The organism is Pseudomonas sp. AIG (genome assembly GCF_977020205.1).
In genome coordinates this window covers 1-57,671 of the sequence record NZ_CDROCK010000018.1, presented here as the reverse complement: position 1 = coordinate 57,671, position 57,671 = coordinate 1, and the positions used below count along the sequence as shown (strand labels likewise).

General features: G+C 56.9%; 49 protein-coding genes, 1 other RNA gene and 1 pseudogene (1 of these 51 running past the window's edge). 26 read left to right on the top strand and 25 right to left on the bottom strand.

Going from position 1 to position 57,671, the window contains the following annotated elements; genetic code table 11:
• From folP to rlmE, 3 genes are all read right to left on the bottom strand, one after another.
• Positions 1-791, bottom strand: partial view of a dihydropteroate synthase gene (gene folP, locus ACWR1S_RS12975; protein WP_454563764.1) — the 5' portion only. 61 nt of this gene lie to the left of the window's left edge; the window shows 791 of its 852 coding nt (coding positions 1-791); the start codon lies at positions 789-791; its stop codon lies beyond the left edge, outside the window.
• Positions 792-799: 8 nt separating this feature from the next.
• Complete coding sequence (gene ftsH / locus ACWR1S_RS12970; protein ID WP_016986501.1) at positions 800-2,707, bottom strand: ATP-dependent zinc metalloprotease FtsH; 1,908 nt, start codon at positions 2,705-2,707, stop codon at positions 800-802.
• A 202-nt stretch (positions 2,708-2,909) separates the two neighbouring features.
• Entirely contained in the window at positions 2,910-3,539 is a 630-nt protein-coding gene (gene rlmE / locus ACWR1S_RS12965) for a 23S rRNA (uridine(2552)-2'-O)-methyltransferase RlmE (protein ID WP_008088328.1), read from the bottom strand.
• 101 nt (positions 3,540-3,640) lie between these two features.
• On the opposite strand from rlmE, the gene ACWR1S_RS12960 reads away from it, so the two are divergent.
• Positions 3,641-3,949, top strand: a complete 309-nt coding sequence (locus tag ACWR1S_RS12960) for a YhbY family RNA-binding protein (RefSeq protein ID WP_095191062.1) — start codon at positions 3,641-3,643, stop codon at positions 3,947-3,949.
• Between the two features lie 9 nt (positions 3,950-3,958).
• Here the strand turns inward: ACWR1S_RS12960 and ACWR1S_RS12955 are convergent, their stop codons facing one another.
• The 8 genes from ACWR1S_RS12955 to grpE all read right to left on the bottom strand — a co-directional run bounded on the left by ACWR1S_RS12955 (position 3,959) and on the right by grpE (position 14,430).
• Complete coding sequence (locus ACWR1S_RS12955) at positions 3,959-4,363, bottom strand: MFS transporter (protein WP_454563763.1); 405 nt, start codon at positions 4,361-4,363, stop codon at positions 3,959-3,961.
• Positions 4,364-4,391: 28 nt separating this feature from the next.
• Positions 4,392-4,868: a transcription elongation factor GreA gene (greA, locus tag ACWR1S_RS12950; protein ID WP_003221530.1), complete on the bottom strand. Its 477-nt coding sequence runs from the start codon at positions 4,866-4,868 to the stop codon at positions 4,392-4,394.
• The gene (carB, locus tag ACWR1S_RS12945; protein ID WP_454563762.1) at positions 4,865-8,086 is read right to left on the bottom strand and encodes a carbamoyl-phosphate synthase large subunit; all 3,222 of its coding nucleotides are present in this window, start codon (positions 8,084-8,086) and stop codon (positions 4,865-4,867) included. Before carB ends, greA begins: the two co-directional genes overlap by 4 nt.
• A 126-nt stretch (positions 8,087-8,212) precedes the next feature.
• Positions 8,213-9,349, bottom strand: coding sequence for a glutamine-hydrolyzing carbamoyl-phosphate synthase small subunit (carA, locus tag ACWR1S_RS12940; protein ID WP_007915228.1), 1,137 nt, complete (start codon positions 9,347-9,349; stop codon positions 8,213-8,215).
• 257 nt (positions 9,350-9,606) lie between these two features.
• Positions 9,607-10,413, bottom strand: a complete 807-nt coding sequence (gene dapB, locus ACWR1S_RS12935) for a 4-hydroxy-tetrahydrodipicolinate reductase (RefSeq protein WP_038357479.1) — start codon at positions 10,411-10,413, stop codon at positions 9,607-9,609.
• A gap of 9 nt (positions 10,414-10,422) precedes the next feature.
• Positions 10,423-11,547, bottom strand: coding sequence for a molecular chaperone DnaJ (dnaJ, locus tag ACWR1S_RS12930; protein ID WP_016986506.1), 1,125 nt, complete (start codon positions 11,545-11,547; stop codon positions 10,423-10,425).
• Between the two features lie 297 nt (positions 11,548-11,844).
• A complete protein-coding gene (gene dnaK / locus ACWR1S_RS12925) occupies positions 11,845-13,761 on the bottom strand; it encodes a molecular chaperone DnaK (RefSeq protein ID WP_454563761.1) in 1,917 nt (638 codons plus the stop codon).
• Between the two features lie 102 nt (positions 13,762-13,863).
• Positions 13,864-14,430: a nucleotide exchange factor GrpE gene (grpE, locus tag ACWR1S_RS12920; protein WP_007915219.1), complete on the bottom strand. Its 567-nt coding sequence runs from the start codon at positions 14,428-14,430 to the stop codon at positions 13,864-13,866.
• A 240-nt stretch (positions 14,431-14,670) separates the two neighbouring features.
• On the opposite strand from grpE, the gene recN reads away from it, so the two are divergent.
• Entirely contained in the window at positions 14,671-16,344 is a 1,674-nt protein-coding gene (gene recN, locus ACWR1S_RS12915) for a DNA repair protein RecN (RefSeq protein WP_454563760.1), read from the top strand.
• Positions 16,345-16,419: 75 nt separating this feature from the next.
• On the opposite strand, the gene fur is transcribed toward recN, so the two are convergent.
• Positions 16,420-16,824 (bottom strand): ferric iron uptake transcriptional regulator, encoded by a 405-nt coding sequence (gene fur / locus ACWR1S_RS12910; protein ID WP_007915216.1) that lies wholly within the window; start codon positions 16,822-16,824, stop codon positions 16,420-16,422.
• A 97-nt stretch (positions 16,825-16,921) separates the two neighbouring features.
• Here fur and ACWR1S_RS12905 point away from each other — a divergent pair, with 97 nt between their 5' ends.
• Positions 16,922-17,449: an outer membrane protein assembly factor BamE gene (locus ACWR1S_RS12905; RefSeq protein ID WP_454563759.1), complete on the top strand. Its 528-nt coding sequence runs from the start codon at positions 16,922-16,924 to the stop codon at positions 17,447-17,449.
• A gap of 60 nt (positions 17,450-17,509) precedes the next feature.
• Here ACWR1S_RS12905 and ACWR1S_RS12900 read toward each other — a convergent pair whose 3' ends face one another.
• Genes ACWR1S_RS12900 through ACWR1S_RS12890 form a run of 3 tightly spaced genes read right to left on the bottom strand, consistent with a single transcriptional unit; the run spans position 17,510 to position 19,662 of the window.
• Positions 17,510-17,824: an RnfH family protein gene (locus ACWR1S_RS12900; RefSeq protein WP_454563758.1), complete on the bottom strand. Its 315-nt coding sequence runs from the start codon at positions 17,822-17,824 to the stop codon at positions 17,510-17,512.
• On the bottom strand, positions 17,817-18,251 hold the full coding sequence (locus tag ACWR1S_RS12895) for a type II toxin-antitoxin system RatA family toxin (RefSeq protein WP_007915213.1): 435 nt from the start codon (positions 18,249-18,251) through the stop codon (positions 17,817-17,819). The genes ACWR1S_RS12900 and ACWR1S_RS12895 overlap by 8 nt, the downstream gene beginning before the upstream one ends.
• A gap of 7 nt (positions 18,252-18,258) precedes the next feature.
• Positions 18,259-19,662, bottom strand: coding sequence for a sodium-dependent transporter (locus tag ACWR1S_RS12890; RefSeq protein ID WP_007915211.1), 1,404 nt, complete (start codon positions 19,660-19,662; stop codon positions 18,259-18,261).
• 119 nt (positions 19,663-19,781) lie between these two features.
• Here ACWR1S_RS12890 and smpB point away from each other — a divergent pair, with 119 nt between their 5' ends.
• Positions 19,782-20,264 (top strand): SsrA-binding protein SmpB, encoded by a 483-nt coding sequence (smpB, locus tag ACWR1S_RS12885; RefSeq protein ID WP_008088297.1) that lies wholly within the window; start codon positions 19,782-19,784, stop codon positions 20,262-20,264.
• A gap of 119 nt (positions 20,265-20,383) precedes the next feature.
• On the opposite strand, the gene ACWR1S_RS12880 is transcribed toward smpB, so the two are convergent.
• Positions 20,384-21,151, bottom strand: coding sequence for an FCD domain-containing protein (locus tag ACWR1S_RS12880; protein ID WP_007915207.1), 768 nt, complete (start codon positions 21,149-21,151; stop codon positions 20,384-20,386).
• A 262-nt stretch (positions 21,152-21,413) separates the two neighbouring features.
• On the opposite strand from ACWR1S_RS12880, the gene ACWR1S_RS12875 reads away from it, so the two are divergent.
• From ACWR1S_RS12875 to ACWR1S_RS12810, 14 genes are all read left to right on the top strand, one after another.
• Positions 21,414-23,108 carry a lactate permease LctP family transporter gene (locus ACWR1S_RS12875; RefSeq protein WP_454563757.1) on the top strand — a complete coding sequence of 565 codons (1,695 nt, stop codon included), beginning with the start codon at positions 21,414-21,416 and terminating at the stop codon, positions 23,106-23,108.
• 150 nt (positions 23,109-23,258) lie between these two features.
• Entirely contained in the window at positions 23,259-24,083 is an 825-nt protein-coding gene (locus ACWR1S_RS12870) for a (Fe-S)-binding protein (protein WP_454563756.1), read from the top strand.
• The gene (locus tag ACWR1S_RS12865; RefSeq protein ID WP_077571013.1) at positions 24,080-25,534 is read left to right on the top strand and encodes a LutB/LldF family L-lactate oxidation iron-sulfur protein; all 1,455 of its coding nucleotides are present in this window, start codon (positions 24,080-24,082) and stop codon (positions 25,532-25,534) included. The genes ACWR1S_RS12870 and ACWR1S_RS12865 overlap by 4 nt, the downstream gene beginning before the upstream one ends.
• Positions 25,534-26,205 carry a LutC/YkgG family protein gene (locus ACWR1S_RS12860; RefSeq protein WP_454563755.1) on the top strand — a complete coding sequence of 224 codons (672 nt, stop codon included), beginning with the start codon at positions 25,534-25,536 and terminating at the stop codon, positions 26,203-26,205. The genes ACWR1S_RS12865 and ACWR1S_RS12860 overlap by 1 nt, the downstream gene beginning before the upstream one ends.
• A complete protein-coding gene (locus ACWR1S_RS12855; protein WP_454563754.1) occupies positions 26,202-29,012 on the top strand; it encodes an FAD-binding and (Fe-S)-binding domain-containing protein in 2,811 nt (936 codons plus the stop codon). The genes ACWR1S_RS12860 and ACWR1S_RS12855 overlap by 4 nt, the downstream gene beginning before the upstream one ends.
• A 130-nt stretch (positions 29,013-29,142) precedes the next feature.
• Entirely contained in the window at positions 29,143-29,421 is a 279-nt protein-coding gene (locus ACWR1S_RS12850; RefSeq protein ID WP_454563753.1) for a hypothetical protein, read from the top strand.
• A 96-nt stretch (positions 29,422-29,517) separates the two neighbouring features.
• Positions 29,518-29,906, top strand: a transfer-messenger RNA (tmRNA) gene (gene ssrA / locus ACWR1S_RS12845).
• A gap of 187 nt (positions 29,907-30,093) precedes the next feature.
• Positions 30,094-31,350, top strand: coding sequence for an integrase domain-containing protein (locus ACWR1S_RS12840; protein ID WP_454563752.1), 1,257 nt, complete (start codon positions 30,094-30,096; stop codon positions 31,348-31,350).
• A 963-nt stretch (positions 31,351-32,313) separates the two neighbouring features.
• On the top strand, positions 32,314-33,294 hold the full coding sequence (locus ACWR1S_RS12835) for an integrase domain-containing protein (RefSeq protein WP_454563751.1): 981 nt from the start codon (positions 32,314-32,316) through the stop codon (positions 33,292-33,294).
• The gene (locus tag ACWR1S_RS12830; RefSeq protein ID WP_400702314.1) at positions 33,291-33,563 is read left to right on the top strand and encodes a hypothetical protein; all 273 of its coding nucleotides are present in this window, start codon (positions 33,291-33,293) and stop codon (positions 33,561-33,563) included. Before ACWR1S_RS12835 ends, ACWR1S_RS12830 begins: the two co-directional genes overlap by 4 nt.
• A 446-nt stretch (positions 33,564-34,009) precedes the next feature.
• Positions 34,010-35,224, top strand: a complete 1,215-nt coding sequence (locus ACWR1S_RS12825) for an ImmA/IrrE family metallo-endopeptidase (RefSeq protein WP_400702317.1) — start codon at positions 34,010-34,012, stop codon at positions 35,222-35,224.
• A 1-nt stretch (position 35,225) separates the two neighbouring features.
• Positions 35,226-36,362, top strand: a complete 1,137-nt coding sequence (locus tag ACWR1S_RS12820; RefSeq protein ID WP_454563750.1) for a beta family protein — start codon at positions 35,226-35,228, stop codon at positions 36,360-36,362.
• A gap of 239 nt (positions 36,363-36,601) precedes the next feature.
• Positions 36,602-37,435 (top strand): pPIWI-associating nuclease domain-containing protein, encoded by an 834-nt coding sequence (locus ACWR1S_RS12815; protein WP_454563749.1) that lies wholly within the window; start codon positions 36,602-36,604, stop codon positions 37,433-37,435.
• Between the two features lie 132 nt (positions 37,436-37,567).
• Entirely contained in the window at positions 37,568-37,819 is a 252-nt protein-coding gene (locus tag ACWR1S_RS12810; RefSeq protein ID WP_400702326.1) for a hypothetical protein, read from the top strand.
• Between the two features lie 55 nt (positions 37,820-37,874).
• On the opposite strand, the gene ACWR1S_RS12805 is transcribed toward ACWR1S_RS12810, so the two are convergent.
• Entirely contained in the window at positions 37,875-39,131 is a 1,257-nt protein-coding gene (locus ACWR1S_RS12805; protein ID WP_454563748.1) for a hypothetical protein, read from the bottom strand.
• A 555-nt stretch (positions 39,132-39,686) separates the two neighbouring features.
• On the opposite strand from ACWR1S_RS12805, the gene ACWR1S_RS12800 reads away from it, so the two are divergent.
• Together ACWR1S_RS12800 and ACWR1S_RS12795 are read left to right on the top strand one after the other, a co-directional pair.
• On the top strand, positions 39,687-40,070 hold the full coding sequence (locus tag ACWR1S_RS12800; protein ID WP_257118490.1) for a nucleotide pyrophosphohydrolase: 384 nt from the start codon (positions 39,687-39,689) through the stop codon (positions 40,068-40,070).
• Positions 40,071-40,094: 24 nt separating this feature from the next.
• Positions 40,095-41,963: a DUF2075 domain-containing protein gene (locus ACWR1S_RS12795; RefSeq protein WP_257118489.1), complete on the top strand. Its 1,869-nt coding sequence runs from the start codon at positions 40,095-40,097 to the stop codon at positions 41,961-41,963.
• Between the two features lie 350 nt (positions 41,964-42,313).
• Here the strand turns inward: ACWR1S_RS12795 and ACWR1S_RS12790 are convergent, their stop codons facing one another.
• Positions 42,314-43,354, bottom strand: a complete 1,041-nt coding sequence (locus tag ACWR1S_RS12790; protein WP_454563787.1) for an EamA family transporter — start codon at positions 43,352-43,354, stop codon at positions 42,314-42,316.
• A 274-nt stretch (positions 43,355-43,628) separates the two neighbouring features.
• Between ACWR1S_RS12790 and ACWR1S_RS12785 the strand changes: the two genes are divergently transcribed.
• The 4 genes from ACWR1S_RS12785 to ACWR1S_RS12770 all read left to right on the top strand — a co-directional run bounded on the left by ACWR1S_RS12785 (position 43,629) and on the right by ACWR1S_RS12770 (position 47,940).
• Positions 43,629-45,035 (top strand): DUF2252 domain-containing protein, encoded by a 1,407-nt coding sequence (locus ACWR1S_RS12785; protein WP_454563747.1) that lies wholly within the window; start codon positions 43,629-43,631, stop codon positions 45,033-45,035.
• A gap of 176 nt (positions 45,036-45,211) precedes the next feature.
• On the top strand, positions 45,212-45,583 hold the full coding sequence (locus ACWR1S_RS12780) for a DUF6124 family protein (protein ID WP_454563746.1): 372 nt from the start codon (positions 45,212-45,214) through the stop codon (positions 45,581-45,583).
• 260 nt (positions 45,584-45,843) lie between these two features.
• Positions 45,844-46,431 (top strand): ribosomal protein S5-alanine N-acetyltransferase, encoded by a 588-nt coding sequence (rimJ, locus tag ACWR1S_RS12775; RefSeq protein ID WP_454563745.1) that lies wholly within the window; start codon positions 45,844-45,846, stop codon positions 46,429-46,431.
• 30 nt (positions 46,432-46,461) lie between these two features.
• Positions 46,462-47,940, top strand: coding sequence for an ArnT family glycosyltransferase (locus ACWR1S_RS12770; RefSeq protein ID WP_454563744.1), 1,479 nt, complete (start codon positions 46,462-46,464; stop codon positions 47,938-47,940).
• A 66-nt stretch (positions 47,941-48,006) separates the two neighbouring features.
• Here ACWR1S_RS12770 and ACWR1S_RS12765 read toward each other — a convergent pair whose 3' ends face one another.
• Together ACWR1S_RS12765 and pmrG are read right to left on the bottom strand one after the other, a co-directional pair.
• Positions 48,007-48,828, bottom strand: a complete 822-nt coding sequence (locus tag ACWR1S_RS12765; RefSeq protein ID WP_454563743.1) for a phosphatase PAP2 family protein — start codon at positions 48,826-48,828, stop codon at positions 48,007-48,009.
• The gene (gene pmrG / locus ACWR1S_RS12760) at positions 48,825-49,496 is read right to left on the bottom strand and encodes a lipopolysaccharide core heptose(II)-phosphate phosphatase PmrG (protein WP_454563742.1); all 672 of its coding nucleotides are present in this window, start codon (positions 49,494-49,496) and stop codon (positions 48,825-48,827) included. The genes ACWR1S_RS12765 and pmrG overlap by 4 nt, the downstream gene beginning before the upstream one ends.
• A gap of 253 nt (positions 49,497-49,749) precedes the next feature.
• On the opposite strand from pmrG, the pseudogene ACWR1S_RS12755 reads away from it, so the two are divergent.
• Positions 49,750-50,811: pseudogene (locus ACWR1S_RS12755) on the top strand (methyl-accepting chemotaxis protein); the annotation flags it as partial.
• Positions 50,806-51,669, top strand: a complete 864-nt coding sequence (locus tag ACWR1S_RS12750) for a methyl-accepting chemotaxis protein (RefSeq protein ID WP_454563786.1) — start codon at positions 50,806-50,808, stop codon at positions 51,667-51,669. The pseudogene ACWR1S_RS12755 and the gene ACWR1S_RS12750, both read left to right, overlap by 6 nt.
• Before the next feature lie 146 nt (positions 51,670-51,815).
• Here ACWR1S_RS12750 and ACWR1S_RS12745 read toward each other — a convergent pair whose 3' ends face one another.
• From ACWR1S_RS12745 to ACWR1S_RS12725, 5 genes are all read right to left on the bottom strand, one after another.
• Positions 51,816-52,289 (bottom strand): helix-turn-helix domain-containing protein, encoded by a 474-nt coding sequence (locus tag ACWR1S_RS12745; RefSeq protein ID WP_100846304.1) that lies wholly within the window; start codon positions 52,287-52,289, stop codon positions 51,816-51,818.
• Positions 52,290-52,342: 53 nt separating this feature from the next.
• Positions 52,343-52,696, bottom strand: coding sequence for a type II toxin-antitoxin system HigB family toxin (locus tag ACWR1S_RS12740; protein WP_454563741.1), 354 nt, complete (start codon positions 52,694-52,696; stop codon positions 52,343-52,345).
• 156 nt (positions 52,697-52,852) lie between these two features.
• Entirely contained in the window at positions 52,853-54,226 is a 1,374-nt protein-coding gene (locus ACWR1S_RS12735; protein WP_454563740.1) for a DUF1329 domain-containing protein, read from the bottom strand.
• 148 nt (positions 54,227-54,374) lie between these two features.
• Positions 54,375-56,333 (bottom strand): DUF1302 domain-containing protein, encoded by a 1,959-nt coding sequence (locus ACWR1S_RS12730; RefSeq protein WP_454563739.1) that lies wholly within the window; start codon positions 56,331-56,333, stop codon positions 54,375-54,377.
• A 47-nt stretch (positions 56,334-56,380) separates the two neighbouring features.
• Entirely contained in the window at positions 56,381-57,670 is a 1,290-nt protein-coding gene (locus ACWR1S_RS12725; protein ID WP_454563738.1) for a phospholipase, read from the bottom strand.
• Between the last annotated feature and the right edge of the window lies 1 nt (position 57,671).

Below are 57,671 nucleotides of genomic sequence, written 5' to 3'. Positions count from 1 at the left end.
TGGACGCGCAATATACGCGCACCTTTCACCGATGCCAGTGCCGCCAGTGCCAGACCGCCATGCAGCCGCTCACCGACAGGACGATTCAAGGCCTGCCCGATCATGCTCTTTCGAGAAACACCCACCAGCAAAGGCCTGCCCAACGCATGCAGGGCCTCCATGTGTTTGAACAAGCTTAGATTGTGCTGCAAGGTTTTGGCGAAGCCGAAACCCGGATCGAGAATGATCCGCTCCGCAGGAATACCTGCCGCCGCACATTGCGCCATGCGCTCAGTGAGAAAATCGCCGACTTCACGCGTGACATCCTGATACTGCGGATTGTCCTGCATATCTCCGGGCTCGCCGAGCATATGCATGAGGCAAACCGGCAAACCGGTAGCCGCCGCCGCATCCAGTGCACCATCGCGCTGTAGCGAACGCACGTCGTTGATCAGCCCGGCACCTAGCCGCGCAGTTTCGCGCATGACGGCAGGTGTAGACGTATCCACCGAAATAATCACATCCAGCTCGCGATTGATCAGCTCGACGATCGGCGCCACACGCTCAAGCTCTTCGAGCGGTGACACTGCGCGCGCGCCTGGGCGAGTGGACTCGCCACCGACATCAATCAGCGTCGCACCAGCAGCAACCATGGCTTCGGCGTGGCGCAAAGCCGCATCCAGCTGACTGTATTGGCCGCCGTCGGAGAAAGAATCAGGGGTGACATTGAGAATACCCATGACATGCGTCTGGGCCAAATCAAGAACCCGGTTGCCGCAAGGCAACCGGGTCAGGGACTGTACAGAAGTCATTTCAAACCTTAAACGTCAGCAGCCGGGCCGCCAATCGGGGTTTCCGGACGCTCGTCCCGAACCACTGGAGGTGGCGGCGTACCGGTGCCACCGGACCAGTCACGAGGCTCGCGAGGTGTACGACCCGCCATGATGTCATCGATCTGTTCAGCATCGATCGTTTCGTACTTCATCAGCGCATCGGCCATGGCATCGAGCTTGTCACGGTTATCCGTGAGGATCTGCTTGGCCGTGCCGTAGCACTGATCAATGATGCTGCGCACCTCGGAGTCAATCAGCTTGGCTGTCTCACCCGAGAAGCTGGCAGCCTGACCGCCACCGCCGCGACCGAGGAACACTTCACCCTCTTCTTCCGCGTACATCAAAGGACCGAGTTTTTCCGACAGACCCCACTTGGTGACCATGTTCCGGGCAATCTGACTGGCACGCATGATGTCGTTGGAAGCACCGGTGGTTACACCGTCAAAACCAAGGGTCATTTCTTCAGCGATACGACCACCGTACAGCGAGCAGATCTGACTGATCAGCGCTCGCTTGGACAGACTGTAACGATCTTCTTCTGGCAGGAACATGGTCACACCCAGCGCACGACCGCGCGGGATGATCGAGACCTTGTAGACCGGATCATGCTCTGGCACGACGCGACCAACGATGGCATGGCCAGCTTCATGATAAGCAGTGTTCTGCTTCTCTTTTTCAGACATGACCATCGATTTGCGCTCGGCGCCCATCATGATCTTGTCTTTGGCCAGTTCGAATTCCTTCATTTCAACGATGCGTTTGCCGCTGCGTGCAGCGAACAGCGACGCTTCGTTGACCAGGTTAGCCAGGTCAGCACCCGAGAAACCCGGAGTACCACGTGCGATAACGGCCGGAGCGACGTCGTCACCCATTGGCACTTTACGCATGTGAACCTTGAGGATCTGCTCGCGACCACGGATATCCGGCAGCCCCACCACAACCTGACGGTCGAAACGGCCTGGACGCAGCAATGCAGGGTCGAGTACGTCTGGACGGTTGGTCGCAGCGATAACAATGATGCCATCGTTCATTTCGAAGCCGTCCATCTCAACCAGCAACTGGTTGAGAGTCTGCTCACGTTCATCGTGACCGCCACCCATGCCAGCGCCACGATGGCGACCAACGGCATCGATTTCGTCGATGAAGATAATGCAAGGCGCATGCTTCTTGGCCTGCTCGAACATGTCACGAACACGGCTAGCACCGACACCGACGAACATTTCAACGAAGTCGGAACCGGAGATGGTGAAGAACGGAACCTTGGCTTCGCCGGCAATCGCCTTGGCCAGCAAGGTTTTACCGGTACCCGGAGGACCGACCATCAGTACGCCGCGCGGAATACGACCGCCCAAGCGCTGGAACTTGCCCGGATCACGGAGGAATTCAACCAGCTCGCCGACTTCTTCCTTGGCTTCGTCGCAACCGGCAACGTCAGCCAATGTAGTTTTCACCTGATCTTCGGAGAGCAGGCGTGCCTTGCTCTTGCCAAAGCTCATCGGCCCGCCCTTGCCACCGGCACCGCCCTGCATCTGGCGCATGAAGAACATGAACACCGCGATGATCACCAGGATCGGGAAGCTGGCTACCAGCAACTGGGTCCAGATACTTTGCTGCTCAGGCTGTTTGCCTTCAACCACAACGTGATTGTCGACCAGATCGCCGATCAGTCCATTGTCCTGAATAGCCGGACGAATGGTCTTGAAGCTGTCGCCATCGTTGCGTTTGCCGGTGATTACATAGCCATCAACCGCTACGCGCTCGACCTTGCCATCCTTGACCTGCTGGATGAAGTCGGAATAGTTGAGGGTCTGCGGCTCGTTAGGGCTGGAGAAGTTGTTCATCACCGTCACCAGGACAGCCGCGATGATCAACCACAGGATCAGATTCTTTGCCATATCGTTCAATTAACTACCCTCTGAAGCAAGCTCCGCTACTGGCGCGCGCTTCGCATGATATTCACCGGCCTAACTTACTACATTACCTACGGCTCTGGCAGGCGCCGTCTGTAACCCTTTGTGAAACACTTTCTACACAATATTCGTTAATGCTAGCCGGGCGAAATACTAAAAACCTATCACCCCGCACAAAAACCTCGTTTTACTCACTACGCCCGCGATAACCCCAAGCCAGCATGTATTGCTCGCGAGAGCTGCCACGAGAGGAGTCCGGCTTGATCATCTGGATCTTGTCGAACTTTTTGCGAGCGTCCTTCAGGTAAACATCAAATCCTTCACCCTGAAAAATCTTGATCACAAAATTGCCACCCGGCTTGAGTATCCGCTCTGCCAGATCAAGCGCCAGCTCGCAAAGGAACATGGCCTTCGGCATATCCACTTCGGGCGTACCACTCATATTGGGGGCCATATCGGAAATCACAAGGTCCACCTGCGAATTACCCACGGCTTCAAGAATCTGCGCGAGCACTGCGTCCTCGGTGAAGTCACCCTGAATAAAGGTCACGTCAGGGATGCTGTCCATTTCCAGAATGTCCGAGGCGATCAAACGTCCCTGACCGCCGATCAGACGACTGGTGACCTGCGACCAGCCACCGGGCGCCGCCCCTAGGTCGACAACGCTCATGCCTGGACGGATCAGCTTGTATTTCTCCTGGACTTCCAGAAGCTTGTAACTCGCACGCGAGCGGTAGCCATCCTTCTGCGCTTGCTTCACATAGGGATCGTTGACATGTCGTTTCAGCCAACCAAGGCTTGTCTTGGAACGCGCCATTGGGCACCTCGATAATAAGAGTCGTGATTAATTGGGCGGATCCACGAGCCCTCGGGTAAAATGGCCGCCATTTTACAGAATCCAGACGAAAGGGTCAGATTATGCCGCTCACTCCAGAGCAGAAGAAACAGTACAAATCCATTGGCCACCACCTGAAACCCGTTTTGACGGTGGCTGATAACGGTTTGACTGAAGGCGTGTTAGCCGAACTTGAACGCGCTTTGGCGGATCACGAGCTGATAAAGATCAAGCTCAATATCCTTGATCGCGAGTCGCGCCTGGCGCACATCGCAGAACTGTGCAAGGTCGGCAAAGCGGACCTGGTACAGGTCATCGGCAAGATGGCACTGGTTTACCGCAGGAACTTCAGCGCCAACAAGCAGCTGTCGAACGTTCATCGCTTCAAGTGATGAAAAGGGTCACGGGTGTGCCTGGCGCACCCTGCCACTCCATCCCGGCACCGGCTGCATCACCAGCACCAGCCCGGAAAACCCCAGAACCAGATAACTGAACACCTGCCAGCGCTGCGCATCCGGCCAGCCGACACGCACTGCGACAAACATCGCACACGCATACAACGCCATCAACAGCACCTGCCCGCGAAAATCTCGCCATAGACTGGCAAGGCCCTCGGCCTGTACCAGCACCAAAGCCTGAAATATCACGCATGCGGCGGCAAAACCCACCACCAGCACTTCAAATGCACTGGCCACCTCGTCGATCAGCAACGGCGCCAGGCCAATCTTGCCCAGCGCCGGCTGCAAACCGAGATGAATCAGCCAAAGACCGCCGACCCAAAGCATCTGGGTCAGTTGCCAAAGCATGGCGCCCGCATGTAGCGGGCGCCCTTTTTCAGATGTGACGGACTTCGACAATCTCGTACTCGATCACGCCACTTGGCGTTTTCACGGCGACCACATCGCCCTCTTCCTTGCCGATCAAGGCACGGGCCAAAGGCGAGCCAACCGAAATCTTGCCGAGTTTGAAGTCAGCCTCATCCTCACCCACGATGTGGTAAGTGACGCTTTCGTCGGTCTCGACGTTGGCGATTTCGACGGTGGTACCGAAAATCACTTTGCCGGTGTGCGGAATGGTCGTGACGTCGATGATGACCTGATTCTGAATCCGGCCTTCGATGTCACGAATCCGCGCTTCGACCATGCCCTGTTGTTCGCGGGCGGCATGGTATTCAGCGTTTTCTTTCAAGTCACCCAACTCGCGGGCCGTACCGATGTCCTGGCTAAGCTTCGGACGGACGACCTTGGTCAGGTGAGCGTGTTCTTCTTCCAGGGCTTTAGCGCCCTGGACAGTCATTGGGTATTTGATCATGCCTTCAATCCTGCGTGTAGATCCTGCAAGCGACGCACGGTTTTTTCCGGACCGAACTTCAGCGCTTCACAGATAGCTTCGCCAGCAGCAATGGTGGTGGTGCAGTAAATCTTGTGCTGCAAGGCATTACGACGAATGGAGTACGAATCAGCGATCGACTGACGACCTTCGGTGGTGTTGATGATCAGGGTGACTTCGTCATTCTTGATCATGTCGACCACGTGCGGACGACCCTCGGTCACTTTGTTCACACGGCGCACTTTCAGGCCTGCGGCCTCGATCAGCTTGGCAGTACCGGCAGTGGCAACCACTTCGAAGCCCAAGTTGATCAGATCGCGGGCCACGCCTGCAACCAGAGGCTTGTCATCGTCGCGAACGCTGATAAACGCGGTACCGCCGGTCGGCAGCACTTCGCTGGCGCCCATCTGGGCTTTGGCGAATGCTTCACCGAAGGTGTCGCCGACGCCCATCACTTCACCGGTCGACTTCATCTCTGGGCCGAGGATCGGGTCAACGCCAGGGAATTTGGCGAACGGGAACACCGCCTCTTTCACGCTGTAGAAGTTCGGGATGATTTCTTTGGTGAAGCCGATTTCCTTCAGGGTCTTACCGGCCATCACGCGGGCAGCGATCATTGCCAGGGAGACACCGATGCACTTCGATACGAACGGTACGGTACGGGAAGCGCGCGGGTTGACTTCGATGACGTAGATGTCTTCGCCCTGCAAAGCCAACTGCACGTTCATCAGGCCGACAACGCCCAGTTCCAGGGCCATTTTCTTGACCTGCTCGCGCATCTCGTCCTGGATGTGCGCCGGCAGCGAGTACGGCGGCAGCGAGCACGCGGAGTCACCGGAGTGAACGCCAGCCTGTTCGATGTGCTGCATGATTGCGCCGATGACGACGTCTTTGCCGTCGCAGACCGCATCCACGTCCATTTCGATGGCGCAGTTGAGGAAGTGGTCGAGCAGCACCGGGCTGTCGTTGGACACTTTCACCGCGTCACGCAAGTAGCGCTTGAGCTCTTCTTCTTCGTAAACGATTTCCATCGCGCGACCACCCAGGACATAGGATGGGCGCACTACCAGTGGGTAGCCGATCTTGCTGGCGGCACGAATCGCTTCGTCTTCGCTGCGCACGGTGGCGTTTGGCGGCTGACGCAGGTTCAGACGCTCAACCATTTGCTGGAAACGCTCACGGTCTTCAGCGCGGTCGATCGCGTCAGGGCTGGTGCCGATGATTGGCACGCCAGCAGCTTCCAGAGCGCGAGCCAGTTTCAGCGGAGTCTGGCCGCCGTACTGGACGATCACACCTTTCGGCTTCTCGACGCGGCAGATTTCCAGCACGTCTTCCAGGGTTACCGGTTCGAAGTACAGACGGTCGGAAGTGTCGTAGTCAGTGGAAACGGTTTCCGGGTTGCAGTTGACCATGATGGTTTCGTAGCCGTCTTCGCGCAGAGCGAGGGCAGCGTGAACGCAGCAGTAGTCGAACTCGATGCCTTGGCCGATACGGTTCGGACCGCCACCCAGAATCATGATCTTGTCGCGACCCGACGGCGCGGCTTCACACTCTTCCTCGTACGTCGAGTAAAGGTAAGCGGTGTCGGTGGCGAACTCGGCGGCGCAGGTGTCAACGCGCTTGTAGACCGGGAACACTTCGAGCTTCTGACGGTGCGTACGCAGGTTTTTCTCGGTCACGCCCAACAGTTTGGCCAGACGCTGATCGGAGAAGCCTTTGCGCTTGAGCTTGAACATCAGGTCGCGGTCGATAGCGGACAGACCGAGGGTCTTGACCTTCTCTTCTTCCTTGATCAGATCTTCGATCTGTACCAGGAACCACGGGTCGATCATGTTCATGCCGAAGATTTCTTCGACGGTCATGCCGGCGCGGAAAGCGTCCGCCACGTACCAGATACGCTCGGCACCCGGCACGGTCAGTTCGCGCTTGAGCACGCTCATGCTTTCCGGGTTGCTCAGGTCGAGCTTCTCGTCCAGACCGCAAACGCCGACTTCCAGACCGCGCAGGGCTTTCTGCAGGGATTCCTGGAAGGTCCGGCCGATGGCCATGACTTCACCAACCGACTTCATTTGCGTGGTCAGGCGTGCGTCAGCCTTGGCGAACTTCTCGAAAGCAAAGCGTGGCAGCTTGGTGACGACGTAGTCGATCGATGGTTCGAAGGACGCCGGGGTTTTGCCGCCGGTGATGTCGTTCGACAGTTCGTCGAGGGTGTAGCCCACAGCCAGTTTGGCCGCGACTTTGGCGATCGGGAAACCGGTGGCTTTCGAAGCCAGGGCCGAGGAACGCGATACACGCGGGTTCATTTCGATCACGACCATACGGCCAGTGTCCGGGCAGATACCGAATTGAACGTTGGAGCCGCCAGTCTCGACGCCGATCTCGCGCAGTACCGCCAGGGAGGCGTTACGCAGGATCTGGTATTCCTTGTCGGTCAGGGTTTGTGCTGGAGCCACGGTGATCGAGTCACCGGTGTGCACGCCCATCGGGTCGAAGTTTTCGATCGAGCAGACGATGATGCAGTTGTCCTTTTTGTCGCGGACAACTTCCATTTCATATTCTTTCCAGCCGATCAGCGATTCGTCGATCAGCAGCTCTTTGGTCGGCGACAGGTCCAGACCACGGGCGCAGATTTCTTCGAACTCTTCACGGTTGTACGCGATACCGCCACCGGTGCCGCCCATGGTGAAGGACGGACGGATGATGCACGGGAAACCCAGGGTCTCGAGGACTGCGTTGGCTTCTTCCATGCTGTGGGCGATACCGGAACGCGGGCACGCCAGGCCGATGGATTTCATCGCCTTGTCGAAACGCGAACGGTCTTCGGCCTTGTCGATGGTGTCGGCGTTGGCGCCGATCATCTCTACGCCGAACTTCTCCAGAACGCCTTCGCGCTCCAGGTCCAGGGCGCAGTTCAGAGCAGTCTGGCCGCCCATGGTTGGCAGCACGGCGTCCGGACGCTCTTTTTCGATGATCTTGGCAACGGTCTGCCACTTGATCGGTTCGATGTAGGTGGCGTCGGCCATGTCCGGGTCGGTCATGATGGTGGCCGGGTTGGAGTTCACCAGGATGACGCGGTAACCCTCTTCGCGCAGGGCTTTACAGGCCTGGGCGCCGGAGTAGTCGAATTCGCAGGCCTGGCCGATAACGATCGGGCCAGCGCCGAGAATCAGGATGCTTTTAATGTCTGTACGTTTTGGCATGGGTTTGTCACTCAAATCCGCAGGTCAGTCGGCAAGCCGTCTTGATCGATTTCTGAAGTCCCGAGGGGGCCACCGGTGCCGGGGCCGCCCTCGAGGGGCTTCTCTCTACAGTCTCAAGGCGAGCGCTTAGCGTCGCTTGGCCATCTCGTTGATGAAGCGGTCGAACAGCGGCGCGACGTCGTTCGGGCCCGGGCTCGCTTCAGGGTGACCCTGGAAGCTGAACGCGCTCTTGTCGGTGCGCTCGATGCCTTGCAGGGTGCCGTCGAACAGCGATTTGTGGATCGCACGCACGTTGGCTGGCAGGGTTTCTTCGTCTACCGCGAAACCGTGGTTCTGGCTGGTGATCATCACAACGCCAGTGTCCAGATCCTGCACCGGGTGGTTGGCACCGTGGTGGCCGTGGCCCATTTTCAGGGTCTTGGCGCCGGAGGCCAGAGCCAGCAGTTGGTGACCGAGGCAGATGCCGAACACCGGAATTTCGGTTTCCAGGACTTCCTTGATCGCTTTGATCGCGTAGTCGCATGGCTCCGGGTCACCAGGGCCGTTGGACAGGAACACGCCGTCGGGTTTCAGCGCCAGTACGTCGGCAGCTGGAGTCTGAGCTGGTACGACGGTAACGCGGCAGCCGCGCTCGACCAGCATGCGCAGGATGTTGACCTTGACGCCGTAGTCGTAGGCAACCACGTGGTAAGGCAACTCGGAAGCGTCGATGGTCGCGTGGCTGTCGGTCTTCAGATCCCAGACAGTCGAGCGCCATTCGTATTGGGTCTTGGTGCTGACGACTTTCGCCAGATCCATGCCCTTCAGGCCCGGGAAGCCTTGCGCAGCGGCGATGGCCGCTTCTTCGGAGATGTTGTCGCCGGCCATGATGCAGCCGTTCTGTGCGCCTTTTTCACGCAGGATGCGGGTCAGGCGGCGGGTGTCGATACCGGCGATGGCCACAACGTTGTTGGCTTTCAGGTAATCGGACAGGGACATCGTGTTACGCCAGTTGCTCGCTACCAGCGGCAGGTCACGGATGACCAGGCCAGCGGACCAGACGCGGTCGGACTCGGCGTCTTCCGGCGTGGTGCCAGTGTTGCCGATGTGCGGGTAAGTCAGGGTAACGATCTGTTGGGCGTAGGAAGGATCGGTAAGGATTTCCTGATAGCCGGTCATTGCGGTGTTGAACACCACCTCACCAACGGTTTGACCGTCGGCACCAATGGCTTCGCCGCGAAAAATGCTGCCATCAGCAAGGGCAAGTATGGCTGGCTTAGTCAAGAAGACCTCCCGTAAATAACGCATGAAAGGGCGATCGCAGGTTGTAAAAAAGCGGAGTGACGTATGGACACGTCACCCCGCTTCTTCACTGAATTATTCTGCGCGCTTTTAGTGGACACACTAAAGCTGTAGCTTACAGAAAAAGGCTTTTTTGGTCCACCGCTAAAGAGCCGAAAAGGCCGGAGAATGCGACAGGTCGTCGCCGAGCGGAGAAAAACCAGCGCAAACAGGGCGTTTGCGCCGGGTTCAGCAATGAATCAACGCAGGTCGAGCACGTCTTGCATGTCGTACAGACCCGGCTCGCGACCGTCCAGCCACAACGCCGCACGCACCGCGCCCTTGGCGAACGTCATGCGACTCGAAGCCTTGTGCGTAATCTCCAGACGCTCACCTTCGCAGGCGAACAGCACCGTGTGATCACCCACCACATCACCACCGCGCACGGTGGCAAACCCGATGGTTTCGCGCTCACGGGCACCGGTATGACCTTCGCGACCGTAAACCGCGACTTTCTGCAAATCACGATCCAGCGCACTGGCAATCACTTCACCCATGCGCAACGCCGTCCCCGACGGCGCATCGATCTTGTGACGGTGGTGAGCCTCGATGATTTCGATGTCGGCATCATCACCCAACACCCGCGCCGCCATGTCCAACAGCTTCAGCGACAGATTGACGCCGACACTGAAGTTGGCCGCGAAGACGATCGGAATATCCTTGCCCGCCTCGACCAGCAACTGCTTCTGCGCAGCGTCCAGCCCGGTGGTGCCAATGACCATGGCCTTGCCTGCCTTGCGGCAGAACGCCAGGTTTTTCAGCATCACTTCCGGCAACGTGAAGTCGATCAAGACATCGAACTCTTCAGCGACTGCCTCGATATGCCCGGACAGCGGCACACCGATGCGGCCCAGCGAAGCCAGCTCACCAGCATCGACGCCGATCAGCGTGCTGCCAGGACGAACCACGGCGGCGGTCAACCCGGTCAGTGGCGCGCGCTGTTGCACGGCCTCGACCAGAATCTTACCCATGCGCCCAGCAGCGCCCATCACAGCTATACGTCGCATGCCGACTCCTTACAGATCGCCGAAGAAACGCTTCACACCGTCGAACCAACCGGTGGTTTTCGGCGAATGGCTGTTGTCGTCCGCCAGCGAGCTGCGGAATTCTTCCAGCAGTTCGCGCTGACGACGGTTCAGGTTGACCGGCGTTTCGACCGCAACGCGGCACATCAAGTCGCCCGCACCGCCGCCACGCACCGGCGCCACGCCTTTGCCGCGCACACGGAATTGCTTGCCGGTCTGAGTGCCCTCAGGGATTTTCAGTTTGACGCGACCGTCGAGGGTCGGAATTTCCAGCTCGCCGCCCAAGGCTGCATCAACGAAGCTGATCGGCACTTCGCAGAACAGATGCTTGCCATCGCGCTGGAAGATGTCGTGCTCGCGGACATTGATGACCACATACAGGTCGCCTGTCGGGCCGCCCTGCGTGCCCGCCTCGCCTTCGCCGGACAGACGAATGCGGTCGCCGGTATCGACGCCAGCCGGCACTTTGACCGAGAGGGTTTTGTACTCTTCAACGCGACCGTCACCGTGGCAGGAATCGCACGGATCGGAAATGATCTTGCCCTGGCCATGGCAACGCGGGCAGGTTTGCTGCACCGAGAAGAAGCCCTGCTGCATGCGCACCTGGCCGATGCCGCCGCAAGTCGGGCACGTCGATGGAGAGGAGCCTTTCTTGGCACCCGAACCGTCGCACGGCTTGCAGTTGACCAGTGTCGGAACACGGATATTCACCGACGTGCCGCGTACCGCTTCTTCCAGATTCAGTTCCAGGGTGTAGCGCAAGTCGCTGCCACGCTGAGCGCCGCCACGGGAACCGCCGCGACCGCCACCGAAGAAATCACTGAAGACATCACCAAAGATGTCCGAGAAGTTCTGACCGCCGAAACCGGCACCGCCGCCACCCATGCTCGGGTCGACACCGGCATGACCATACTGGTCGTACGCCGCGCGCTTGCTGGAATCGGACAGCACTTCATAGGCCTCATTGGCCTCTTTGAACATTTCTTCCGATGCTTTGTCATCGGGATTACGGTCCGGGTGGTGCTTCATCGCCAGACGACGGTAAGCCTTTTTCAGGTCCGCATCGCTTGAGCCACGCTCAACACCCAACACTTCGTAATAGTCACGCTTTGCCATAAGTCTTCTGCACTCTTGAGGACGTCCGGCAAACCCCTCCTGAGGATCGCCAAACTCGTTGAGCCCCAATACAGGCCCGGACCCAACTCACGTCAATTCAACGATCCTGGTCTTTGTTTCTTGCGGTACTTTCAGCGCGAAAAGCAGGAGCATTCCCGGCCATACCACCAACATCCGAACCTTGTCGCATGCTGTAAAAATTCGCGTATTCCAGATACGCCAACGCGGGAGCTAGCTCCCGCGCGGCGACATCCTACCAGTCACTGCCTAAAGGCAGTCAACCGGCCGACCAACAACTTACTTGTGGTCTTTGACTTCTTCGAACTCTGCATCGACAACGTCGTCAGCCTTCTCAGCCGATTCGCCTTGCGGGGCTGCGCCATCAGCTGGCTGAGCCTGTTCGGCATACATCTTCTGAGCAACCGGAGCGGAGACTTTCGACAGCTCTTCAACCTTCGCTTCGATAGCAGCCTTGTCGTCGCCTTTGACAGCGGCTTCCAGAGCAACCACGGCAGCTTCGATCGCAGTCTTCTCTTCGGCGGTGACTTTGTCGCCCGCATCAGCAACCATTTTGCGCGTCGAGTGAACCAGCGCATCACCCTGGTTACGGGCAGCGGCCAGCTCTTCGAACTTGCGGTCTTCCTCAGCGTTGGCTTCGGCGTCACGCACCATGCGCTCGATTTCTTCGTCGGACAGACCGGAGTTGGCCTTGATCACGATCGACTGGGTCTTGCCGGTAGCCTTGTCTTTCGCACCAACGTGCAGAATGCCGTTCGCGTCGATGTCGAAGGTCACTTCGATCTGCGGCACACCACGTGGAGCTGGTGGAATGTCGGCCAGGTCGAACTTGCCCAGGGACTTGTTCTGAGTGGCTTGCTTACGCTCGCCCTGCAGCACGTGAATGGTCACAGCACCCTGGTTGTCGTCGGCAGTCGAGAACACTTGCGATTTCTTGGTAGGAATCGTGGTGTTTTTCTCGATCAGCGCGGTCATCACGCCACCCATGGTTTCGATACCCAAGGTCAGCGGGCTGACGTCGAGCAGCAGAACGTCTTTCACGTCACCAGCCAGAACAGCGCCCTGAATCGCAGCACCCATGGCAACAGCTTCGTCCGGGTTAACGTCTTTGCGAGCTTCTTTACCGAAGAAATCGGTCACCAGCTTCTGCACCAGCGGCATACGGGTCTGACCACCGACCAGAATCACGTCGTTGATCGCGCCAACGTCCAGACCTGCGTCTTTCATGGCGATGCGGCAAGGCTCGATGGTGCGCTGAACCAGGTCTTCAACCAGTGCTTCGAGCTTGGCACGCGAGATCTTCACGTTCAGGTGCTTAGGACCGGTCGCGTCTGCAGTGATGTACGGCAGGTTGACGTCGGTCGACTGAGCGGACGACAGCTCGATCTTGGCTTTCTCAGCGGCTTCTTTCAGGCGCTGCATGGCCAGCGGATCACCTTTGAGGTTCATGCCGCTTTCTTTCTTGAATTCGTCAACGAGGTAGTCGATCAGACGAATGTCAAAGTCTTCACCGCCGAGGAACGTGTCACCGTTGGTGGCCAGAACTTCGAACTGGTGCTCGCCGTCAACTTCAGCGATCTCGATCACGGAAACGTCGAAAGTACCGCCACCCAGGTCATAAACGATCACGGTGTGATCGCCCTTGGCCTTGTCCATACCGTAAGCCAGAGCGGCTGCGGTTGGTTCGTTGATGATACGTTTTACGTCCAGACCGGCAATGCGGCCGGCGTCTTTGGTCGCCTGACGCTGACTGTCGTTGAAGTAGGCCGGAACGGTGATGACCGCTTCGGTCACGGTCTCGCCGAGGTAGTCTTCGGCGGTCTTCTTCATCTTCTTCAGAATTTCTGCCGAGATTTGTGGCGGCGCCATTTTCTGGCCGTTCACTTCAACCCAGGCGTCGTTGTTGTCAGCCTTGACGATCTTGTAAGGGACCATCTGGATGTCTTTCTGCACAACTTCTTCGTCGAAACGACGACCGATCAGACGCTTTACTGCGTACAGGGTGTTGTGCGGGTTGGTCACAGCCTGACGCTTGGCCGACTGACCTACCAGGATTTCGCCATCGTTGGCGTAAGCGATGATCGACGGCGTGGTACGCGCGCCTTCAGCGTTTTCGATAACTTTTGCTTTGCCGTTTTCCAGCACGGAGACGCAGGAGTTGGTAGTCCCCAGGTCGATACCGATAATTTTGCCCATGTTAACTCTCCCGAAACTTTGGATTTGGATGCCGCAGCAGTGGTGGCTGACTGCGGTAGCACTTAAACGCTTGACTTCTAAATGGGGGCCTTGCGGCTAATTTCAAGCCTTCTCGTCAATCGAAGGCGAAATTGGCGCAGGCGCCTTGCTGACCACAACCATGGCCGGGCGCAACAGGCGACCGTTGAGCTGGTAGCCCTTCTGGAACACCTTCAGAACGCTGTTCGGTTCTACGTCGGCGCTTTCCTGCATGGCCATCGCCTGGTGCTGAACGGCGTTGAACGGTTCGCCGTGCGGATCGATCGCTTCCAGCTGATAACGCTTGAGCGTGTCGTGGAACATTTTCAGCGTCAGCTCAATGCCTTCGCGCATCGGCCGAATGCTTTCGTCGTCCGGGTTCGACAGCTCGAGGCCGCGCTCCAGGCTGTCGACGATCGGCAACAGGTCGCCGGCAAATTTTTCCAGGGCAAACTTGTGCGCCTTCTCGACGTCCTGCTCAGCACGGCGACGGACGTTCTGCAGATCGGCAGCAACACGCAGAGACTGATCCTGCGCGGCGGCCAATTGCTCTTCGAGCACTTGTACACGGGTCGCCAGGTCATCACCCGAACCTTCGGGCGCCTGATTGGCTTCTGGGTTTTGCGTATCTACTGTCTGTTCGTCAGCCATAGAATTCTCCTTTCAATTTCGTCCGCGAGCCTGACTCGCGCTTCTGCCCCGATATATGGGGCCGCAAAATCAGGCTTCAAGGGCTTTCAACCATTAACCCTACAAAAAAGTGCCACATTCTCATTCCTGAATGCGCTAAGCAGCTTTTACGTTCAAGCGAATCGAGCTAAGGGTAGGCATTGTCAGCCCGAAACAAAACACTGTATAAATAACCAGACCTAAAGCCTGGGAGCGGCCTTTATGCTGGTGCACCTGTCCGTACACAACTACGCCATCGTTGAACATCTCGATCTCGAACTCGATCGCGGGATGAGCGTGATCACAGGGGAAACCGGCGCTGGCAAGTCGATCATGCTCGACGCGCTGGGGCTGACTCTCGGTGATCGCGCCGACAGCGGTGTGGTTCGTCCGGGAGCCGACAAGGCCGATATTCTCGCGACCTTCGATCTGGCTGACATTCCTGAAGCCAGCGCGTGGCTGGCCGAGCGTGACCTGGAGACTGATGGCCCGTGCATCCTGCGCCGGGTAATCACGTCGGAGGGTCGTTCGCGCGGCTACATCAACGGCACCCCTTGCCCGCTGGGCGATCTCAAGTCGCTGGGCGAGCTGCTGATCGATATCCACAGCCAACATGAACACCAGTCCCTGCTGAAAACCGACACCCATCGTCGCTTGCTGGACGAGTACGCCGGCGCTACCGATCTGGCCCGCCAGGTTCAGCTCGCCGCCCAGCGCTGGCGGCAGACTCGCCAGGAACTCGAGCGACTCTCCAATTCCGGTGACGAACAACGCGCACGCCACCAGTTGCTGAGCTATCAACTCGAAGAGCTGGAAAACCTCGGCCTCGGTGATAACGAGCTGGAGCAACTGGAGCAAGAACATAAAAACCTGACCAACGCCGAAACTCTGCTGGGCATTTGCCGGCAGGTGGTCGAGCAATGCAGTGAAAGCGATTCCGGCAACGTGCTGAATGCGCTGACCGCCAGCCTCAATCGCCTGTCGAGCGTGAATAACTCCGTCGGCGCACTAGGCGAAGCCAGCAGCCTGCTGACCAGCGCGCAGATCCAGGTCGAAGAGGCCGTAGGCGAACTCAATCGTTTCCTCGACAACTTCGATGCCGATCCGGCGCGCCTGCAATATCTGGAAGAACGTCTCGACGCGATCTACACCCTGGCGCGCAAACACCGGATTCAGCCGACCGAGGTCGGGGAAATGCAGCAGAAATTGCTGGATGAGATCGAAACCCTCAACGCCAATGACGAATCCATCGAGCGCCTGGGAGAAGAGCTGGCTTCCTACGCCCGCCACTATCAAGAGAAGGCGCGGGAGCTGAGCGATTTGCGGCATCAGGCTGCCGGCAGCCTCGCCAGTGCGGTTGAGCAGGAGATTCAGCGACTGGGCATGCCGGGGGGTCGATTCACCATCGAACTGAAGGCCAACAGCAGCGAGGAGTTACTGCCCAACGGGCTGGAGCAGGTTGAATTGCTGGTCAGCGCCAACCCGGGGCAACCGCTGAAGGCGCTGGCAAAAGTCGCTTCCGGTGGTGAGCTGTCACGGATCAGTCTGGCTATTCAGGTCATCACCGCACAGACATCCCGTGTTCCGACGCTGGTGTTCGACGAAGTGGACGTGGGTATCGGTGGCCCGACCGCAGAAATTGTCGGCCAACTGTTGCGCCGTCTCGGCGATCGCGGCCAGGTTCTGACCGTGACGCACTTGCCGCAGGTGGCAGCGCAGGGGCACCAGCATTTGTTCGTGCACAAGGTACGCGGCGAACAGGCCACGCACACCGCCGTCTCCAAGCTCAGCAAGAACGACCGTATAGAAGAAGTAGCGCGAATGCTCGGCGGCATTGACCTGACCAAGGAATCCCTCGCTCACGCGAAAAAAATGGTCGTCACCGCCAAGGTTTGACAATGACAGAAAGCACGAAGGCGACCCTTGGGTCGCCTTCGCTCGTTTCGCGAATGTGAAATTCGCGCGACATGCTTACTTTTTCTTGCGGATGTACAGCACCAGATTGTGATCCACCAACTCGACACCGTGCTCCTCGGCAATTGCCTTCTGGAGTTTTTCGATTTCCGGGCTGACGAATTCGACAACCTCACCGGTTTCCACGTTAACCATGTGGTCGTGGTGACCACTGTCGGCCAACTCGAAAACCGCGTGGCCGCCGTCGAAGTTGTGACGGACCACGAGGCCAGCCGCTTCGAACTGGGTCAGAACACGGTAAACCGTGGCCAGACCGACGTCCTCGCCAGCTTCCATCAACGCCTTGTAGACGTCCTCGGCGCTCATGTGACGCTGCTCGGTGGAGTCGAGCATTTGCAGGATCTTGACCCGTGGCAGGGTCACTTTAAGGCCGGCTTTGCGTAGTTCGCTATTTTCAACCATGGTCAGCTTTCTCGCGATGCTGCTTCGCAGCTTCTCTTAATGCGGGTATGATCGGCGTTTACGTTGTCCCAGCCAAGATAGTGGAAGTCGCCCACCGATGCAAAACACCAAGCTCTTGCTAACCAGTTTCACCTTTGTGGGACTGCTCGCACTCGCCGGTTGTTCATTCCCCGGGGTTTACAAAATCGACATCCAGCAGGGCAATGTCGTCACGCAGGACATGATAGACCAGTTACGCCCGGGAATGACCCGGCCGCAAGTACGGTTTATCATGGGTAACCCTCTGCTTGTCGACACGTTCCATGCCGATCGCTGGGATTATCTGTACAGCCTGCAACCGGGTGGCGGTGAACGCCAACAGGAACGCGTCAGCGTTATTTTCAACTCAAACGACCAGCTTGTCAGCCTGTCCGGTGACTTTATGCCGGGCGTAAGCCGTGACGAAGCCATTCTCGGCAAGGACAGTGGCACGACTGTGGCTGCTCCTGCTGAAAACGCCGAGAAGCCAAAACCGGAAAAACCGGCCAAGCCAGGTTCCTTGCTGGATCAGATCCAGAAGGACGTCGATGGTGTAGAAACCGTTCCGGTTCCAACACCAGAGCCGCTGGATACCTCGCCGCAATAATTTGCGACGCAATAAAAAACCCGGAAATTCCGGGTTTTTTATTGCCTGCGATTTGGCTTTTTAGACGTTTCGAGCCTTGGCTTCAGCAGCTTTCGCCGCTCGCAAACGGCGAACCTCTTTCGGATCGGCGAGCAAAGGACGATAAATCTCGATGCGCTCGCCTGCCTCAATCACCCGCGTATCCGGGTCAGCCACCACTTTGCCGAAGATACCCAGCGGACACTCCGCCAGATTCAGCTCAGAAAACTCGCTACCGATACCCGATGCAAGCACCGCAGCCCGCACCGTCATCCCAGGCGACACGCTCACCGAGCGCAAAACCTGACGATCAACGGCCGCGTACACCACCTCTATCTCGATCACTGACTCAACCATGCATCTGCTTGGCGCGCTGACAGAACGCGTCCACCAGCGTGTTGGCCGCCTGATTGAACAGCGGCCCCAACGTGGCACGCACCAGCGGCCCGGCGTAATCGAACGACAGATCCAGACTGATCTTGCAGGCCTTCTCGTTCAAGGCCTTGAACACCCAGACGCCATGCAACTGATTGAACGGACCTTCTTCCAGGTTCATCTCGATCGACTGCCCCGGCACCAGCGTATTGCGTGTCACAAAATGCTGGCTGAGACCGCCCTTGGCCACGCCAACGCTGGCGCGCATATGCTCCGGCGAACTTTCCAGCACTTCAGCGGCCGAGCACCACGGCAAAAATTCCGGGTAACGCGCCACGTCGTTGACCAGGTCGTAGAGAAATTGCGCTGGGTACGGCAACAATGCCGATCGTTGAATATGTGTCGTCATGTGAGCGTTACTTCCAGAGCTGAGCGGCAAACACTACAAGAATGCCGATGGGCGCCACGTAGCGCATCAAGAACAAAGACAGGGCGAACAGTGCCGGGTTGCGGATCGACAACTCGTCGCGTACCGCTTCACGCCCCATCACCCATCCGGCAAACAGCACGAAACACAGGCCACCGAGCGGCAACATGATCCGCGAGGTGAAGAAATCGATCACGCCAAAGAAGTCCAGACCGCTCTGCGCACCCCATTGGTAGAGGTGGAACATCCCGCCTTCGTTCACGAAAAATTTGGCTTCCTTCCAGATATTGAAGGAGAACACTGTGCCCAAACCGACGAACCAGCAGATGAATGCCAGCCAGAAAGTCACCCACGCGCGACTGACTTTCGTGCGTTCAACCAGGTAGGCAACCATCGGCTCCAGAAGCGAGATCGCCGAACTCCATGCCGCAATCGCGACCAGCACAAAGAACACCACGCCCATCAACTGACCGAAAGCCACATTACCAAAGGCAAATGGCAGACTGACGAACATCAGGCCAGGCCCTTCGCTAGGGTTCAGGCCTCCGGCAAACACAATCGGGAACAGGGCCAGACCGGCGACCAGCGACACAAAGGTATCCAGCAGCGCTACACCGACAACCGTGCCCGACAACGACGAACTCTTCGGCATGTAAGCGCCGTAGATCATGATCGAGCCGACACCGACGCTCAGCGAGAAGAACGCGTGCCCCATCGCCGGCAGCAGACCGTCGAGGACTTTTTCCGGGTGGAAGTCGAACATGAAATGCACGCCTTCCATGAAATGTCCGGTGGTCATGCTGTAACCCAGCAACACCAGAATCATCACAAACAACAGCGGCATCATGATACGCAGGCTGCGCTCTAGCCCGGCAACCACGCCTTTGGCGATGACGAAGGCCGACAGCAGCATGAAAATCGTATGCCAAAGTGTCAGACGCCACGGATTGGAGATGACATTGCCGAAATACGCACCGACCTGATCGGCCGTGGCGCCCTGGAAGTCGCCGCGCCCCATGTCGACGATGTAGTCCAGCGACCAGCCGCCCACCACACTATAGAAAGACAGGATCAGCAATGCCGTGATCATCCCGGCAAAGGCCCCCCACGACCACTTGCCCGAGTGCCCGGCTTCCAGCGCCAGCACCTTCAAGGCGTTCGCCGGACTTTGCCGGGCGCGCCGGCCGATCAGGGTTTCTGCAAGCATGACCGGGATACCGATCAGCGCGATGCACGCCAGAAACATCAGTACAAACGCACCGCCGCCGTAGACCCCGACCATGTAGGGGAACTTCCAGATACTACCCAGTCCCACGGCCGAACCGGTCGCGGCGAGTATGAATACCCAGCGGCTAGCCCAACTGCCGTGGACAGAAACCTTGTCTGTCGACATCGTTTATCACGCCCAAGCGTTAGAAAAAGAGGCCGCATTGTCCGGGATTCACTCAACCTGCTCAAGCACGCAGCATCACCGTAGCCGACAGCCGTTTATCTCCATATAATGCCGCCCCTATGGCTAAACAGAAGAAACACCCAACAGGGACCATCGCGCAGAACAAAAAGGCGCGACACGATTACTTCATCGAGCACAAGTTCGAGGCTGGTCTGGTCCTGGCCGGCTGGGAAGTAAAAAGTCTGCGGGCAAGCAAGCTACAGCTGGTCGACAGCTATGTCCTGCTCAAGGATGGCGAAGCGTGGTTGCTCGGCAGCCACATCACGCCTCTGATGACCGCAAGCACCCACGTCATCGCTGACCCGGTGCGCACACGCAAATTGCTGCTCAACCGCCGCGAGCTGGAAAAGCTCGCGGCGATGGTGCAGCAAAAGGGTTACGCCTGCGTCTGCCTGTCCTGGTACTGGAGCAAGCACATGGTCAAGTGCGAGATCGCTCTGGGCAAGGGCAAGAAGGAATACGACAAGCGTGACACCGAGCGCGAGCGCGACGCCGGTCGTGAACTGCAGCGTGCGGTGCGCAACAAGGGCAAGGAAGATTAATTTCCTCTGCCTTTAGAGCGTATTCGCGAGCAAGCTCGCTCCCACCTTGGAATGCATTTCAAATGTGGGAGCGAGCTTGCTCGCGAACGCTATTGCAACATCACCACAGAAACAACTGATCACATCCCCTTGCGCCGCTCCGCCCGAGCCATGCGCTGAACCTCCTGCCGCACCTCTTCCAGCACTTCCTGCACATACAAAATGTGTCGGCTGGAGACTTCCCGTGCCTGCTCCGCACGACCTTCAATAATCGCCAGATACAACTCCCGATGCTGCGTGATCAGCATGTCGCGGGTTTCCGTGCGCTGCTTGTACATGCCGCCGATGTTGGTGACCACGTTGCGCTTGAGCAGATCGAACAGCCCGCGAATGGTGTGCAGCAACACTGCGTTATGACTGGCTTCGGCAATCGCCAGATGGAATTTCGCATCCGCCGCGCCCTCTTCCGCCCGACTGACTTCGTCGTGGCGCGAATAGCAGTCTTGCAGCTCTTCGAACGCTGCGGTCAGCCGCTCACGATCGACATCCGTCGCACGTAACGCAGCGTAATAGGCGCAGGATGCCTCCAGAGTGTGGCGAAATTCCAGTAGATCGCGCTGCGCCTCGGGATTGCTTTCGAGCAACTGCAGCAGCGGATCACTGAACGTTGAGCCCAGGCTCTCGACCACATAATTGCCGCCGCCCTGGCGACTGACCAGCAAGCCTTTCGCCGCCAGTTTCTGAATCGCTTCACGCAGCGACGGCCGTGATACGCCAAATTGTTCGGCCAGCGTGCGCTCCGCCGGCAGCCGCTCACCGGACTTCAGCGTGCCCTCAAGGATCATCCCCTCAAGTCGCTCGACAATATCGTCAGACAAACGGCGCTGACGTATCTGATCAAACCCCATAACTCATTTCTCCACGATCCCGACCGCTCGCCGGGCTCTCTATTCTGGCCTATCGGCGCCTTGCCGACACCTACCAGACACCACTTGCCGAAACCGGATCAGATGCGCTCTGCGCCGCTTGTTCGACAAAAGTTTTAGGGCGGCAAATTGACACACCGCCATCAAGGCTTTTACCCTAGCCAACAGCGATTGTAAATTGGTCTTACCAATTAACCAAGAACGCTGACAGTGCCTGACCAACAACAATTAGGGGCCACCCCATATGCAAACCTGGCAACAGCTCTACAGCCCGCTCGGCAGTCTCGGCGTGTCCGCACTCGCGGCCGTCATCCCCATCGTTTTCTTCTTTCTCGCGTTGGCAGTGTTCCGCCTCAAAGGCCATGTGGCCGGCAGCATCACCCTCGCGCTGTCGATTGCCGTGGCAATCTTCGCGTTTCAGATGCCCGTGGATATGGCCTTCGCCGCCGCCGTGTATGGCTTCGCCTACGGTCTGTGGCCGATTGCCTGGATCATTGTTGCGGCGGTTTTCCTTTACAAACTGACGGTCAAAAGTGGTCAGTTCGAGGTCATTCGCAGTTCGGTGTTATCGATTACTGACGACCAGCGTCTGCAAGTGCTGCTGATCGGTTTCTGCTTCGGTGCGTTTCTGGAAGGTGCCGCCGGTTTCGGCGCACCCGTGGCGATTACCGCCGCACTCCTCGTCGGACTGGGTTTCAATCCGCTGTACGCCGCCGGCCTGTGCCTGATCGCCAACACCGCGCCGGTTGCGTTCGGTGCCCTGGGGATTCCGATCATTGTTGCCGGCCAAGTCACCGGCATCGACGCGTTCAAGATCGGCGCCATGACCGGTCGCCAACTACCGCTGCTGTCGCTGTTCGTGCCGTTCTGGCTGGTGTTCATGATGGACGGCCTGCGCGGCGTACGTGAAACCTGGCCGGCTGCACTGGTCGCGGGGCTGAGCTTTGCCATCACGCAATACTTCACGTCCAACTTCATCGGGCCAGAGTTGCCGGACATCACCTCGGCCTTGGCCAGCCTGATTTCCCTGACTCTGTTCCTGAAAGTCTGGCAGCCGAAACGCACCGCGGGTGCGCAAATCGCTGGCGCCACATCGAGTGCAGCGATCACCGCCAGCGTCGGCGGTTTCGGCCAGAAGCGCACCACCGTGGCGTCGCCTTACAGCCTCGGGGAAATTTTCAAAGCCTGGTCGCCGTTCCTGATCCTCACCGTGCTGGTGACCATCTGGACGCTGAAGCCTTTCAAAGCGATGTTCGCCGCTGGCGGCTCGATGTACAGCTGGGTGTTCAACTTCGCGATTCCGCACCTTGATCAACTGGTGATCAAAACCGCACCGATCGTGGCCGCTCCGACTGCCATCCCAGCAGTGTTCAAACTCGACCCGATTTCCGCGACCGGCACGGCAATTTTCTTCTCCGCGCTGATCTCGATGCTGGTGCTGAAGATCAATTTCAAAACTGGTCTGACCACTTTAAAAGAGACCTTCTACGAACTGCGCTGGCCAATCCTGTCGATCGGCATGGTGCTGGCGTTCGCCTTCGTTACCAACTACTCCGGCATGTCTTCGACCATGGCGCTGGTGTTGGCCGGCACGGGCGCGGCATTCCCGTTCTTCTCGCCATTCCTCGGCTGGCTCGGCGTGTTCCTCACCGGTTCGGATACTTCGTCCAACGCGCTGTTTAGCTCACTACAGGCGACCACCGCGCACCAGATCGGCGTCAACGACACCTTGCTCGTGGCGGCGAACACCAGCGGCGGCGTGACAGGCAAGATGATCTCGCCGCAATCGATCGCCGTGGCTTGCGCCGCGACCGGTCTGGTGGGCAAGGAATCGGATCTGTTCCGCTTCACCCTCAAGCACAGCCTATTCTTTGCAACGATTGTCGGTCTGATCACATTGGCTCAGGCCTACTGGTTCACCGGCATGCTGGTCCACTAAACCTACAAGAAGCATGGAAATAACCGACGCCGATCCGTGATTTCGGCGTCAGCAATTCACAACCCGGTCTGTAAGGCTGCTGAAAGCAACGGTCTTTATATTCAGCAGCCGCCACAGACGGATAACCGGGCCCACCCGGAGACACGCCTGATGAGCGAGCTTTTTTACAACGCCGTGCCAAACGCGACCCGTGTGGCACCGCCACTGCCCGAACCTCGGCAATACCCCAGCGAGAAACCGTCGCGGGTCTACCTGTTCGGCACGTGCGTGGTCGACCTGTTCTACCCCGAAGCCGGGATGGACGCGATTCACTTGCTGGAGCGCGAAGGGATTCGGGTCGAGTATCCGCAAGGGCAGAGTTGCTGCGGGCAACCGGCCTACACCTCGGGTTACACCGAGCAGGCACGGACGGTAGCGCGCTCGCAACTGGCGCTGTTTGCCGGGGATTATCCGGTGGTGGTGCCGTCAGGTTCCTGCGCCGGCATGCTGCGCGAACATTACGCCGACTTGTTCAAGGACGAGCCGGAAACGTTGAAACAGGTTCAGGCCCTCGCGGCCCGCACCTATGAATTGGCCGAGTTCCTCTTGTTTGTCTGCAAGGTGCAGCTCAAGGACAGCGGCGCACCGGTCAAAGTCGCGCTGCACACTTCGTGTTCGGCACGCCGCGAAATGAACACCCACCTGCACGGCCGCGAGTTGTTGGCGCAGTTGAGCAACGTGGAACGGGTCAACCACGACCACGAAAGCGAATGCTGTGGCTTCGGTGGGACATTCAGCGTCCGTATGCCAGACATTTCCGGCGCGATGGTGGCTGACAAGACCCGTTCGCTGAAGGAATCCGGCGCGCATCAGGTCTTGAGCGCCGACTGTGGCTGTTTGATGAACATCAACGGCGCATTGGAGAAACAAAAAGAAGCGCTGCGCGGGCAACATCTCGCCAGCTTTCTGTGGCAACGAACCGGGGGTGCGCAATGAGCACTTCCGCGATTATTCCTACGGTCGCCGTAGAAGAAGATTTCCGCACCCGGGCACACAATGCCTTGGGTGATCAGCAGCTACGGAACAACTTCCGCACTGCCATGGACTCACTGATGGTCAAGCGGGCAGCCGCTTTCAGTGATCCCCATGAAAGAGAACATTTGCGCGCACTGGGCAATTCGATCAAGGCCCGCGCGCTGTCCAAGTTGCCCGACCTGCTCGAGCAACTGGAACAGAACCTGACCCGCAACGGTGTGACAGTGCACTGGGCGGAAACGGTGGACGAGGCCAATGGCATCGTCTTATCGATCATCCGCGCTCACGAGGCGCGGCAAGTGATCAAGGGCAAATCGATGGTCAGCGAAGAGATGGAGATGAACCATTTCCTCGAGGCTCGGGACATTGAATGTCTGGAGTCCGATATGGGGGAATACATCGTCCAGCTCGACCACGAGAAGCCTTCACACATCATTATGCCGGCGATCCACAAGAATGCCGGTCAGGTCGCGTCCTTGTTCCACGACAAACTTGGCGTGGAATACACCAAGGACGTTGACCAACTCATTCAGATCGGTCGCAGAGTCCTGCGGCAGAAATTCTTCGAAGCGGACATCGGCGTCTCCGGTGTCAACTTCGCCGTCGCCGAAACCGGCACCCTGCTGCTGGTGGAAAACGAAGGCAACGGGCGCATGACCACCACCGTGCCGCCGGTGCACATCGCCGTCACCGGCATCGAAAAGGTTGTGGAAAACCTGCGTGATGTGGTGCCGCTGCTGTCACTGCTGACCCGCTCGGCGCTGGGCATTCCGATCACCACTTACGTCAACATGATCTCCGGCCCGCGCAAGGAACACGAACTCGACGGCCCGCAGGAAGTGCATCTGGTGTTGCTCGACAACGGTCGCAGTCAGGCTTTCGCCGACAGTGAATTGCGTCAGACCTTGAACTGCATTCGCTGCGGCGCCTGCATGAATCATTGCCCGGTCTATACCCGCGTCGGCGGCCACACTTATGGCGAGGTGTATCCGGGGCCGATCGGCAAAATCATCACCCCGCACATGGTTGGCCTGGCGAAAGTCCCGGATCATCCGAGCGCTTCGTCGTTGTGCGGTGCCTGCGGTGAAGTCTGCCCGGTAAAAATTCCGATCCCGGCGATCCTGCGACGCCTGCGCGAAGAAAACGTCAAAGCCCCGGACAGCCCGAATCAAGTGATGCGCGGTCAGGGCAGCAAGTATTCGCGCAAGGAACGCTTTATCTGGAACGCCTGGGCGAAACTCAACAGCTCGCCAACCTTGTATCGATTGTTCGGATTCTTCGCCACGCGCCTGCGCGCCCTGACGCCAAGCAACGTCGGCCCGTGGACACAAAACCACAGCGCGCCGAAACCCGCCGCCCGCTCACTGCACGATATGGCCCGCGAGCATCTGGCCAAACAGGGAGACCGCTGATGAGCGCCAAAGAAAATATCCTCGGCAAGCTGCGGAAAAGTCTGACCGGCACCACACCGATTGCCGACAACTTCGACGTCGATCTGGTGACGCAGCCTTACACCTACAGCGCCGAACAACGCATCCCGCAACTGCGTAAATTGATGGAATCGGTGCACACCGAAATTCACCTGACCTCGGGCGAAGAATGGCCGGCACTGCTTGCGCAATTGCTGCGCGATCGCCAGTTGCCGAGTCTGTTGATCGCGCCGAAGACAGCACACGGGCAACGTATCACACAGCATTGGGCGAACAATCCTTGTCTACCGGCACTGAAATCCTACGACCGGCCGATGGAAGAGTGGAAAGCCGAACTGTTCAACGACACCCCGGCGAGTCTCACCGGCACCCTCGGTGCCATCGCCGCTACGGGCAGCCTGATCATCTGGCCAACCCGCGAAGAGCCGCGCTTGATGAGTCTGGTGCCACCGGTGCATTTCGCCCTGCTCAAGGCCAGTGAAATCCGCGATAACTTCTATCAGGTGCAAGAGGAATTCGAATGGGCGCAAGGCATGCCGACCAACGCGCTGCTGGTGTCCGGTCCGTCGAAAACCGCTGACATCGAGCAAGTACTGGCTTACGGCGCCCACGGCCCGAAAGACCTGGTGGTTCTGATCCTGGAGGACCAATGACGCTTCCAGCGAATTTCCTGCGTGATGCGCAACAACTGATTCCGGCCGAGCGCCGCTTTGATGATCCGTTATCGACTCTGGCCTTCGGCACTGATGCAAGTTTTTATCGGCTGATCCCGAAACTGGTGATCCGCGTCGAGTCCGAAGACGAAGTCGTGGGCCTGTTGAAACTGGCTCAGCGCGACCATGTTCCGGTGACCTTCCGCGCGGCGGGCACCAGCCTCTCCGGTCAGGCGATCAGCGATTCCGTTTTGATCGTGCTTGGGGATAACTGGAACGCTCGCGAAATCCGTGGCCAAGGCATGCAAATCCGCCTGCAACCGGGCGTGATCGGCGCACAGGCCAACGCGTGGCTGGCACCGTTCGGGCGCAAGATCGGCCCGGATCCGGCGTCGATCAACGCTTGCAAGATCGGCGGCATCGTCGCCAACAATGCCAGCGGCATGTGCTGCGGCACGGCACAAAATACCTATCACACGCTGGCCGGCATTCGTCTGGTGCTGGCCGATGGCACGCGACTCGATACCGAGGACGCTGCGAGTGTCGTGGCCTTTCACACCAGCCACGGCGATCTGCTTGAGCGCTTGGCGACTTTAGGTCGCGAGACCCGCGCCAACACCGAACTGGCTGCAAGAATCCGCCACAAATACCGTCTGAAAAATACCACCGGCCTGTCGCTGAATGCCCTGGTGGATTTCGATGAGCCTGTGGATATCTTGAGCCACTTGCTGGTCGGCTCCGAAGGCACCCTCGGCTTCATCAGCGCGGTGACCTACGACACGGTGATCGATCACCCGAACAAGGCCTCGGCGCTGATCGTGTTTCCGAATGTGGAGACCTGCTGCAATGCCGTGACCGTGCTGAAAAGCCAACCGGTATCCGCGGTGGAGTTGCTGGATCGCCGCAGTCTGCGCTCGGTGCAAGACAAACCGGGCATGCCCGCTTTCGTACAACAGCTGTCAAACAATGCCTGCGCGCTGCTGATCGAATCCCGCGCTGCGTCTTCCACTTTGCTGCAGGAACAGCTGGCGCAAATCATGGCGTCGCTTAGCGATTTCCCGGTGGAGAAACATATCGACTTCACCGAAGACCCTGCCGAGAACGCCAAGCTCTGGGCGATCCGCAAGGACACCTTCCCCGCTGTCGGCGCCGTGCGCAAAACCGGCACCACGGTGATCATCGAAGACGTGACCTTCCCGGTCGAACAACTGGCGATCGGCGTCAATCGCCTGATCGAGTTGTTCGACAAACATGCCTACGACGAAGCGATCCTTTTCGGACACGCGCTGGAAGGCAACCTGCACTTCGTCTTCACCCAAGGCTTCAACAATCCGGAAGAAGTCGCACGCTATCAAGCGTTCATGGACGACGTTGCGCAACTGGTGGCGGTGGAATTCGGTGGCTCGCTGAAAGCCGAACACGGCACCGGCCGCAACATGGCGCCGTTCGTGGAACTGGAATGGGGCAGCGACGCCTATCAGTTGATGTGGCAGCTCAAACGGCTGCTCGACCCTAACGGCATTCTCAACCCGGACGTGGTGCTCAGCGAAGACCCACAGATCCACCTCAAACACCTGAAACCGCTGCCGGCGGCTGATGAGATTGTGGATAAGTGCATCGAGTGCGGTTTCTGTGAACCGGTCTGTCCGTCAAAAGGCCTGACCCTCAGCCCGCGCCAGCGCATCGTGATCTGGCGCGATATTCAGGCGAAAAAACGTGCAGGTGTCGACACCACCGAACTGGAAAAAGCCTACGAGTACCAAGGCATCGAAACCTGCGCCGCCACCGGTCTGTGTGCGCAACGTTGCCCTGTAGGTATCAATACCGGTGAGCTGGTGAAAAAGCTCCGTGGCCGACACGCGACGCATCAGAAAACTGCCGACTGGATCGAAGGAAATTTCGCCAAGACCCTGCAAGGCGCACGCTTCACTCTGCACGTGGCCAACGGTGCGCGGATGCTGCTCGGCGCACCGCGTCTGGCGAAGCTTTCGGCAACGATTACGCGACTGTCCAAAGGTCAGGTGCCGTTGTGGACGAATGCGATGCCGCAACCGGAAAAAGCGATTCGCTTCAGCCCCAGCGTCTCGGACGAACGTCCGCGTGTGGTGTATCTCGCAGCGTGTGTCTCGCGAGTCATGGGGCCGGCGGCGGGTGATAAAGAGCAAATGTCGCTGTACGACAAAACCCGTGGCTTGCTGGAAAAGGCCGGTTACCAAGTGGTCTTTCCGGACAATCAGGACAACCTCTGCTGCGGCCAACCGTTCGCCTCAAAAGGCTACGCCGAACAGGCCGAACACAAACGCCAGGAGCTGATCAGCGCCCTGTTGCACGCCAGTCGCGGCGGGCTCGATCCGATCTACTGCGATACCAGTCCGTGCACGTTGCGACTGGTGCAGGATGTAGGAGAAACCCGTCTGGATCTGTACGACCCGGTGCGCTTCATCCGTACGCATCTTCTCGATCGACTCGAGTTCTCCCCGCAAGATGCACCGATTGCCGTACACGTGACCTGCAGCACGCAACACCTGGGCGAAAGCCAGGCGTTGATTGATCTGGCGCGCAAGTGCAGCAAAACCGTGGTGATTCCAGAAGGCATTCATTGCTGTGGGTTTGCTGGCGACAAAGGCTTCACCACGCCTGAGCTGAACAGCCATTCGCTGCGCACGCTCAAGGATGCGGTGCAACATTGCAGCGAAGGGATTTCCACCAGCCGCACCTGTGAAATCGGCCTGACGCAACATGGCGGAATCGACTACCACGGGCTGGTCTATCTGGTGGATCGCGTGACCCGGGCGAAGGCCTGCTGAAGAAAAATAGAACCCTTGAGTTCGACTGTAGTCCACAGAATAACCCCGACTGATCGGGGTTTTTCTTCCATACGGTTGCCCGTCCTGACGGCCAGCGAAGTCTGGACCCACTCGGTTCAAGGAGATACACATGAAACGTTCTGTACTGTTAGGTCTGTTCGTTACTGCATCGATGATGGCGTCCACTTCGTTTGCTGACGGCAAGCCTGCCGATCTATGTGATGCCAATATTCAGACCATCGACAATGCCAAGGGGCAATTGTCAGCGAATCCGGAACTGACTCAGCGCGCTGAAACCAGTGTGGCCAAGGCCAAGGCACTGAAGGCTCAAGGCAAAATCGACGATTGCATTGCGGAAACCTCGCAAACCATCGTGGAACTGCGCAAATCCACCGGCACCAACAACTGATCAGCGTCCCGGCCAACCTTCGGGTTGGCCTCGCGGGCCGATTGGCGTACACTGCGCAGGCTTGTTGCTCAAACAGATGTACTGAGCAATGAGTTCGGGGCCGTTTAGGATTCGACGCCGGTTGCGAAACTCTAGGTGCATGCCGACTTGGTAACAGAAGTCGTAAATCCACTGTTGCAACTACTTATAGTTGCCAATGACGACCAATACGGTGTTGCTCTCGCTGCTTAATTGCAGCTGACAATGCTCCTGGTACCTTCGGGTCCAGCAATCATCAGGGGATGTCTGTAAACCCAAAATGATTGTCATATAGAACAGAATCGCCGTGCAGTACGTTGTGGACGAAGCGGCTAAAACTTACACAACTCGCCCAAAGCACCCTGCCCTTCGGGTCGCTGAGGGTTAACTTAATAGAAACGGCTACGCATGTAGTACCGACAGCGGAGTACTGGCGGACGGGGGTTCAAATCCCCCCGGCTCCACCAAATGATCAATCAAAGACGTCCACGGACGTCTTTTTTTGTGCCTGCGAACCAGCAAACACGCGGCCTCCAGCGCTTTTGCGGTCTTTTGAGATTTTTTGAGTTCCAGCCATTCGGGTATTCCAGACGGTATTCCAGCCCATCGGATGCTAATCTTTGGAATACCGAATCAGTGCCTGAGGAGAATCTCATGCCTGCTCAAACTCTCCGCCTCTCCGATCGACAGCTCAAGGGAGTCAAACCCGCGTCCAAGGATTACGTCCTTACTGACGGTGACGGTTTGCAGCTCCGGGTACGCAGCAACGGCTCGTTGCTGTGGAATTTCAACTACCGCGAACCGGTGACCAAGAAGCGCATCAATATCGGCTTCGGGACCTATCCCGAACTGTCACTGGCGCACGCACGAAAGATGGCGGTCGAAGCCCGCGAGCTGCTCGCCCAAGGCATCGATCCAAAGGTGCAGCGCAACACGTTGAATGAAGCCAAGCGTGCAGAAACGGAGCACACCTTCGAGAACGTGGCCACCGCCTGGTTCGAGCTCAAGAAAGACTCGGTCACCCCGGCCTACGCCGAAGACATTTGGCGGTCGCTCACGTTGCACGTGTTCCCCGACTTGAAGACGACACCACTGGTGAAAATCACCGCGCCGATGGTGATCGCATTGCTTCGTCCAATCGAAGCGAAAGGCAGCCTGGAGACGGTCAAGCGCCTTAGTCAGCGGCTTAACGAAATCATGACCTACGGCGTAAATTCCGGCCTGATCTTCGCCAACCCGCTCAGCGGCATCAGGGCTGTATTCAAGAAGCCCAAGAAAGAGAACATGGCTGCGCTTCCGCCCGAAGAACTCCCCGAGCTCATACTGGAGATCGCGAACGCCAGCATCAAACGGACCACCCGTTGCCTGATCGAATGGCAGTTGCACACCATGACGCGCCCGGCAGAAGCAGCGACCACTCGCTGGGCAGACATCGACTTTGAAAGGCGTGTCTGGACTATCCCTCCGGAGCGGATGAAAAAACGCCGCTCTCACAGCATCCCGTTGAGTGATCACGCTGTCGCACTGTTGGAGTCACTGAAGACTCACAGCGGCCATCGCGAATACGTCTTCCCGGCAGACAGAAATCCGCGCACCCACGCCAATAGCCAGACCGCCAATATGGCGTTGAAACGCATGGGCTTCCAGGACCGGTTGGTCAGCCACGGCATGCGCTCAATGGCCAGCACTATCTTGAATGAGCATGGGTGGGACCCGGAGCTCATCGAAGTGGCACTGGCGCACGTCGATAAGGATGAGGTGCGGAGCGCCTACAACCGAGCCGACTACATCGAGCGCCGGCGCCCGATGATGGCCTGGTGGAGTGAGTACATCCAGAAAGCCGCCACCGGCAGCCTGCTCGCCTCAGCGTACGGCCAAGTCAGAGACAAGAACGTGGTGCCGATACGCTAGCGCTACGCAGGCGCATCAACGGCAGCAGCAACAATTGAGCGTTCAAGATTCAGGGCGAGCAGCCTCGCCTTTCCGCTTCTCAGCGCGGGTCCATCCAAACAGGGCTGCAAAGCCGCCCTGTTTGGATGGACCTTACTTTGAAGAGCTAAAAGCAACCACGCTGTCCGGGGTTTGCCACGGAGCTCCACCGGCGGACAATCGTTCTTCAAGTCCAATGTGGTCCTGAATTTCGAACCTTGACCCGGTTTATCCACAGGCGTAGAACTGGCCGTGCAAGCGCTGTCGATGACAGCAACCCAGGTGACCCGAACCTTAAAGGTCACGCCGCTCCCACGGTGGTTCTCCCCCCAAATGGCGATTCGCGTCCGGCAGCTCGCCCGGTCACCTCCCCGGTGATGGATGCCTACTTCAGATCATGGCCCTCGTGCGCCAGACAACACCTCCTACTTCGCTGCCCTGCAGCAACCTTTCCGCATGGCCTAATCTTGCGCCAACCTGTGCCCGTCTCTTTCTCCTGGAAAGAGACGGGCGCGTCTAACACTGCTGCAGCCCTCATCGCATTTGGCTTTGCGGCAACTTCACTCGTGACAATCGGCGTGACAAACGCCGATGTCATCAGCAACAGCGATGTAGATGATGGTGCCGCAGACCAAGGAATGGACTGCACCTGACTGACAGTCAGGCATGCCCCGGTCATCGCATCGCTGCGTTCACCCGGCTCAGGATCTCGCGGCACTGGTCTCGTCAGCCAGCGCAGCCTCCACCCGCCCACTTCTTCGGAAGTGTTCAGGAGGCTACAGATCTTGAGATGCCCAAGCTCCCGGTCGTAAAGAGCCGCCAGTCCCGCGTTAGTGGACAACCCTCACAGGTCGCAGGGGCCTTGATCCCTGATAACACTCAACATTCTTGGCGGGATGACGTGGGGAAAAGCTTCAACGTTTTGGCTTCGAGAGGAGTTTGATCATGGCACTCGTAGGTAGACGCGATGGGCGTAATTTTGGCTATGGCCGGCAGTTGAGTTACGCAGGACCGCAGGCGTTGCGCGGCCTCTTTGGGGGCGGGCATTACGGCACGGTTAAGGCGCACAGTGATCGATGGCAGGCGTTTGTGCGGTGGTGTCGCTCGGAGGATGGACCGGGGGTTAACGATGCGCGACAGATTGATCGGCAGACCTTGCTGGACTACGCGACGCATCTGCGCGAGCAAGTTGAACAAGGTGAGCTGGCCATCGCCACAGCACAAAACCGGTTGTCCAGCGTGAACAGGACCATCGCCGCGCTTCGCGGTGATCAGTATGTGAAAGTGTCGAGTCTGAGCAAGGCACTGGGAATGCGGCGCATCAGTGTTCGTCACTCTGTCCCGCAGGGCCAAGACCGCGAACAGGTTAAGCGAATCGTAAACGCCCTCTGCGAAAATCAGTACCCGCGCGCCGCCGCCATTGCACTGTTAGCACGAGCAACCGGCATGCGCCTACGCGAGGCCATTTTGGCCGACCTCCCGCGTCTAAAGCGTGAAGCCGAACAACTCGGCAAGATCAATATCCAGGACGGCACCAAAGGTGGCCGCGGCGGTGCTACCGCGCCTCGTTGGATCACGGTGGATGACCATATTCGCGAAGCGCTCAGGTACGCCGAACAGATATCTCCCGACGGTAGCCGTAACCTGCTTGCACCGCACGAAAGCTGCCTCGATTTCCAACAGAGAATCGTTCGCCCCGCACGGGAGATCCTCCATAAGCACAACCTCAAAGGCTTCCACGAATTGCGGGCGGCCTATGCGTGCGAACGCTACGAGCAAATCACCCATCATCTCGCGCCCATTAATGGTGGTAGCTGCTACCAAATCGACCGGCACCTCGACCAGCGGGCCCGAGACCTAATCAGCTTTGAACTCGGGCACGGCCGTATCGACGTGGTATCTGCTTATATTGGTGGCCGAGCATGAGGAAGCCATTCGATATGGAGCTGTTCCTTGCAGGCAGCCTGACCGGGTCGCATGCCACGCGCCAACGCCACCTTCGCCAAGCGAAGGCCATTCAAGCGGCGATTTCTAATCGCTGGCACAGCGACAACCCATGGACTTGGCAGAGAAAGCATCTCGTATGGGTTCTAAATCGCCACTTGGACCAGCACGCTGCATCGACGCGCTATTACTATCTGCTGACCATGCGCTTGCTCGTTCTTCGCCTAGGAAAATTCTGGCAGCTCCTCTAGACCGGTGAGTCTCGGGAATGACGAGCGCACGCTAGGCATTCGGCGCCAACACCCCTGGCTCCTTACCCGTGCCCATACCCCAAAAAGCTTGCCATGAAGATTTTCCCAAATCGGGAGGATTGACAGCTTAGAAGAAACGCCAGATACTTCTCCCAAATTGGGAAGAAAAATACGACGTATGCGACTCATTGGATGTGAAAAGCTAGCTAGCGCCAAGAGCATTGGCTTGGACCTACAGAGATGGGTCCTTAGCTGGACCGCTGAGGTGAAGAATGCGCATTGGAAGCAGCCCAGCGACGTGTGCGACCAGTTCCCCAATGTGCGCCATGAAGGCGATAGCTTGTTTCTATTTCCAATCAGCCAGTGTGGTTTAGCAGTTCAGGTTCTCATTGCTTTCCCGCAAGGCATTGCTCTAATCCAAGATTTAAAATCTAGCGAAGACTCAAATGAACATTAAGGTTATCCGGACAGAAGACCAATACCGAGCATACCTTGAAGAAGTTCAAGTGCTGATGGCTAAAGCTCCAGCGCTCTATACCGACGACAGCGAGCGCTTAGAAGTTCTTACCGTTCTTCTAGAGTCGTACGAAAATGAGAAATTCCCCGTCGAGCCACCTGATCCAATCGACGCGATTCTGTTTCGGATGCAGGAAAAAGGTCTTAAACAGGCAGATTTAGTACCTTATTTTGGCACCAGCAGCCGAGTTTCCGAAATACTCAACAGAAAAAGACCTCTTACTGTCCAAATGATTCGAGCGATATCTATTGGCCTCGGAATTTCAGCCGACACGCTCATAGGTCTTTCTAGCCCCGACGTAGAGCAGCCCAAGTCGGATATAGACTGGGGAAAATTTCCAATTAAGGAAATGACTAAACGCGGCTGGCTACAGGCACTGTCCGGGCAAGCTAAAACTTCAGTCGAAGATATAGTTAGAAATTTCATCTTCGACTCCGGCTTGCAATTTGGAGCAGCCTCGTTTAGACGAACACTTTCAGGAGAAGCGACGTCTCCGACAACGCAGTATGCGCTATATGCTTGGCTTGCCAGAATTATACAAAGAGCAAGAGAAAAGAAAGACAGACTGGGAAGTTTTGAGCAAGATAAATTGTCAAGCCACTTCCTCAAAGAACTGGCACAGTTGAGTTGGTCGGAAAAGGGCCCGCTGCTCGCTATTGAGTTCCTTGAAAAACGTGGCATCGCAGTCATAATTGAGCCCCACTTAAAAGGAACGCTACTTGACGGTGCCGCACTAAAAGACATTGATGGAACACCAATAGTTGCACTTACGCTTAGATTTGACAGGATCGACAACTTCTGGTTTACGCTACTCCATGAAGTAGCTCATTTATGGAAACATGTAGGAAAGGAAGAAGCGTTTTTAGATAATCTCAGCACAGACTCCGAGGATAGGCGTGAAGCTGAGGCCAATAGACTAGCAAGAGAAGCGTTTATACCCAGGCTCGTATGGAAGAGATGCGACGCCCATATAGCCCCTAGCAAAGAAAGTATCGAAGAGCTTGCTAGAGAGCTGAAGATTCACCCAGCGATAATCGTCGGAAGGATCAGACGAGAGCTAGACAACTACAGCTTATTTGCCGACCTGGTTGGCCAAGATGAAGTAAGAAGTCTACTAACCCCCATAGATAGCTGCGAGGCTTGAGATGATCCCAACGTACGTTCCGCTTCTAAAGGCACTAAAGAGCGAGTTTCTAGCTGTCGCAGAGATGGCAAGAGATGATGCGCGAAAAACACTTCCTCTTTTTGAGATTTCCCGAATAGGGAAAAATATTCTTGAGGCGAAGCGATTTGAAGGCTGCACAGAAATCAAAACAGCGTACTTGAACGAGGTCATGTCAGGAATCGCTAGTGTTTGGGCCGGTAGGATTGCCATGGTAGACGCTTATCATTGGGCAGCAGATGCCACAATCGAGAATGGCGAACATGTTATTCCTTATATTTATTCGACGCTTAACACCCTTGGAGTTGAGGTTGTTCCCGTGATTGGATATGACCGCTGGGAAGACGAGTCCTATAGCTTAGCACTCCGGTCATTTGACGTCCCTCATGATAGCAACTATTGCTTGAGACTAGACAGTACGGCCATCGAGGACTCGGCCGAGCCCGATTTCTTCCAAGAAAATATCGAGACTATTCTCGATGATCTTCGCTTGGACGCTGGCCGCTGTTCAGTATTGATCGACTTCGGGGATGTCACAAACACTTCTGTCGAAGTCTTGACCGCCAAGGCCACCGATATCGTAGACCAACTCAAGAGCTTTGGTTTCAAATATTTTATAACGTCTGGGTGCTCGCTTCCAAAAACGATCGATGCAGCCGTCAAAAAAGTTGACTCTGTTGGCTTCGTCCTGCGGCGTGAAATGCAGCTCTGGCAAACCCTCAGACAAAGTGCTCCAGCGACTCCAATAATTTATGGAGATTATGGCGTACGGGGCCCAAATACTAACGAGGGCGTAAGAAGCAAGCATACTAATGGAAAGATTCGCTACACAATCGACAAGCAGTTCTTCGTAGTCCGCGGACACTCCATGAGCCTTCCAGGTAAAGGAGAACAAATGTATACGCTTGCCGAAACTTTGGTAAATTCATCCCACTACATGGGGGAGCCGTTTAGCTGGGGTGATAAGCGTGTCGCTGACTGTAGTCGGAAGAAGATTAAAGGGGGTGCCCCACAATGGATAACTATCGACACCAGCCACCACTTAGCATATGTGGTTTCTGAAGTAGAAGAATTCGAGCGTAGCGCGGTTATGGCAGCCACTAAACGGGCACTCAATTAGTGATCAGCTGCTATGTGAGCATAGCCCCTTGATAAAAAAGGGGCATTCCATACGGGTGCCCCCTTCAAACACGCTACAAACAACCTCTACCCAGAGCAGGCCTGCCGGCGCTTAACTCAGAAAGGCAAGATGAGCTTGGCCCGCCGCAACCGTTCCGCCCGCTACTTCAGGAACGGTCCACGTACAGGTCAAGCAAGCAAGTCGTGATGCCGCACGAAGCTAGAATTCAAAGGACAACCATGAAACTCAAAAAACTGTTAACGCTAGATTTCATCCAAGAATTTGAGTCGTTGTTAGAAACAAACTTTGAGAAAAAGCTCTTCGTCGCCAGCTTAAGAAACTACGCGGCTCATGGAAATCCCTTAAGATTTCACAACTTTGCTTTTTCGATGCGCGAGCTTGTACTGCATGTCATCCAGCGAAAAGCCCCGCCGCAAAAAGTCAAAAATGCTACCTGGTACGTTCGCGAGAGCGACAATCATGAAGTCACCCGCCGCCAACAACTCAAATACTGCGCTCAATCGAATTTATCGGACGCATACCTTGGAAAGGAGGTAATTGATCACCTAAACGAGTGCATAAAAGAGTTTTTGAGCGAGTTTCACTTCTTCAATAAATACACCCACATTACAGAAAAACACTTCGATGTATCTTCAGAAAAATTCTTTTTGGGTGTAAGGGACATAATACGCATATCGCGAGACTCTTTAAATGGACTTCAAGATCTTGAGAGGCTCGTTATCGAGTGCCTAGAGAAGAAAGTCAACAATGCAGTAGTCTCAACGGCAGTCAGCGCAATACCTGAGAGCTTATCCCAACTTGCTAATCACGTGTACATCGAGTACACACAAGTGGAAGAGATTGCGTGTTTAGGGATTGATGATGAGTTTATTCATATAGAGGCCAGCGGCGAGGTTCATGTAACTCAGGAGTACGGTCCCAAACATGACCTCTGCGAGATAAACGAAAGCTATCCATTCATTTTATGTATGAAATCACGTGTAAGCGATCCGGAAAAATTCGTCATCCTTTCCGAGGAATTGGATGTAGACACCTCCTCTTGGTATGAATGAAATCTGCCACACTCACTCCAGCTTCTTGGAGCTCTACCTTAGGGGGTTACAAGAGTGAGAGCCCCCCCTATTGATAAGACCGATGAACAAACGTAAACTTTCTACCTGAAAAATCAACGAAAGGATGAAGCAATGAAAGAAACTTACTACGTTCGTACCCAGTACGATGGTAAGGATTACAGATCCGTACAAGAAATATACTACTACGACGAAGACGGTGAGGAGCAAGTAGACTGGAACATCACTAACATCTGCTTGAACATTAGCACTTGCGCAGACCAAGGTAGCGATACTTGGAGCTATATAAAATACAAAGTAAAGGAACACCTCGACAGCAATGGCATTCCTTACGATGACGTTGAGTGCGGCCTTGATTTTGAATAAACTTAGCAAATCCAAGAGGAGGTAGCTCGTATTTAGCGTCCTTTGCCAGTAGCAGCTAGTAAAAACTTTCTTTATAGGGATAGCGCTGCGCAAACATCTGTAATAATAGCTCCCACCTTTCCGACTCATTACTTGCCAGCCGTCTAATTTGATCTGGCTTAAATCTCCCCAAAACCATTTGCAGCTCCATGACTGTGAACTCGTGTACAACACCACTCATTTTAATTGAGCCCACTATAGACTCCAGGTTAAAATCACCAACCTTGAGACCTAAAAGGATACTCTTTACCGGTTCCCGCTCCATCGAGAACTCTGCGCCCTCTGGTACATCCACATACTCTCGGAATTTCAATGTCTCTGACGGTATCTCTCGCTTATCAGCCATCTGTCCAACTTGGGAGATATTGTAAAACTCGTTAATTGCCGATGCGCTTTTTTTATCAATTTTATAGTTTCGCAGCGAGTAAGAGGAAAAGCGTGTAGATGTCGCTGGAGGATGCATAACCACTGATGGCATGTGAATCTGAAGTAAGCACTCAATGATATCCGGACGACCTGAAAAAACCGGGAGTGCTAATACTTTTTTTCCAATCATTTTCAGCTTATCTTGAATTATATCTCTCGCATGGTCCGTGGTCATCGCCATAGTCAATCCATTATGTGAAAAACCTAATTTGGTGACATCAGCTGCAATAATTCCGTATGTACGCCGCCCCTCATACTTTTTTGGCATTCGACAAGTTATTTGCTCCTTAGCCTTCATTAAATTGTCCTTAAGATTTCTAATTCCTGCTATCCTTTTGCATTCGACAAAAAACGAGTGCTTATCAGTTATGGCAATAATGTCAGTCTCGGTACTGAGGTCAACAATGCATCCAGATTGACAAAAATAGCTTGCCATTCTTAGTTCAAACTGAGTGTCTCTAGACTCGGTATTTTTATCCAGCGCGGCAAAATCGCTACCGCTAACTATTTTTTCAACCTTTGCTTCAATACCTTTCGGAGCATGTTTTTCTAGTCCTCGGAGAATCCACATGAGCTCATGAGCCTCCCTCAGCAAATAAAGCTGCCAGTCAATGGAGCTTTGAAATCTACTATCATTCACATTTTTAAATATCTTCTTCTCATCAATTGTTTTCCCGTGTGCCAAATCCTCAAAATACTGTGCGTATCGCGAAATCCTTGTGTTGTGGGTCTTAACACCAAGTCTCTCAGCAAACTCTTCAAATTTGCGTAAATCGCCCGCATGGTCTTTAAAGCTTATTGCTGGCAACGTATGGTTAGGCAGCTTATACGAACGTTCCTCTTCCATTTTCCCTCTCCTCCTTTCAGTAATATTTTACCGTACTGAGTTTCTCTATCTCGGTGGCCTCAACCTCCAGAGCTACTTCAGCATTAATGCACATCGATGTTCCTGGAAAATCGGAGCATAGCGGACGATATGCCTCATTTTTCAAACGTACCAGCAGATCCGTTGGTTCAGTGCCTGCTTTGGATTCGCCTGTCGTCACGGCAGCTTTGTCGGATTCCTGCCAGTTTTCTATGGTGGGGATGCTCGACAAAATTCGACATCAGGAGGTTTACCAACAAACGAACAGGGTGAAGAAAAGGATGCCGGTCGGTGGGCATGACGGTCGCCGTGGCCAACTGAGCTACGCCCGCCGACGGGCACTGGGAGACCTGTTTGTAGCCGGCCCACTTCGCCACGCTCAAAGGATATAGCGAGCGCTGGCAAGCAATTCGGCCTGCAGACAGTGAGTGAGAGAAAAAACACAAAAAAACCTGCGCAAACAGCGAAAACTCTTACAATCCAAGGCCGGATTTCTTACACATTTTTTGCCCCCACTGATACCCAAGAGATAGCCCCGTGAGTGACTCAGACAGCTCATCCGCGCCACTGGTTGACGTAGTGAAGCTTGCCGCATCCCTTCAGCGTTTCGCAGATGATCGCGACTGGCAGCAGTTCCACTCCCCCAAAAATCTCATCCTGGCTCTCACTGGCGAGGTAGGAGAGCTGTGCGAGATTTTCCAATGGATGAGCGATGCCGATTCGCTCTCCGCCGCAACAAATCCCGAAATCGGCCAAGCCGTCGAGGACGAATTGGCGGACGTACTGATGTACCTGGTTCGCCTGAGCAGCGTACTCGGCATTGACCTCAACGAAGCGGTGACACGGAAACTTGCCTCGAACGGCCAGAAATATCCCGTGGATAAAGCCAGAAGCAACAGCAAAAAGTACGACCGACTCTGACCAACCCGAATCTAAGGACAACCCGTGATCGTTTACGCTGCGACCAAACAGCAATTTCTTAAAGACAACGATAACGATGACATTGAGGAGGTGATCCTCAGGCATTACAAGGAAGCTACCGGCAAGAACGTTGGCACATCGGAAATCAGGTCGTGGCAAGGATCCCTAACGTACATGGCCAAGGTCCTTAGAGATGAGGGCCTGCCGAGCGACGCAGGCCTGGCCATCGAACTGCACATTCCGCAGTCGTCGAAGCGAATCGATTTTCTACTCACCGGTCGCGATGAAAACCAGGCAAAAAAAGCCGTATTGATCGAATTGAAACAATGGAGCAAGGCCAACGCTACAACCAAGGATGCCATCGTCAAAACGGCCATGGGTGGCGGCCTCGTTGAAACCATTCACCCGTCCTATCAGGTATGGTCATACGCAGCGCTGCTGGAAGGCTTCAACGAGGCCGTGTATGACAAAAGCATCGAGATCCGTCCGTGTGCCTACCTCCATAACTACGTCAGCGACGGCGTCATAGATTCAGCTCACTACGAGCCCCACATCAGCAAGGCTCCGCTGTTTCTGAAAGGCCCGGAAGAGCTCAGTAAACTCAGAAGCTTTCTGAAAAAGCATATAAGTCATGGCGACAACAAAGAGGTTCTTTACGAGCTGTCCGAAGGAAAAATTCGCCCGTCCAAGGCGCTAGCCGAAGCCCTCGGTGGGTTGATGAAAGGCAAACCCGAGTTCGTATTGATTGACGATCAGAAAGCAATTTTTGAGTCGGCGCTGGCGGCGGCAAGCGAGGCCTCTGACCAAGCCCCCAAGGTGATGATCATTGAAGGTGGACCGGGCACCGGGAAGACCGTTCTGGCTATCAATCTGCTGGTGAGGCTCACCGAATTGAAGCTGATGAGCAAATACGTCTCCAAGAACGCAGCCCCGCGCAAGGTCTACGAGAGCAAACTGGTTGGCACCATCAAGCGCAGCCATTTCTCGAATTTCTTTTCAGGCTCCGGGGCATTCATCGACACTGAGCCCAACACATTCGATGCGCTTATCGTGGACGAAGCTCACCGGCTAAATGAGAAAAGCGGGCTTTATGGAAACCTTGGGGAAAACCAGATCAAGGAGCTGATTGATTCAGCGAAATGCTCAATTTTCTTCATTGATGAAGACCAGCGTGTAACCTTGAGCGATATCGGCAGCAAGCAGGCGATTCGCGCCTTTGCAAAAGCCAAGGGTGCTGTGGTTGAAGAACACGTGCTTTCTTCGCAGTTTCGCTGCAGTGGTTCTGACGGTTACCTGGCATGGCTGGATGACACGCTAGGCATTCGCTCGACGGCAAATCCGACGCTTGAGACTCAAGAGTACGAGTTTAAGGTGTTCGACTCACCTCAGGCGATGCATGAAGCAATCAACGAGAAAAACCACGGAAACAAAGCTCGTGTGGTCGCGGGCTATTGCTGGCCTTGGCTGAGCAAGAAAGACTCCACCACTGCTGATATCGTCATTGGTGACTACAAACGCCAATGGAACCTGGATCAGGATGGCAGCCTATGGATCATCGCGGAGAACTCCATTGAGCAGGTTGGCTGTATTCATACCTGCCAAGGTTTGGAAGTCGACTACATCGGGGTGATCATCGGGCCAGACCTAATCGTACGTGACGGCAAGGTAGTGACATCCCCGGACGAGCGCGACAAGCACGATAAATCGATTCGCGGCTGGAAAAAAATGATGAAAGAGCAACCTACCCTGGCGAAAAAAGAAACAGACCTGATCATCAAAAATACATACCGAACTCTGATGACACGTGGGATGAAGGGTTGCTACCTGTACTGCACCGACAAAGAGACTGCGCAGTACTTCGAGAGTCGGCTTAGCCAACACAGCAATCATTGACGGTATCGTTTGCTAGGAATCCCTGTACCTGCGAGTGGGGACATCGTACGCGCAGGGGCAACAATCAACAGCGCGACCATTTGCTTGATAGACTCGATCCCGATTCGTTTTTTGGGCGGAGCTCAAAAAGCACCGTCCATCGGAATCCAGACCACGCAGCGTTCCAACTGGTATTCCAGGCAAGTTGTCCAATAATTTATTAATCAGAAAAAACAGATAGATACCGACTTGTTTCAAATTACCCCGGCCCACCAGCTATCAACGACAAAGCCCGCCCAGTGCGGGCTTTGTCGCATCTCGCCATCCCATCCAGCCCCTACCGCCAAAAACCAATCCCTACCCCACACACCTCAATGCTCATGCCGATGATGCACATCCGGAAAATGCGCATGCCGATGCCGCATCGGCGTATGCACATGCGGATGGCTGTGCGGCTCCGTTCCATCCCATTCAAACCCGTGCGTATGCTGGTGATGCTCATCGTGTATGTGGCGATGATCATGCTCGAGCCGTTCGTGCTGATGCTCATGAATATGGTTCTCCATCAGATGAATCCATACCCCCACGGCCATTAACGCGGCAGCGAGCAGGAACATCAGCGATACCGACTCGCCCAGCAGCAGAATCGAGATAGCTGCGCCTAAAAAAGGCGCGGTGGAAAAGTATGCGCCGGTGCGTGCACTGCCCAGCCCGCGCAGGGCGAGGACGAACATCACCAGGCTGACGCCGTAACCGAGAAACCCGACCAGCAGGATGGGCACCAGCGAGGCGGCTGCGGGCAGTTGTTTGCCGATGAGGAAGGCCAGGCCGCAGTTGACCACCCCTGCCACAAGACCTTTGCTGCCTGCGATAAACAGGGCATCCGAGGCAGAGACCTTACGCGTCAGGTTGTTGTCGATGGCCCAGCAAAAGCAGGCGAAGGCGACGGCCAGCGGGCCTGTCCAGTCCTGCGCTGACACGGCCTCTTGCGGCCAGGACAACACGACACCGCCGGCCACGATGGCGAGCATGCCGATCACGATTCGCCGATCGGCATTTTCCTTGAACACTAGCCACGCCAGCAGCGCCGTGAGCACTGATTCCAGATTGAGCATCAGTGACGCGCTCGCGCCGGAGGTTCTGGTCAAACCGAACATCAATGCCACTGGCGCCAGCACGCCGCCGAAGCCGATGGCTCCGACCAGCCACGGCCATTCACCGGCTCCGAGTCCGGAACGCTGCCAACCTCGATCGCGGGCAAAGCGCAGGACGGTCAAACCCAGACCGCTGCCCAGATAGAGCAACCCAGCCAATAAAATCGGTGAAATCTGTACCCCCAACAGCTTGGCGAGTGGCGTACTGGCGCCAAACAACGCTGCTGCAACCAACGCGTAAAGCACGCTCACATTCATGAAGGGATCACTCGCTCGGGCCGATGAAATATTGGCAACGATCATGGCAAAACTCAGGTGAGAATTATGTGAACCGCTCCCTGAAGAATCCCCTCTCCTTCAAGCACACACGCCCCTCCAGCAACATTTGATCCGCGCAATCCAGGGCGCTGGGGCGACACAGCCTCTATGTTGCGAACATCGAGATGGGGATTGTCACCGGACTCAAGCCAGCGGATAAACCCCAAAAGCGCTTCTACACTCACAGCGCCCCTTCCGCCGGACCGAGCCCCCAATGACCGCACTCAAAGATCGCATGCAACAAGGCAAAGACGCGCGCAAGAAGTGCCCGCGCAGCGCTCAGGCATCCACCGGCAAAATGAACCGTGACCCGATTCCGTTGATCAAGGCCTCCAGCCAGGGCCGCGTCGCGTCTCTGGTCGAACTGCGTTACGGCCGCATGCTGGTGTCGCCGTTCACGTTCTTTCGCGGCAATGCCTTGTTGCAGGCGCACGATTTGTCGGGCACGGCGAACATGGGCCTGAACTTGCCCATCTGCGGTGACTGCCATCTGATGAATTTCGGAGGGTTCGCCACGCCGGAGCGCAATCTGCTGTTCAGCGTCAACGATTTCGACGAAGCACATCCCGGACCGTGGGAGTGGGATCTCAAGCGTCTCGCGGCGAGTTTCGTGGTGGCTGCCCGCGATTTGCGCCACGGCGAGTCGGTCGAGGAACAGGTGTGCCGTGAAATGGTCGGCGCCTATCAGACGACGCTGCTGGAATGCGCCGAACAGAGTTCGCTGGAAAACTGGTACGAATCCATCAGTTACAACGATCTGCTTGCGCAGGCGCGCAAAAGTACCCTCGAACATGTGGAGCGCGCCATCGAAAAGGCTGAGCGGCGCACCCACGCCGAGCTGCTGCCAAAAATCAGTGAGCGCGATGCCAGTGGCCGTCTGATTATTCGCGATGACCTGCCGGAAATTTTCCACCTGCACAAAAACACCACGCTGCTGGACGCCGACGATGACTGGCTGCGGTTGTCGGACTGGCGCCCTCTCTACGACGCGTTCATGCGTGATTATCGAAACACGCTGCAACCTGACCGTCGCGAGTTGCTCTCACGGTTTCACGCCCAGGACCTGGCCTTCAAAGTGGTCGGCGTCGGCAGTGTCGGTACGCGCTGCCTGGTGGCGCTGTTGACCGACGATCAGGAATTTCCGTTGTTCCTGCAGTTCAAGGAAGCGCGACGTTCGGTGCTCGCCGATTACGTCAAAGTCAAATCGCGGACACGCCACGAAGGCCAACGCGTGGTCGAGGGGCAGCGGTTGATGCAGGCCGCCAGCGATCTGTTTCTCGGCTGGACCACCGGCCCCAGCGGTCGGCACTTCTATGTGCGGCAACTGCGCGACATGAAAATCTCCGCTGAGCTTGAGACCTTCGACGCCGAAACCTTCGCCGCCTATGGACGCGTTTGCGGCCGAGCCCTCGCCCGGGCACATGCCAAGGCATCCGGCCTCGCGGCGCAAATCAGCGGTTACATCGGCAAAGGCGATGCGCTGGCCGATGCGCTGCTGAAGTACGCGCAAAGTTACACCGCACAAAACGAACGCGACTTCGAACGTTTCCAGATGGCTTGTCGCAAGGGCCGTTTGCGCGCCCGATCAGAGGCTGATTTTGCCGCTGACCACATGCCTTGAGTGGGGCCGGCTCCTCCTTCCCACACCGAACGTCCTAGGAAAATTCCTGCAACACGCGTCGACTTTGGTGAACTGGTGGACGGTTCCTCAGGACGTTACCCTCCACGACCACTGCCATCCAACGGACGGTTTGGCAGCCGCAATTGCAGTGAATGTTCACTCCACGGAGCTACGTCATGAAAAAGACCCCACAACTTTCGCTGGTTGGCTCGGCACCTTCCGATGCGCCGGCGACCAGCCTGCAACAGCAATCGAACATCAGCGCACGCAGCGAGGCAACGAAGCGGCGGCGTAGCGTTCCTCTCAATCAACTCATCAGGGTGCGCGACGATGTCGACACACTGACCCTGCTCACCCACGCCAGCGAGATCCTCGACTCCCTCGTCGCCATCAGCGCAAACCTTGCCGATGAGTTCGACGGCTCCAAACGCCATGTGGCGGTGGCAATGAAGCAATTGAGCGCACTGGCCGAGATCCTGGTCTGCCGGGCGCGGGACAATCTTGACCCACAGGGACCGCAAACCTGCGGGCCTGAAACTCGCCATTGACGGGTGAAACCTGTACGAGTCGCCCCGTCGCTCAGGTGAGCATCGGCCAACGCCGAGCCGCCCATCGAGATGAATTTTTCTTCACTGCAGCTGCGCGGCCAAGCCTTGTACAGTCCGCTCGCTCATTCAAGAAACTACGGTTCGCCCGCGCTCCTGCGGGCTTTTTTTTGCCTGAAACAAAGTCCCTTCTTTGCCACGACTTGCCGTAACCGGGGTGATTGCGCGACTCTGCCAGCAGATCCCACAAGCCGGAGCGCCCGATGCCGCTGTTGACCCTGCCCTGCCAACGCCTGACGCTCGCAATACTCGCTCCAGAGCAGGCCGAGCTCGAAAGCGAGTTCTACCGACGTAACCTGCGCCACCTCGCGCCATGGTCACCCATCCGCACCACTGAATATTTTTCCACCGAGCAGATTCGCCGACGCCTTGAAATACAGGCCAGCGCATTCGAGGCCGGGCTGGCCATGCATTTCGCGCTACTGACCCCGGACGGCCAGCAGATGATCGGCGCGTGCAACTTCAGCGGCATCATTCGTGGTGCCTTTCAGGCGTGTTATCTGGGTTATCACATCGACGAGGCCCAACAGGGTCAGGGCTTGATGCAGGAAGCGCTGGAGGCTGGTATCGCTTACATGTTCGAGACCCAGAATCTGCACCGGATCATGGCCAACTACATTCCGGGGAACGAACGCAGTGCGCGCTTGCTGGAGCGCCTGGGCTTCGAACGTGAGGGTTACGCCAAGGCGTATCTGAACATTGCCGGGCGCTGGCAGGATCACGTGCTGACGGCGCTGGTCAATTCAAGGTTCGAGACACCGGAAAAGCGCTGGTCGAAACCTTTGGCGTGAGTTTCACAATTCGTTAAGGATTGCCGTCGTATGCTCAGGCCTCCCGCCCCTTCCGGTTTCCTGAACCCTATGTCGCGTGCCGTCACTTCGCTGTTTCTGCTTGCTGCCCTGCTGTTTTTCTTCGCGCTGGGCAACCATCAATTGCAAGGCTCCACCGAGGCCCGCGTGGCCGGCATCGCCATGGAGATGCATCTGGACGACGATTGGGTCACGCCTCGTCTGTTCGGCGAACCGTTTCTGGAAAAACCACCGTTGAGCCTATGGCTGGATGCTGGCGCCATGCGCGTGTTCGGTGTTTCACCGTGGGCCGTGCGGCTGGCGTCGGCGGTGGCTGGTTTGCTCAGCGTGATGCTGCTGTACGGCATGTTGCGCCGCTTTGAACGGCCGAAAATGATTGCCTGGACGGCGGGCATTCTGCTCGCGACCATGGCCAGTTACTGGAGCAATGTGCGCGGTGTCGGGGAGGATGCATTACTCGCCCTCGGCGTGACCACGGCGCTGCTGGCGTTTTTCCAGGCGCAACGGGCCGCGACCGTGGGCAACTCGCTGTTGTTTGTCGTCGGAATTGCCATCGCCACGTTGAGCAAGGGTGTGCTGGGGCTGGCGATGCCGGGGGTAGTGATTTTTGCCTATCTGCTGACCGACAACCTTATGGACAGGCGCCTGAAAATCACGGATTGGCTGCGGCCGGGCTTACTGACCCTGGTCGGTTTGATTCCGCTGCTGATCTGGCTCGTCATCCTCTTCCAGCACGGCGGTGCGCAGGCCGTCAAAGAGGTGCTGCTGACCAACAGTGTCGGGCGCTTCAGCGGATCCTTCGTCGAGGCCGGGCACTATGAACCGTTCTATTACTACCTCGCCAAACTGCCGGAAGCTTTCCTGCCGTGGAACATTCTGGTGTACCTGGGGCTCTGGCATTTCCGCAAACAATTGAAGGCCAACCGCTACTTGCTGTTTTTCAGCCTGTGGATCGTGGCGCAGTTCATCATGCTGACGTTGGCATCGAGCAAACGCACGGTGTATCTGATGTCGATGACACCGGCCGCCGCGGTGATCGCAGCGGAGTATGCGGGCGTGTTGTTCGAACGATTGAAGCAGTGCGAATCCGCCAATCGATTCGTAGGCCGTATCGCCCGTCACCGTCAGACATTGGCAGTAACTGTGCTCACGCTGGTGATCGGCAGTTATCTCGCCGCCGCGCAATGGGCACTGCCCCACGCCGACAAAAAGCTTTCGTTCCTGCCATTGAGTGCAGAAATTCAGACGCTGCAAACTGCCGGGCATCAAGTCGCACTGTTTCAGGCCAATGAGCGGGTCGGTGGCGCGACGGTCTTCTATACCCAGCAAGTACTCAAAGGGCTGGATACCGAGGCGCAGTTGCGAGACTTCCTCACGGCCTCGCCCTCGCATGTCGTGGTGATGGCCGGCGACAGCGAACCCGCGCCCCCCCTGAAAGTGCTCAAAACCATGATGGTCGGGCGTCAGGCGTATTACTTCGTCGGCTATTGAGGCCTGCGCAGCTGCATAAAAAAACCCGCCGGTGATTGGCGGGTTTTTCATTTCATCCGAACGGGTTCAGAGAGAAACCTCTGGCTGAGCACTGAACGCTTTCTGTGTGCGCTTGCTCAGCACCGGTAGATCCAGCCGCGCCCGTCCGTAGAAGGCCAACGCCGTCAGTAAACACGCCAGCCAGACGAAGATTCCGGCCCAGAAGGTGTGGGACATGTAGTGCCAGCCTTGCAGGACACGAGTAGTGCCGTAAATGAAACCCAGCAGCAGCGAGCCCCACAGGATTGCACTGGAAAAACGCCATTGATAGCGCCGCGCCACGAAATACAGCGCCAGCATGGTGAAGCCGCCGGAGGCGTGACCACCCGGCCAGCAACGGCCACTGCCGGCTTCATGGAACAGTTGAAAGTTGCTGTACCACTCAATGTGGGCCATTTTTCCGCCGTACAGCGTGGTCTCGATCGGGCAGTAAACGCTGGTGTGGGATTTGAGGAAGTGAATCACCCCGGTGCAGACCGCAAACGCGACCACCACAAACAGAAAATCCCTACGGTGATCAGCGGCAAATCGCAGCACTGGCGCGACTTTGCTGCGCTCCAGCATTGCGCCAAGTCGCGGACGTTTCTGCGGATTGACCAACGGCCAGACCACCGACAGCAGCGCGCCGATCAGAGCGATTTCCGCCGTCCAGTTCGGAATGATCCGCGCCCATTTATGCGTAAGCTTTTCAAAGAAGTGGATTTTGTCGAGAGGGAAGGACTGCGTCAGCGGATCGAACAACAGGTTGCTGAAGGCGATGTCGATTTTGGTCATGTCGAACATCAGGAACACCAGTGCCGCACAGGCGAGCGGAATACCAAAATTGTAAGCGTAGAAACGGGATTTCATCGGGTGGTCACCGTGCGCCAGTCGGAGGCTTCAATAAAGCCGAGCATCTTGGGAGCCGCCGGGCTGGCAGCGGAAACAAACAATGACGAGCCATAACCCATGTCCGAAGTCGGTACTTTGAGGTCTTTCTCGATTTGCGCCATGCATTCGCTGTGGGTCACCAGTACCAGATTGCGACCGGGAACCTTGTGGGCCAACGCGTCCTGCAACATGCGGCCCCGGCAGTTGATCAACCAGTCGTCACCGCTGGCGGCATGGTTGAACATGTAACCGGCGGTCTGCACCGTGCGCATCGACGGGCTGTTGTAGATGTCAGCGTTGTTCAGGCCCAGTTGTTCGAACCGGGCACCAACCGCCACCGCGACACTGCGCGAACGATCGGTAATACCGTCATTGCCACTCAGGCAGGCAGCTTTGGAGTGATCGCAGCGCTCGACATGACGCACCAGCACGATCATCTCGCCCTTGGCCCAACCTGTCGCCAACGCTTGCGCACCGGCGACATTGCCGTGGGCCAGATCCGGCACCGCCGCCGGCGCCAGCAACCACAGGGTCAGGGGGATCACCAGTATCGATGCTGCCAACACCACCCAAGTGTTGCGAAAACGCGCCAAAAAGCTCAGATCGATCGAGCGTTTGACGCCGAACAGACTCAGTCTCAATTCCACAAAAACCGCCTCGCCACTGTGCATCACGGGTTCATTCGATGCGGCGAAGGTACAGAGGCGCGCGTGGGCAGCCAGTGAAACCCATGTGAAAAAAGTCTTGGGATCCGATGTTACAAATTCCGTAGGACAAAATCCTTTCAGCTCTGGGAAATGCGGCCGATACAAACCTGCTAACACCCTTGCTGGCTCAAAAAAACAACAATCTTCCAGCCTAACCGACGACAAGAAACCCAACGTTTCTGGAGGATTTTTGATGAATAGCTGGTTCGGCAACATCAGCGTGAACATGAAACTGGGCCTGGGCTTCGGCCTCGTGCTGGCCCTGACCTGCGTGCTGGCCCTGACAGGCTGGACCAGCCTCGGTGGCCTGATCGACCGCAGCAACTGGATGAGCGACATCACCCAGCTCAACGCCGGTCTGACCAAACTGCGCGTAGTACGTCTGCAATACATGCTGACCAATGGCGATGAAACTGCCGCACAGAATGTGCAAACCACCCTTGAAAGCTTCGCCGCGCAACAACAGAAGCTGATCAATAGCTTCAAGAGCCCGGAAAACGTCAAACTGCTCAAGGAGCAGGCCGCGACCATCGCTGAATACCAGACGTCGCTGAACAAAATGCGCAACGCCTATCGCACCGGCAACAGCGCCCGCGACAGCATGAGCGTGAGTGCCGAGACCGCGTACAACCAGATCGAATCGATCAGCAAACGCGTGCAACAGATGGACATGAGCGAACAGCGCTTCGAACAGTTCCAGGCGATCACCGCCGCCAAGGAAGCGTTCATCCTCGCGCGCTACGAAGTTCGCGGTTACACCGCCACCACCAACGCCGAAACCGAACAGAAAGCCGTCGGCCAACTGGATGTCGCAATCGCCAGCCTCAAGCAACTGAACGTGCATTTCGCCGATTCTCAGCAAGACGCCCTGCGTCAGCTGGAAACCGCATTGATCAATTACCGCAGCGCATTGATGGCCTATAAAAACGCCAACACCGACGCGGTGCAGGCGCGGAAAGAAATGACTGATCAGGGCGCCGCCATCGTTACCACGAGCGAGCAGCTGTATCAGATCCAGCTCGACCGTCGCGACATCGAAAGTGCCCAGGCGCGCACCTTCCAGTTGATCAGCACCCTGCTGGCATTGCTGGTAGGCGTGATTGCTGCGGTGATCATCACCCGTCAGATCACTCGTCCGCTGCAAGAAACCCTGGCCGTGGTCGAGCGCATTGCCAGCGGCGACCTGACCCAGAACGTCACCGTCACCCGCCGTGACGAACTTGGCGTACTGCAACAAGGCATCGCCCGCATGGGTGTGACCCTGCGTGACTTGATCAGCGGCATCCGCGACGGCGTCACCCAGATCGCCAGCGCCGCTGAAGAACTGTCCGCCGTGACCGAGCAGACCAGCGCCGGTGTGAACAGCCAGAAAGTCGAGACCGATCAGGTCGCCACCGCGATGCATGAGATGACCGCCACCGTGCAGGAAGTTGCGCGCAACGCCGAAGAAGCCTCGCAAGCTGCTGCGGCCGCTGACGGTGAAGCCCGTGAAGGCGACAAAGTGGTCAACGAAGCCATCGCCCAGATCGAACGTCTGGCAAGCGAAGTGGTGCGTTCGACCGAAGCGATGAGCGTGCTGCAACAGGAAAGCGACAAGATCGGCAGCGTCATGGACGTGATCAAGGCAGTAGCCGAACAGACCAACCTGCTGGCGCTCAACGCTGCGATCGAAGCCGCCCGTGCCGGTGATGCCGGTCGTGGGTTTGCCGTGGTTGCCGATGAAGTGCGTGGCCTGGCCCAGCGTACGCAGAAATCCACCGAAGAAATCGAAGGCCTGGTCGCCGGTCTGCAGAACGGTACCCAGCAGGTTTCGGCGGTGATGAGCAACAGCCGCGCCCTGACCGACAGCAGCGTAGCGCTGACGCGCAAGGCTGGCGCATCACTGGAAAACATCACCCGCACGGTGTCGAACATCCAGTCGATGAACCAGCAGATCGCCGCCGCTGCCGAACAGCAGAGCGCCGTGGCCGAAGAGATCAGCCGCAGCATCATCAACGTACGCGATGTGTCTGAACAGACCGCAGCGGCGAGTGATGAGACGGCTGCGTCGAGTGTAGAACTGGCGCGTTTGGGTGGTCAGTTGCAGCAGATGGTCAGCCACTTCCGCGTTTGATTCTGATTTCGCGCTGAAGCTACAACCGCATCGCGAGCAGGCGAAGGCCTACAGGTAACGCGTCGATCACAGATTATGTGGGCGACGCCAATCCCCTGTAGGAGTGAGCCTGCTCGCGATTGCGTTAGACCTTTCACGGCATCCCGTCAAACCACACCGTGCATAAAAAACTCAACCGGCACTTTAAAGAACTCGGCGAATCCCTTTATCTGGGCAACGGTCATTTTTCGCTTGTTATTCAATATCTCTGAAACAGCACTCTGAGTTGCGATCTCAGACAAGTCCTTCTGTTTGACACCTCTTTCCGACAGCAGAAACGCCAGCGCTTCAGATTGGGACGAATAAGCAATCAACACCGTTTCATTCTCGTACTCATAAACCCGATCAGCCACAAACTCCGCAAATCGTGCCGCAGCATGATCCTCGGTGCTTGCGTGGGAATAAAGCTCATCAATCAGGGCCATTCGCACTTGCAGATCGTCATCATTTTTTATCGGATCATGGCAGGCAGACAACAACTTGGACAAAGTCGCTAGCTGATCGCCCAGTCCCTCAAGCATGGGTGAAATATCGGCTATGAAGGAATCCAGTCCTGTTGCTTCGACTTTATTACGCTTCATTGAGATCACCTGTATTTTCGTTAAACATAAATAGCGTATTTCATTCTGGCCAACTACTTGACATCACCCTTCCACCATTTGTCATATCCGGCATGGGGAAGAATGTCCTTGATAAAGATAGTGCCAGTCTTCGTGTTGATCCACGTAATGACACGGCACTCGTTTTTCTTGATATCAAAAACGTAAATATCAAGCGGGCCTTTCTTGCTCGTCAGCCTCAGCTTCGAGTGAGGGATACGATCGACGTTCCAACCAGAGGCGCTGGCCCAGTCTTGACGAAGCTTCTCAAACGACTCGAAGCGCAGCGATGCTCTGTCGAAGATGGTTAGCCACAAGGTGAGAGGATCTCTCCACTGGCCATGAGTCTCAATGGCCCGCGCAACCGCCGCTTTTGTGATCACTCTCATACAATTATCGGTTCTGGTATCCCTACATGCAGCCAAATTATCTCAAATACAGATATCTGTAAAGCAGATATTTTTAGCTCTACAGAACAAACCCGAAGCCAAATGCATCAGTGGCTTCGGGCTCTTTCTGTCAGTGGTGGACTTAGACTTCAGTCATCACCGCGTCCCACGCTGCCGCAACGCCGACGGCATAAAATACGCATCCTCCGGCACCGGCTGCGCGAAATCCACCGTCTCCGCTTCTTCGTTATCAAGGTTCTGCACGTAGTAACGGCGCGCCTGCAAATCGTGGAAAACATCCAGCGCACTCCACGTCGTCGGCAGGTCGTAGAAGTTTTTCAGGTAGGCCATCGACACGCGCCACAACTCCCCTCGCCCGTCGTATTGATCGACCAGTGCCGCGCCCCAGCTGTCTTCATCGAGAAACAGCACACGCTTGGAATAGATATGCCGCGAGCCCGGTTTCAAGTTGCCTTCCACCACCCAGACCCGGTGCAGTTCATAGCGGGTGTATTGCGGGTTGAGGTGACCCGGGGTGAGCAATTGCGCGTACTTCACCTCGGGGCTGCCGACTTTGTAGTTGTTGTAGGGGATGTAGATTTCCTGTTTGCCCTTGAGCTTCCACTCGTAGCGATCGGGCGAGCCGTTGAACAGGTCGGTGTCGTCGGCGGTGCGCAGTCCATCGGAGGAGGCGATCGGCGTGTCGTAGGCGAGGTTCGGCGCGCGACGCACGCGGCGTTGGCCGGCGTCGTAGATCCAGGCCTGGCGTGCGTCCTTGAGTTGATCGAGGGTTTCGTGCACCAGTGCGGCACCGCCGGCCAATCGTGCGGGGCTTTTCACGAAGGCGAGGTAGTAGAACAGGATGTTTTTCAGGTCGGCGAACTGGCCGTTCGGGCGGTAATAGTTGAACAGCGCTTCCTGCTGCGAGGTCACCAGCGCGAAGCTGCCGTTGCGCTGGACCGGCGCTTCGGAGGCGCGGCGCACGACGTAGATGCCGCGATAGCGGGTGATGTGGTTCCACAGCACTTCGATGCCGTCCTTGGGTACCGGGAACGGCACGCCGCCGTAGGCATCGGAGAAGCCGCTGCCGCCTTCGAGCAATTTGGCCGAGGTGGCGTTTTTCAGGGTGTTGTCGTATAGCCATTGCGGCGCTGAGCCGGATCGCCGGGATGGGTAGATCGGCATCTGGAAGGTGTCGGGGTAGCTGTTGAACAGGGCGATCTGACCGGGACTGAGGTGCGTTTTGTACTGGTCGAGATTGGCTTTGGTGATGGTGAACAGCGGTTTGTCCGCCGCGTAGGGATCGGGGTGGTGCTGGCCGGGTTTGTAACCGGCCGGGGCTTGAGTGATGCCGCCAGTCCACGCAGGGATGGTGCCGGCGGCGTTGCCCGCGCGCTCGGCGCCCATGGGGGTCAGGGTGGTTTTCAGTTGTTCGGCTTGTTGTGGGGTGATGGCGGCGAAAGCGCTACTGGCCGCCAGCCCCATGACGAGCGCCAGCGTGGTCTTGGTCAATCGTGAAGTGTGAACCATGATCTTCTCCAAATACAAAAACCTGTGGGAGCGAGCTTGCTCGCGAAAGCGGTGTATCAGGCGATACCTGTGCTGAATGTGCAGGCCTCTTCGCGAGCAAGCTCGCTCCCACAGGGGGATGATGTGTTGCAGACATCTCGTATGAAACTCACAGGAAATACTTGAGGTTGAACCCGACGTTGTCGCGGTCGCGGATGCCGTTGTTTTGCCCGCCGCCGTAGAACTCGGTGTATTGCAGTTCGGCTTCGAGCTTGTTCTGGTAGTTGGCCTTGATCCCCAGGGTGTAGGCCTTGCGACCTTCGATGGTGTTGCCGGCCTGATAGCTGTTGCCCTCGAAATCGTCCTTGTAAACGATGTATGGCGAGACGTTGACCCCGGCGTACACGTCGTTCCAGGTGCCGTTGAGCATCGCCGTGTAGCTGTAGGAATTGCGGTTGACCTGATCGTCGCGATCACCGCCAGACACATAGGAATAGTTACCGGTGCCGGCGTAATAACGACGGCTACCGTCATACGCGGTGTATTGCAGACTGCTGCCGCGCAGGTGCTCGGAGGCCAGTTCGAAGATGCCGAACAGTGAGTCGAACGAAGCCGTAGGGCCGAAGTTGTAGATGGTGCCCAGCGAGGTATTGAACGCTTCGACACGTTCGGCGTTGTTGATCTCGCTGTTGAGGTTGACCATCTGCCCGCCGACGTTGATCGACCTGCCGGTCACCGCTGCCGCTGCGCCGTTGGCCAGATCACCAATCAAATCGTTGGTGGCCGCGACACCGATTGGCAGATTCGGCCGATAAGCAATCTCACCGAACACCGATGCCTCGCCCAGTGTGGTGTTGAAGCTGAAACCGTACATGCGGATGTCTTCGGCATAACGCCGATGCGCCTGGATATTGCCCATCACATCAGCGGTGGCCAGACCATTGGCCAGCGCCCCGGCCTGACTGCCGGCAACACCCGACAACAAGTTAGTCAGGGCATCCATGTCGATGCCTTTGTAGCCGCCCAGGTCCGCCGCGATGGTCGGCTCCTTGGCGTGGTAATTGACCATGTACAACCCGAACTCGGTGCTGTTGAGCTGCTCGGCGATGTAGCGAAAGGCAAAACCAAACTGGCCATCGTTGCGTGCGTTGTAGTCCTTGCCGACGCTCGCCACTTTCAGTGTGTTGCCGTAGGCCGGCGTCACGCCATTGGCGTACAGCCCGGTACTTTGCAGGGCGGAGTTGAGCAACGGGTTGTTGCCCAGCGCGCTGTACAAACCGATGACGTTGCCAAACCCCGGCACCGGCGTGTCGAGCGCCGTGCCGCTGAAGTTGTTGTAACCGGTGTTGCCACCGTCGGCGAACAGGTCGGTTTGCGAGTAGAAGGTGCCGACCGGATCGATGCGGGTTTCCTTCCAGTTGGTCTGGTAGAAACTCTCCAGGGTCAGCGAGTCGGTGAGGCCGATGTTGAAGCTCAGCGCCTCGACCGGCACCAGCACTTCCTTCACTTCGGCGCCGGGCAAACGGTACTTGGCGGCGTCCACCGGGTTGGTGGTGTTGATCCCGCCGCGATAGAAAATCCCCTCGCCCCAGTTGAACACTTGTCGACCGACGCGCGCGGTCACCGGCATCTGCGCGACGTCCCAACTGCCGTGCACATAGGCGTCGAGCATCTCGATGCGGCTGCCGGCAATGTCGCGGGTCTGGCGGGTGAAATGGTCGTCCTGCGGGTAACTCTGGCTCGGTTGCGAGGGGCTGTTGTTGCCGTAGTAGTCGTTGCGCTTGTCCATCAGTTGCGTGTCGTAGAACGCGGTGCCGCGCACAAACACACCGTAGTTCTGATAGTTGGCTTCAAGCTCGGAGGTGATCTTGTACACCTCGGAAACCAGCCCGGTGTCGAAGGCGCGATTGCCGTCGTTGGTGTTGACGTCATCGTTGCTCTTGTCGCGGCCCTGCACCCGCCACAAACGGCCGTAAGACAAGGTCGTGTCGACAGAGCCAGTGACTTGTTTGTCCATGAAGTTGAATTCCACCGCGTGCGCCGCATCGACTGCGCACAGTTGCAGCAGCCCGGCCAGGCCGACACCGGGGAGCGCCGCGCCCGTCAGGCGCAATCGAGAGTTGATCATGTGTTCCTCCTTCCCTGTTTTTTATTGTTGTGGTGTACGTTGCCGCGCTACGGCGCCAATCCCGCGCTGACGTAAATCCGGCTGTGCGCGCCGAAATGCCCCAGCAGCTTGAACAACTGCTGGTTGAGTGCCGGGTGGTCGAAATCTTCGCTATGAAGTTGATTGCCGCTGCTGAAATCACTGCTGACGGGCGCCGTTTCCAGCCACTGGCCGATGGCTTCGTCGAAGGTTGCGGAATCGTTGACCGCTTCGGCGCTGACCACTTCGCGCAGGTAGTCGACCGAGTACGGCGGGTAACTTGTGTCCTGAGCCACATCGGCGTAAGCCGCGAGCATCGGATGCGGTTGACCGGCGCGCAGCAAGCGGCGCAGCCAGGTCGACTGGTACTTCTCCACTTCCATATGTCGAGTGGCGACGCGTTCGATCGAGGCTTGTTTGTCGGCGGCGAAACCGGCCAGCGCCTTGCCTTCCAGTAGCAGAAGACTGGCCAAGTCGACGCCCGGCAATGGCTTGGCGTGATACGGCTGAGTCAGGTCTTGAATGTGGTGCAGGCCCCAGCCAAGAAAGCGATAACCCCAATACGGATGACCGCTGGCAAACGCCAGTCGCGCCAGCCCCATGTACTGATACGCGCGCCAGTCCGGCCAACTGAGTTCGAGGAAACCGGCAGCGGCATACACCACCGCGCTTTCATGGAAGAAGCCCATGTGGAACGGCGCCTGCGAGCTGTACTGGAACCGCGCATCACCGAACGGTTGCGGGCCGAAACCGTAGATCGCGCCGACGTTGCCGGGGTTGTCGCTGAACAGATTGATGTCGTGGCCGTAATCCGGTTCGTCGGCGGCACTGGCGAGTATGGCCAGCGGGGCAACTTTCTCGTGATTGGCAATGACGATGAAACGCTGACGATTCCACGGTGACAGGGTTTGCTCGACCATGACCTGATTGGCCTGCAAATGCTCCCGCTCGGGCAGGTCTTTACCCGGCAAGGGCTGGATGACCATCGCCAGGTGAATCTCGGGATTGATGCGTAACGCTGTGAGGAAATCGTGGCGCAGATTGTCGCTTGGCACTGCGGGCAATTTCAGGGTATCGGGGCGTGCCGGGTACTGGGCGAAGTGCGCGCGGGCGAAGCTTTCCTGTTGCTCCAACAGCGCCAGCACGGCAGGGTATTGCTCGGTGAGAAACTGCTCCAGTGGCTCGACTTCCACCGCTGGCGCATCGCGCAACGCCGGCAGATCCTGCAACGCCAGATAGCTGCCGACCGTGTGGTTCGACCAGCCCCAAGCACTCGGGGCGGTTGCACAAAACCGCAACAGGAGGAAGGTCCGCTTCAAT

Coding starts and splice junctions, on each gene's coding strand:
- ftsH (WP_016986501.1), bottom strand. CDS start 2,707: ATGGCAAAGAATCTGATCCTGTGGTTGATCATCGCGGCTGTCCTGGTG.
- rlmE (WP_008088328.1), bottom strand. CDS start 3,539: ATGGCGCGTTCCAAGACAAGCCTTGGTTGGCTGAAACGACATGTCAAC.
- ACWR1S_RS12960 (WP_095191062.1), top strand. CDS start 3,641: ATGCCGCTCACTCCAGAGCAGAAGAAACAGTACAAATCCATTGGCCAC.
- ACWR1S_RS12955 (WP_454563763.1), bottom strand. CDS start 4,363: ATGCTTTGGCAACTGACCCAGATGCTTTGGGTCGGCGGTCTTTGGCTG.
- greA (WP_003221530.1), bottom strand. CDS start 4,868: ATGATCAAATACCCAATGACTGTCCAGGGCGCTAAAGCCCTGGAAGAA.
- carB (WP_454563762.1), bottom strand. CDS start 8,086: ATGCCAAAACGTACAGACATTAAAAGCATCCTGATTCTCGGCGCTGGC.
- dapB (WP_038357479.1), bottom strand. CDS start 10,413: ATGCGACGTATAGCTGTGATGGGCGCTGCTGGGCGCATGGGTAAGATT.
- dnaJ (WP_016986506.1), bottom strand. CDS start 11,547: ATGGCAAAGCGTGACTATTACGAAGTGTTGGGTGTTGAGCGTGGCTCA.
- dnaK (WP_454563761.1), bottom strand. CDS start 13,761: ATGGGCAAAATTATCGGTATCGACCTGGGGACTACCAACTCCTGCGTC.
- grpE (WP_007915219.1), bottom strand. CDS start 14,430: ATGGCTGACGAACAGACAGTAGATACGCAAAACCCAGAAGCCAATCAG.
- recN (WP_454563760.1), top strand. CDS start 14,671: ATGCTGGTGCACCTGTCCGTACACAACTACGCCATCGTTGAACATCTC.
- fur (WP_007915216.1), bottom strand. CDS start 16,824: ATGGTTGAAAATAGCGAACTACGCAAAGCCGGCCTTAAAGTGACCCTG.
- ACWR1S_RS12905 (WP_454563759.1), top strand. CDS start 16,922: ATGCAAAACACCAAGCTCTTGCTAACCAGTTTCACCTTTGTGGGACTG.
- ACWR1S_RS12900 (WP_454563758.1), bottom strand. CDS start 17,824: ATGGTTGAGTCAGTGATCGAGATAGAGGTGGTGTACGCGGCCGTTGAT.
- ACWR1S_RS12895 (WP_007915213.1), bottom strand. CDS start 18,251: ATGACGACACATATTCAACGATCGGCATTGTTGCCGTACCCAGCGCAA.
- ACWR1S_RS12890 (WP_007915211.1), bottom strand. CDS start 19,662: ATGTCGACAGACAAGGTTTCTGTCCACGGCAGTTGGGCTAGCCGCTGG.
- smpB (WP_008088297.1), top strand. CDS start 19,782: ATGGCTAAACAGAAGAAACACCCAACAGGGACCATCGCGCAGAACAAA.
- ACWR1S_RS12880 (WP_007915207.1), bottom strand. CDS start 21,151: ATGGGGTTTGATCAGATACGTCAGCGCCGTTTGTCTGACGATATTGTC.
- ACWR1S_RS12875 (WP_454563757.1), top strand. CDS start 21,414: ATGCAAACCTGGCAACAGCTCTACAGCCCGCTCGGCAGTCTCGGCGTG.
- ACWR1S_RS12870 (WP_454563756.1), top strand. CDS start 23,259: ATGAGCGAGCTTTTTTACAACGCCGTGCCAAACGCGACCCGTGTGGCA.
- ACWR1S_RS12865 (WP_077571013.1), top strand. CDS start 24,080: ATGAGCACTTCCGCGATTATTCCTACGGTCGCCGTAGAAGAAGATTTC.
- ACWR1S_RS12860 (WP_454563755.1), top strand. CDS start 25,534: ATGAGCGCCAAAGAAAATATCCTCGGCAAGCTGCGGAAAAGTCTGACC.
- ACWR1S_RS12855 (WP_454563754.1), top strand. CDS start 26,202: ATGACGCTTCCAGCGAATTTCCTGCGTGATGCGCAACAACTGATTCCG.
- ACWR1S_RS12850 (WP_454563753.1), top strand. CDS start 29,143: ATGAAACGTTCTGTACTGTTAGGTCTGTTCGTTACTGCATCGATGATG.
- ACWR1S_RS12840 (WP_454563752.1), top strand. CDS start 30,094: ATGCCTGCTCAAACTCTCCGCCTCTCCGATCGACAGCTCAAGGGAGTC.
- ACWR1S_RS12835 (WP_454563751.1), top strand. CDS start 32,314: ATGGCACTCGTAGGTAGACGCGATGGGCGTAATTTTGGCTATGGCCGG.
- ACWR1S_RS12830 (WP_400702314.1), top strand. CDS start 33,291: ATGAGGAAGCCATTCGATATGGAGCTGTTCCTTGCAGGCAGCCTGACC.
- ACWR1S_RS12825 (WP_400702317.1), top strand. CDS start 34,010: ATGAACATTAAGGTTATCCGGACAGAAGACCAATACCGAGCATACCTT.
- ACWR1S_RS12820 (WP_454563750.1), top strand. CDS start 35,226: ATGATCCCAACGTACGTTCCGCTTCTAAAGGCACTAAAGAGCGAGTTT.
- ACWR1S_RS12815 (WP_454563749.1), top strand. CDS start 36,602: ATGAAACTCAAAAAACTGTTAACGCTAGATTTCATCCAAGAATTTGAG.
- ACWR1S_RS12810 (WP_400702326.1), top strand. CDS start 37,568: ATGAAAGAAACTTACTACGTTCGTACCCAGTACGATGGTAAGGATTAC.
- ACWR1S_RS12805 (WP_454563748.1), bottom strand. CDS start 39,131: ATGGAAGAGGAACGTTCGTATAAGCTGCCTAACCATACGTTGCCAGCA.
- ACWR1S_RS12790 (WP_454563787.1), bottom strand. CDS start 43,354: ATGAATGTGAGCGTGCTTTACGCGTTGGTTGCAGCAGCGTTGTTTGGC.
- ACWR1S_RS12785 (WP_454563747.1), top strand. CDS start 43,629: ATGACCGCACTCAAAGATCGCATGCAACAAGGCAAAGACGCGCGCAAG.
- ACWR1S_RS12780 (WP_454563746.1), top strand. CDS start 45,212: ATGAAAAAGACCCCACAACTTTCGCTGGTTGGCTCGGCACCTTCCGAT.
- rimJ (WP_454563745.1), top strand. CDS start 45,844: ATGCCGCTGTTGACCCTGCCCTGCCAACGCCTGACGCTCGCAATACTC.
- ACWR1S_RS12770 (WP_454563744.1), top strand. CDS start 46,462: ATGCTCAGGCCTCCCGCCCCTTCCGGTTTCCTGAACCCTATGTCGCGT.
- ACWR1S_RS12765 (WP_454563743.1), bottom strand. CDS start 48,828: ATGAAATCCCGTTTCTACGCTTACAATTTTGGTATTCCGCTCGCCTGT.
- ACWR1S_RS12750 (WP_454563786.1), top strand. CDS start 50,806: ATGGGTGTGACCCTGCGTGACTTGATCAGCGGCATCCGCGACGGCGTC.
- ACWR1S_RS12745 (WP_100846304.1), bottom strand. CDS start 52,289: ATGAAGCGTAATAAAGTCGAAGCAACAGGACTGGATTCCTTCATAGCC.
- ACWR1S_RS12740 (WP_454563741.1), bottom strand. CDS start 52,696: ATGAGAGTGATCACAAAAGCGGCGGTTGCGCGGGCCATTGAGACTCAT.
- ACWR1S_RS12735 (WP_454563740.1), bottom strand. CDS start 54,226: ATGGTTCACACTTCACGATTGACCAAGACCACGCTGGCGCTCGTCATG.
- ACWR1S_RS12730 (WP_454563739.1), bottom strand. CDS start 56,333: ATGATCAACTCTCGATTGCGCCTGACGGGCGCGGCGCTCCCCGGTGTC.